The sequence below is a fragment of the Flavobacterium algoris genome (assembly GCF_048158525.1).
In the GTDB taxonomy this organism is placed as follows: Bacteria; Bacteroidota; Bacteroidia; order Flavobacteriales; family Flavobacteriaceae; genus Flavobacterium; species Flavobacterium algoris.
On record NZ_JBLNKT010000029.1, the window covers coordinates 1 to 47,887 of the forward strand.

Consider the following 47,887-nt stretch of genomic DNA (forward strand, 5'->3'; position numbering starts at 1 on the left):
AATGAGGTTTAAAAACTGGCTGCATAATCGCTGATTTTGGTACTTAAAAATACGAAGAATCAAAGTAATAAACAAAAAAAACTGCCCGAAAATTACTTTTCGGACAGCCTCTTTTTTTATTGTTTTAATAAGCTTCGAAATTATTACTTACAAAACATTTTTTTGTTTTTTGCGGCACTTTGGCTTCCGTATTGAATGGCTTTGGAGAAATCAGCACACGCACTCTTTTTATCTTCAATATGAATGTAGGATAGCCCTCTAAGGTTGTAAGCGATGTAATCTTTTGGGTTTAAAATAATAGATTGGGTACAGTCTTCAATAGTACCTTTATAATTCTTTGATTTGTAATTAATATCAGCACGAGTAGTGTAAGCATCTCCTCTTTTTGGGTCAATGCTTATAGTTGTGTTAACATCAACTAAAGCTCCTTTTATATCTCCTGTTTTTTGTTTTGAAAGTGCTCTGTTTAAGTATGCTTCTGCAAATAAGGGATCTCTTTTGATTGCCTTAGTATAATCATCTATTGATCCTTTTAAGTTTCCAGAGGCTGCTTTTTTTAATGCTTGATCAAAAAAATCATAAGCAATTGGGTCTTGACTCCATCCGACTAAAGAGCTTAATAATAATGCAACGAGGATTAGTTTTTTCATAAATAACTTAGGTTTGAAATTGGGGGTGAATTTTCAGAAAAAAAAAGAACTGATTTATAAAGGTACAATTCTTTCAGCTATTCCATTAACGAATAGAATTGTAATTTATTTTGAATGAGTAAAAAAAATCAATTTTAGGCTAACTAATAGTTACGCATAATTTTTGCCTCTCCACAGGTTTTGGGGTAGAAGCTTCAATTAGTTTTGTTTTTTTATAAAGTTTTGTTTTGAAAATAAAAATGCTTCAAAAATAATCAAGTAAACTTGAATTATTTTGAAGCATTTTTTGTTGTGTTGTGAACACCTTGGAAAAAATCGACCCTTTCGTTTAAGGATTTGAAACTTTTGTGTGAAATGTAAATTTTATAATTAGTTTAAATACTCTGTTTTAACTAAAACTAAAGAAAGTTAAGCTGTTGTTTAATTTTAATTACAAAACTTAATATTACTACTTTAGGATTTAGCTATAATTTTATTTCATTAATTTTTCAGCATCATTCAAACGTAGTGCTACATTATCCCAATTGATAATATTGAATAAAGCATCTACAAAATCGGTTCGTTTGTTTTTATATTTTAAGTAGTAGGCATGTTCCCACACATCAATTACTAGAATAGGTATTGCTCCCCATTGGGTGAGTTTTTCGTGATTTTCACATTGTAAAACCACTAGACTATCACTATAAGGTTGGTATGCTAAAATTCCCCATCCGTTGCCATCAACATTTTTTGAAGTGGCAGCAATTAAAACTTTTAGTTTATCAAAACTGCCGAAGCTTTTTTCTATTCGCTTTAATAAATTGCCTTTGGGTAGGTTAGGTTTATTGGTGAGATTTGTCCAAAATATGGAATGCAGTATATGTGAGGAAAAATGATAAGACAATTTTTTTGTCCAAAAATCAATGGTCTCCAAATTGTTTTCATCCAATGCTTTTTTTATCATTTGCAAATCTTTATTGGCTCCTTTTACAGCTCCACCATGATGAAAAGTATAATGCAAATGCAAAGTTTCGGCATCCATGTAGGGTTCCAGAAAACTTTCACTATAGGGTAATGTCTGCTGGATATAATTGCCATTTGCATCAACCAGTTTATCAATGGAATTGTCAGCTAAATTCTTAGAAAATGCATTGGTAGTAGGAAGAACTAATGCTGCTGCACCAAATAAAGTACTCGATTTTAAAAAATCTTTTCTGTTCATACTATTAATTTTATAATGATTCCCACAACTGCTGCAACAACAATAATATAGGGTTCTTGAATTTTTTTAATATAAAGTAAAGCAAAAATTGTTGCAATAGCTATTAACGCTGTTGGAACATCCAAAATACTTCTGGATGCAATTACACCAACGGCTCCTACTAATGCACCAACAACTGTCGCTGTAATGCCGTCCACAAAGGCTTTGATTGATTTATTTTGTGCTATTTTCTTAAAGGATGGGGCCAAAGCAATCGTAAATAAATAGCATGGCAAAAATGTTGCTAAAGCTGCAATTAAAGCTCCGGGAAAGCCTGCAACTAAATAGCCTATAAAACCAACTGTGATAACAACTGGACCAGGAGTAATCATGGCAACAGCAACAGCATCTACAAATTGTTGCTCAGATAACCATTGATTTTCTATTACAACTCCTGAGTGTAAAAATGGTACAATTGCTAATCCACTACCAAATACAAATGCTCCAGCTTCCGCAAAAAAGAGGGCAATTTTCATAAGAGTGGTATTTTCATAGTTCCAAAAGCCTATTTGTAATAGAACAATAGAATTGACAGTTTTACTATTAAACCATTTAGGAGGAGCTTTGACAAACATATATAAAAGCCCAGCAAATACAAATAACAAAACTTGCTCCTGCTGTGTTACTAATGTTATAGTTACAGCAACAATAAAAAACAGCCACAATAGCCAATTCGTTTTAAAAGACACTAAATTGAATTTACCGATAGATTTTAGCGTCAGCTTATAAGAACTCATTACAATAATACCGATAACAGCTGCACCTACGCCATAAAAAACAGCTTGTATCCAAGACAATCCCCCGTATAATTTATAAACTATTCCTAATAGCACCACCATTATAAAAGAAGGTAAAACAAAGGCAAATCCTATCAAAGTTGCTCCTAAAAAGCTGTAATGTACAAATCCAAGGTAAATCCCTAATTGTGCCGCTAATGGGCCAGGCGCTAATTGCGCTAAAGCTAAACCTTCCTTATATTCTTCTTCTGAAATCCATTTTCTGTCTTCGACTAAATCCCTGTGCATATAACCAACTAATGCTACCGGACCACCAAAACCAATTGTCCCTAATTTCAAAAAATAAAATGCTAAATCTTTTAAAGTATATGTTTGATTTTCCTTCATTATGAAATAATTTAAAAAAGTAACAGAGTTTCTGGATTAATAAAAAACAAAACTATGTATGTTAACAAGATATAAATAGTATGCTATTTACCTTTTGTATCTGGATTACTTTTTTGTGAATTTTTTCGGTAAGAAGAAGGATTTTTCCCTGTACTCTGTTTGAATATTCTCGTAAAATGACTTTGATCTGAAAAGCCAGTCATATAAGCTATTTCGGTAAGGGTATAGGTTGAGTTTTGAATAAGAGTAATTGCTTTCTCAATTCGTAATTTTCTAACGTAATCTCCAAAATTGAGGTCTTCAAAATACTTGGAAAACTCTCTTGATAAATAAGAAGGATTAAGTTCTAGGTCGTTGGAAATTTTCTTTAAGTCAAAAGTAAATTGGGCGTCAATTTGATCCTGAATAATTGCTTTTAAATCTTTGACCCAAACAGGTGTTTTCTTGTTGGTTATTTTCTTCTCCTTCAAAAATTTATGATATACTTCATGTAGCATCTTTTCAAATGGACTATTCTGTAAATGATTTTGTTTGTATAAATGCGTAGCCCAACTGTATAGTGCATCATAAATAACCATTCCCGTTTCTAATAACTTATAGTCATCGGTGATATTATAAGAAAGACCTGCAGAAATTGCCCAAAGTCCCGCTGATTCTTTTGCGATATCGTGTTTGTCTGTGTCGGCACCACGTACAATATCAGCCATAATTAAAATAGCAGGATCTTCAATTTTATATTTTTTTACAATATAGTCAAAGGTACTTTGTTCTTTGTAATGGGTAAACTCCACATTTGGAATGTCAAATGGAATGGCATCTAATTCTTTTGCTTTATCAAGTACCTCGCTGAATGGGAGGTAAATAAATTCAGCATCGTTATCAACAAGTTTTTTTATTAACCAAGGGCAGGCTAACCGGTCAATTTTTGGTCTTTCTCTGGTTATCCATTTCATTTAAAACTCTATTTGGAAATATATTAGTTAATTTTAAGGTCTAATTGTAAAAACTTTCATTTATGGACATTGAAGATTTAGAAATTAGGGCCAAGTTACATTTTTATGAATAATGAAAAGGCTCTATCGGATTACATTTTTTAATTTATTTAAATATAGCACAGTAATAGTATTGATGTTAAATTTTATAATTGAGTATATTAAAATATATAAACATCTTTATGTTATTTACAATAAATAAGATAAAATTTAAAAAGCCTGTAAAAACAATGCTTTACAGGCTTTTTAAATTTTAAAGTGACCACGGTGGGATTTGAACCCACACGCCCTTGCGAGCACCAGCCCCTCAAGCTGGCAAGTCTACCGTTTCTCCACGTGGCCTTAAAAAAGAAAAGGTCAAGTAATAAATTACTCAACCTTTTGTGACCCGACTGGGGCTCGAACCCAGGACCCCATCATTAAAAGTGATGTGCTCTACCAACTGAGCTATCGAGTCAATGCTTCAAGGAAATTATGTGTTGATCACTAAAATTGTGACCCGACTGGGGCTCGAACCCAGGACCCCATCATTAAAAGTGATGTGCTCTACCAACTGAGCTATCGAGTCATATTCTTTCCTTGAATGCGGGTGCAAATATAAGAACTTATTTTGGAGTTTTGCAAGCAATTTTATTATAAATTTGTCTTTTTTTAACAAAATCACACAACACCTTAATTTGTAAGGTTTTATTCAAATGAGAAAAATTGTATTATTGGGTTATATGGGGTGTGGGAAGTCCACAATTGCGAATAAGCTGTCAAAAATTATCGAAATTCCTTTCGTGGATTTAGATAAAAAGATTGAAGAAAAAATAAATTTGTCTATAAATGCGATTTTTGAAAAGTATGGAGAAATTTATTTTAGAAAGTTGGAACACGAAGTTTTTGTCGAATTATTAAATTCGCCTGATAACTTAATTATAGGTTTAGGCGGAGGGACGCCTTGTTATGCAAATAATCATGAACTACTAAAAAGCGATAATGTGACATCTGTTTATCTCAAAGCTTCAATAGAGACTTTGTTTAATAGATTGAATCATAATAAAAGCAAACGTCCTCTTATTGCCGATAAAAGCGAGGACGAAATGAAAGAGTTTATTGCGAAACATCTATTCGATAGAAGTTTTTATTATAATCAAGCGCAACATAAGGTAATTGTTGATGATAAAACAATCGAAGAGACTGTTATGGATATTGTTGAAATTTTAGCTTAAATAAGCATAATTATCCCCGTCCTCATCAAAAACGACCTGTACGTGTTCTAGTAGAGAGGTTGAAAGCGAGATACCTTTGAAATCAGCTTTTACAGGATACTTCTTATGGTTTCGGTCTAATAGGACCGCTGTTTTGAATTTTTTCAAAGGAACATCGATAAAATGTCTCACGGCATAGATTAGTGTGGTGCCTGAATTTAAAACATCGTCAACAAGAACTAATCCTTTATTGGCATAGTGTTCTTTTGATAAAGAAGTATGAATTGGTAATTCAGGATTCTGTTTGTTTATTTGCACTTCGCAAAGTGAAACTTTAAGAGGAGAAATAGTCTCAAGGACAAGCGCTATTTTTTTTGCAAAAGTAAAACCATTAGTTGCAATTCCGGCAATGACAATTTCTTCTTCATCTACAAAGGTTTCATAGATTTGGTAAGCAATTCTTTTTATTTTATGCTCAATTTCCTGATTCGTTAAGATGATATTTTTGCTCATTGTTTTAGTTTTAAAGTTTTAGAATGGGTATTTTAATCTGCATCTTCCTCGTTCACGATTTCATTGCCAAATTCATCAATGTCTCTTCGGTCTTTTTTAGTAGGTCTTCCTGTTCCGTTTTTTCTATAATGCTCTTTGGATAATTTCAACAGTTCTAAATGTTGATAAGCTTCGGCAGGAGTATCGTTTCGTCTATAAATATCTACCAGTTTTGCCCCTACACGATTTTCAGGAATATCCAGAACAGTGATGATTTGGGTGATTTGGTCCTTTCGAAATGTGATTTTATCAGTAGGAAAAACCTCCTTTGAAGGCTTGGCAACCTGACCATTTACGGTAACATGATTTTTTTTACAAGCTTCAGTTACCATGTTTCTCGTTTTATAGTATCGTACGCACCATAAATATTTGTCTATTCTCATAAATTTTCTAAAATCGGAGTTAAATAGTTTACAAAAATAAATCAATATTGTATCTTGCGCACTTAAAAATTAGCTATAATGAACAAATTTAAGTATTATTTTATTTTATTAATTACAACAATCTCTTTATTTTCATGTTCGAAGAATGATACCGCTACAGTTGAACCACTTAGAGATTATGCAGTACAATATGCCACTGATAATACTGACATTGAAGAATATTTAAAAACAAATTATATAACTGTTATAAATCATCCCGGATTTACAGACGATCAAGATATCACGATTACAAAGATACCAACTGGAGGAACTCAAAAATCAATTTTCGATCAAACGGATTACGAGCTTAAAACCAGAAATGTAAGTTTACATGATGTTACCTATAAAATGTATTATCTAGTTTTAAGAACAGGAACAGGTATTGCTCCTTGTAATGTGGATGGGGTTTTAACAGCTTATAAAGGAGAATATTTAGAGCGTATCACCACATCAGGAGTTACAACACTAACTTCAACACCATTTGAAGAAGTTAAATATCCTCAAACTTTTTTGAGTTTATTTAGCACTATTACTGGGTGGGGAGAAATCTTTCCACAATTTAAAACGGGTACTTATACCTCAAATGCTGATGGAACAGTAACGCACAATGATTTTGGTGCGGGAGTAATGTTTATTCCTTCAGGATTGGCATATTATGCTTCTGGAAGCGGTATTATTCCGGCGTATGCACCTTTAGTGTTTAGTTTTAAATTATTTGAAATAAATAGATTAGATCAGGATTTAGATGGTATTCCGTCTTATTTAGAAGATTTAAACGGAGATGGATATATGCATGACTTTAGGAGCACTACTAGCTATCCTACTACTCCTGCTGTAAATCCTGATGATACTGATGGAGATGGTATTCCTAATTTTATAGATGTAGATGATGATGGCGATAATTATACCACTAAATTAGAAATCAAAAATCCAGCTACCGGATTGCCTTATCCATTTGCAGATATTCCAAGTTGTACTTCAGGTAAGAAAAATTATTTAGATGCAACTTGTCATCCGTAAATTATAAAATAAGTTATCCTAAAAAGCGATTTGTTTTTAGGATAAGGTTTAAACTCAAAAATCCCGTTACAAAATTATTGTAACGGGATTTTTTATTTCAAAAGAGGAATTATTATTTTCTTTTAATAACTCTTTCTACAGCTTCAACAATCGCTTGATTGTTTAATTTATATTTTTCCATTAATTGCTCTGGTGTTCCAGATTCTCCAAAGCTGTCATTTACCGCAACAAACTCTTGTGGAGCAGGATTGTTTAATGCTAGTACCCTAGAAACGCTTTCGCCAAGACCACCAAGGATATTGTGCTCTTCAGCTGTAACGATACATTTTGTTTTTGCCAATGATTTCAATATCGCTTCTTCATCCAATGGTTTGATCGTATGGATGTTGATTACTTCGGCAGAAATACCTTTTGCTTCCAATGCTTCAGCAGCAATAAGTGCTTCCCAAACTAAATGTCCTGTTGCAACAATAGTTACATCAGCACCTTCGTTTAAAACAATTGCTTTTCCAATTACGAAAGGCTCATCAGATGGCATAAAGTTAGGTACTACCGGACGACCAAAACGCAAATAAACAGGACCATGATGATCTGCAATTGCTAATGTAGCCGCTTTAGTTTGATTGTAATCACAAGTGTTGATTACGGTCATTCCCGGTAACATTTTCATTAATCCTATGTCTTCAAGGATTTGGTGTGTTGCACCATCTTCACCTAAAGTTAATCCTGCATGTGAAGCACAAATTTTTACATTTTTCTCAGAATAAGCAACTGATTGACGAATTTGATCATAAACTCTTCCTGTAGAGAAGTTAGCGAAAGTTCCAGTGAAAGGAATTTTTCCTCCAATAGTTAAACCCGCTGCAATTCCAATCATATTCGCTTCAGCAATTCCAATTTGGAAAAAACGCTCTGGGTGATTTTTCTTGAAATCATCAAATTTTAATGAACCAATTAAGTCAGCACAAAGTGCCACAACATTTTCATTGGTTTGACCTAATTGGGTCATTCCCGCTCCAAAACCCGAACGAGTATCTTTACTTCCTGTATTTGTATATTTTTTCATTTCTTAATTTAGATTTTTGGCAGTATTCTAATGAACACTAATTACTGAATACTTCCTAGTAGTCTGAATTACCTCCAGTATTATAATTTTGTCCTAAAGCATTGTCAAGTTGAGCATCATTTGGTGCTTTACCATGCCAAGCATGACTGTACATCATATAATCTACTCCGTTACCCATTTCAGTATGCAACAATACACAAACTGGTTTTCCTTTTCCAGTTCTTGATTTAGCATCATTCATTCCAGCAATAATAGCTTCAATGTCGTTTCCTTTTTCAATTTCCAAAACATCCCAATCAAAAGCTTCAAATTTAGCGCGGATACTTCCCATTGCTAAAACTTCGTCAGTTGTACCATCAATCTGTTTCCCGTTAAGGTCGATTGTAGCGATAAGATTGTCTACTTTTTTAGCAGAAGCATACATAATTGCTTCCCAGTTTTGACCTTCTTGTAATTCACCATCACCGTGAAGCGTGTAAATAATATGGTTGTCACCATTTAATTTTTTTGCTTGTGCAGCTCCAATTCCTACAGATAATCCTTGTCCAAGAGAACCTGATGCAATACGTACTCCAGGTAAACTGTCATGAGTAGTTGGGTGTCCTTGTAATCTTGAATTGATCAAACGGAAAGTTGCTAGTTCCGATACTGGGAAATAACCACTTCTAGCTAAAACGCTATAAAATACAGGAGAAATATGCCCGTTTGAAAGGAAGAAAAGGTCTTCTCCAATTCCGTCCATATCAAATCCTTCTTTGCGTTCCATCAAGTTTTGGTACAAGGTTACAAGAAATTCAGTACAACCTAGAGAACCTCCTGGGTGACCTGAGTTTACAGCGTGAACCATTCGAAGAATATCTCTTCTGACTTGGATAGTTAAATCGTTTAATTGTTGTGTGTTAGGCTTCATTTTGTGTGTAAAAGTTAAACTGGTGCAAATGTAATTTTTATTTAGGGTTACAGCAAACGTTTTTTTGAATATTTAATATACAATCCGTTACAGTTTGTGATAATCTGAATTACTAATTTAGATGAGACTAATCCATAAAAAAAGCCCGCATAAGCAGGCTTTATGTAAAATAGAGAAACAATAAGAAATTACTGTTCGTCCAATTAAATTACATTCTAAGTATTTGTAATTGAATCAGCTCTATAAGCTTCTCTATTGATAGCAGATAATGCAATTCCAGTTAATCTAGCATCCGTTTTTTTCTCTTCACTAAGATTCATAGCGAGCAATTCCGCCGCTTTATTTTCACCTAGCGTTTTTGCAAAAGCATGTAAAGTGCCATAGGTTGCAATTTCGTAATGTTTTACCTTTTGATCTGCAGCAATAAGCCCAGCATCACGTACCATACCAATATCGGTTTCTCTGATAAGTCCATTGGTCTCTTTCAATATACCCTGCATAGCATCGCATTTTTTTGCTGTAGGTGCAATACCTGTTACTTCAAATATTTTTTCCAGACGGGAAACGTGTTCTTGTGTTTCGCTTAACTGGTTTTTTAATGAGTTAACTAATTCTGGCGATGAAGCATTTTTTACCATTTTTGGCAACGTTTTAGTCAATACTTTTTCAGCCCAATAAATGTCTTTCAATCCAACTTCAAATAAATCTCTCAATCCATGTGCCGCGTTTGATTTTGCTTGAACAGCTCCTTTAAAAGGTTCGTTTTTACTACTTTCAGGTCTCATAATAGTTGTTTTTTTAAGATTAATTGTTGTAAATATTAAAATTTGTTGTTGGTGTATTACAAACTCACTACTTACTTTTTTAATAGTATAAAATTAAACAAACTAGAATCGAATCAATTGTTAATTAACTAATTGTAAATACGAATAGTATGATTTTTTCCAAAATTTAACGTACTGCTTTATTGCTGTGGGGACTTTTATTTTAATAACCAATTTTATTTTGAAGACTACTCCAACCGCCACCATTGTACACTTTAGTAAATCCATTTGATTTCAAAATACTTTTTGCTGAAGCACTTCGCATACCTGAGGCACAACTAGTGATTATTGATTGGTTCTTATCTTTGAGTTTAGAAAGATTGTTACTTAAAGTATCAACCGGAATATTTAGGGAACCTTTTATGTGTCCGCCTGCATATTGCCCTTTGCTTCGAACATCCAGAATAATAGCTCCTTGCTGTACTAAATCGGTATAATTTACTTTTGGACCAAATCCAAATAAATTTTTGAGTGTATTAATCATTTTATTTATTTTGAGATTGATGATAATTTACATCTAACCAGGAACCACCATTATAAGATTCGATTCCATGTTCAGTCAGGAAAAGTTGTGCTTGTCCGCTTCTGTTTCCCGATGCGCAACAAAGTACTAACGGTGTTTTAAGATTTCGTAATTCTTCTACTCTTTGCGGAATTTCATTCAGTGGAATATTAATCGAATCGGCTACATGACCACCCATAAATTCAGCATGGGAACGCACATCTACGACAGTTCCTTGTTTTCTTTGATTATTTTTTCTAAGTTCATTTTTATGTTTTTTAATTAATCAAATAACGTTTAACTAAATTATGATACAAAAGTAAAGCAAGAATAAGCGTTGCACAGTAACTTTTGTTACACAAAGGATTTTTTATTTTGTATGCTTCTGTTTTTAAAATATTTTATGGTTTCAAGAAGGATAAGGATACCAATCGCTCCTAAAATAGAAGGTATAAAATGATTGTAATTCGTTACTTCAAAATTAAAAGTATTCCGCAACGACTGAATGGAAATAATCAGCAGTAACATTATGATGGCTGTTAGCAGAATGGGGATTGTAACTGGATTTCTTTCGGTTATTACGGAGATAACGTTTCTTGTTTTTGAAATATTGGTCAAAATGATAAAAATATTTCCAAGCAGTAGTGCCGAAAAGACGATAGCTCTTATTTCTCCTTCGGGATATTCTTGGAATTTGGAAAATAAATAAACCGATAAAACCATAGCCAACAATAAAAAGCCTTGCATGACACTAAGTATAATCTTTCTTCCGCCAAAAAATTGTTCGTTTGGATCTCTGGGAGGACGTTGCATGATTCCTTTTTCTTCCTGCTCTGATTCGAACGCAATGGAACAAACGGGATCATTTATCAATTCCATAAAAACAATATGCAGCGGCATCAATAACAATGGAATTGAAGTATTGAATGCAGGTAAAAGGGTAAGCCCGATTATAGGAATATGAATGGAGAGAACATACGACATTGCTTTTTGCAGATTATCAAAAATCCTTCTTCCGGAGCGAATTGCCGAAACAATGGAAGCGAAGTTATCATCCAATAAAACGAGCGAAGAGGCTTCTCTAGCTACATCCGTTCCTTTATTTCCCATCGCAATACCAATATTGGCCGCTTTCAAGGCAGGTGCATCATTTACTCCGTCGCCTGTCATTGCCACGATTTCGTTATTGGCTTTCAAGGCTTGAACAATCCTCAGTTTTTGTTCAGGAATTACGCGTGCGAAAACATTGGTTTTAGTTATTTTTAATTTTAGTTCCTCATCACTCATTGCAGTTAACTCATCTCCAGAAATAATTCCTTTATTGGCATGAAGACCTATGGATAAAGCAATACTTTTTGCAGTAGCGGGAAAATCGCCGGTTATCATAATCACTTGCATACCGGCTTCATGGCACTCTTTTATGGCTTGGGGGACTTCTGGACGAATGGGGTCTTCTAGACCAATAAGCCCCAGAAAACTGAAGTCAAATTCATGTTGCGAATCTGGAAGTTGTTCCTTATGATGTGCAGCATTTGCAACAGCAATAACTCGATATCCTTGCTCGGCCATTTGATGTACGGCTGAAAAATGTTTTGTCGTTTCCTCTTCATTCATTTTACAAAGTTTAAAAATAGCTTCCGGGGCGCCTTTGGCAGAAACAGATATGGAATTTTCAGTGACATTTTCCGTAACACGAGTCATAGCAAGTAATTCTTTGCTTAATGGATATTCTTTTAGGAGTTTATGGTCTGATTTTTTGTGCGAAATTATTGCTTCATGTGTTTTGTAAATCGCCTGTTCCATCGGGTCAATCGCATCTTTTCTAGAAGCATAATGTGCGGCAACAACTAAATTTGAGATCTGATTTTGTTTCTCATGGAAAATACTCTTTAGAACGATTTCCTGACCATCATAAATAGTGGCAATTTCCATTTTATTTTGGGTAATGGTTCCTGTTTTATCCGTGCATAAAACAGTTGCCGAACCTAATGTCTCAATAGCGGAAGGTTTTCTGGTCAGCACATTTTTTTTGGATAATTGCCAGGCACCCAAAGCCAGAAATACGGTAAGAATAACGGGAAACTCTTCGGGTAAAATGGACATCGCAGCAGCAAGTCCGTTCAGTAATGCTTGAATGAAATTTCCTCTAGTGAAATAGAAGGTTGCAATGATGCCAATGCTGATAAAAATACCAATCAGGAATAGATTCCGAATCAACACTTTCATTTCTTTTTGCAAGCGGGTTTCATCTTCCTCAATATTTTGTAAAGAGATTCCAATTTTTCCAAACTGTGTTTTTGTTCCGGTAGCAAAAACCTTTGCAAATCCTTTTCCCTGTACCACAAGCGTTCCGCTGAAAACCAATCCATGTGAATCCGATGCATCGGTTTGTACGTTTTTCGTTACTGCAACTGATTCGCCAGTAAGCAATGATTCATCAACGATGAGATTTATGGTGTCGAGCACTTTTGCATCAGCGGCAATCCGATCACCTTCATTTAATAAAATGATATCATCCGGAACTACTTCGCGTCCGGGAATTCGGATTTCTTTTCCGTCCCGAATCACCAAAGCGCGTGGCGAAGACAGTTTTTTGAGTGCTTCCAGTGCTTTTTCGGTTTTCTGATATTGGTAAAAAGTGATGAAAATGATAAGCAAAATGGCAGAAAGTAAAATAATGCCTTCTCTGTAATCGCCCAATAGAATATAGAGTACCCCACAGCTAATCAATAAAATGAACATGGGCTCTTTCATGACTTCCAAGGCGATGAGCCAAATGGATTTTGGTTTTGATGATGGCAATTCATTAAAACCAAAAATTTTTAGTTTTTCTTGAGCTTCCGCTGTATTTAGTCCTTCCATCATAGTTGAATAATTTAGGAATTATTGCAAAAAATGAAATTTAAAAGTATGGGATGAACAACCAAATCATACAATTGTAGTGATGGTTGTATCAAATTTGCATTTTCTAAAATAAATGGTTAAGTATTTGATATTAAGATTATTTGGGATGGTCTGTTCGGGTAGTAGAGATTCTTTTTTGAGAAATATTTTTTTAGTAAGGCTCTTTCAGAATTATTTTAAACTTTCCGCAAGCTTGTCAAAAGATTCGTTCCAACTGACATTGGTTAAATCGGTTATTTTTCCTGATGGAATCCCTTCATGAACAAGAGTCATTTTTGTTTTTCCTTCATGCTCTTCAAATGTAACGGTTACCCGCAATTCTAGCGGGAAACCTTCCATGCCATAATGTGTCGCAGAAACGACATTCCCTTTCTCATCTGCAAATGAATCCGTGCAAACAATTCGCTCTATAGGGACAATTTCGAGGTAAGTTCCTGTGCCCCAAAATTCCTTACCCTCAGAAGATCGCATGCAATTAAGATATTTACCTCCAACTTTAAAATCTATTTTACAGACCGGGCAAGTAAAATTTTTTGGTCCCCACCATTTCTTACAACTTTCAGGATCTGTCCAAGCTTTCCAAACAAGCTCTCGGGATGCATCAAATTCTCTTACTATTACGAGTTTTTGTTTGTTGGATTCAGTGGTTGCTGTTGATTGATTCTTTGTTTCCATTTTTATAATTTTTAATTGTTACCTATATAACACATAAAGTTAAATAAAATGTATTCAATAGTCTGTTAATTAAATGTTTATGTGTTGTTTTAGAATTATAAAAAATAAGAACTGTATTTCAAAAATGTAATTTGATAGTACTGTATGGATAATCATTTTTTAAAATGATGAAAATGAAAGACTATGTGATGATGGAAAAACGGGACAAAATGAGCAAAAAAAGAGTAATACTGTACTAAATATAAATAAAGAATCTATTGGTTAAAAATTCATTCCAAAGTGGCGTCTAAAATTTTAGATTAGCGCTCCTTAATTTCAATTTAACTAAAAATAATAATAGCATAATGTATTAAAAATCAGTGTTTTTTTTTGTTAAATTTAAGGTCTTTATAACTAAAAATCAATTAAATGTGAAAAAAAATTCTCAATTGTATTGTTGGTCGCTACTTGCATCACTTACGGACAAAAGTAAACTAATGGAACTATTTATGTAGAGCATCCTGCAATTAATGCGGTTGAAGCCATGACCCAAGCATTTGTTAGTGGAGACGCTGATAAAGTAGCTAGCTTTTTAGCTGATGATTTTAAATCCTATAATGGTTCAAGTTCTGATAAGGATGATAAGTTACACCCAAATTTTAAATTTTAGAAGATTCATTGAATTCAAAAAACGATTTGAAAACCCTTGCAAAATGGGAATTCACAAATTGTAATTAAATGATGTAATTATCTAATTTTCTTAAAAGAAAGTATTTAAATTTTGGTTGTCAGGAATCCCCTTTTTCATTTCATCGGAAGAAAAATATTTTTTTGATGGGGGGGTCAAATTAACCTATCTTTGCCGTTCCGAACGGTCGGGAGAAAAACGTGTTTATGAAGTTTGATTTATTAAAAAAAGATCCGCTGTCCAAAGCCAGAGCAGGAAGTATTACCACTGATCACGGTGTGATTGAAACCCCAATTTTTATGCCTGTAGGGACCGTAGGTTCTGTAAAAGGTGTTCATCAACGCGAATTGAAAGACGATATAAACCCGGATATTATCTTGGGGAATACCTACCATTTATACTTGCGACCACAAACCGAAATCTTGGAGAAAGCAGGTGGTTTACATAAATTCATGAACTGGGACCGCAATATTTTGACGGATTCCGGTGGATACCAAGTGTATTCGCTTTCGGCCAATAGAAAAATTAAGGAAGAAGGCGTGAAGTTCAAATCACATATAGACGGTTCATACCACTTTTTTACGCCAGAGAATGTGATGGAAATTCAACGTACCATAGGTGCCGATATTATCATGGCTTTTGATGAATGTACGCCGTATCCATGTGATTATAACTACGCAAAACGTTCGATGAAAATGACGCACCGCTGGTTAGACCGTTGCATCAATCATTTAGACACGCAGCCTTTTAAATACGGATACGAGCAAACGTTTTTCCCAATTGTTCAAGGAAGTTGTTATAAAGATTTACGCCAACAATCAGCTGAATATATTGCGAATTCAAATCAACAAGGAAATGCGATTGGCGGACTTTCAGTAGGGGAACCTGCAGAGGAAATGTATGCCATGACCGAAATAGTTTGTGAAATCCTTCCCGAAGACAAACCCCGTTACCTGATGGGCGTTGGAACTCCGATAAATATTCTGGAGAATATTGCCCTTGGAATTGACATGTTTGACTGTGTGATGCCTACGCGTAACGCCAGAAACGGAATGTTATTTACAGCTAACGGTTCGATTAATATCAAAAACAAAAAGTGGGAAGCTGATTTTTCACCTATTGACGAAATGGGAATCACATATGTTGATACGGAATATACCAAAGCGTATTTGCGTCACCTTTTTGCTGCCAATGAATACCTGGGGAAACAAATTGCTACAATCCATAATCTTGGATTTTATATGTGGTTGGTTCGTGAGGCCAGAAAACATATCTTAGCGGGCGATTTCAGACCGTGGAAAGAAATGATGGTGAAGAATATGAACCAAAGACTATAAAATAATTATGAATAATGAATTATGAGTTAGCTAGTAACTCATAATTCATAATTCATAATTCATAATTTAAAATATGCTAACAATAATAGACAAGTACATCTTAAAAAGATATTTAGCCACTTTTTCGGTTATGTTGTTGATGTTTATACCTATTGGGATTATTATTGATGTTTCGGAGAAGATTAATTTCATGCTCGAGAACAAAATACCATTTGTTGAAATTGCGATTTACTATTATAATTTCACGGTTTATTTTGCCAATTCCTTGTTCCCGATATTTTTATTTTTATCCATTATTTGGTTTACTTCGAAACTAGCCAACAACACGGAGATTATCGCCATTTTGAGTTCGGGGATTTCTTTTACCCGTTTTTTAAGGCCTTACATTATAGGGGCTTCAATGGTTTCTGTTTTCGTATTGTTGATGGGATTTTTTGTGGTTCCTGCTGCCAGCGAAGGATTTAATAATTTCAGGTATACGTATTTGCGTACTGGAGGTAAAGAAGCCATGCGAGGTGACGATACTGATGTGTACCGACAAATCAGCGATACTGAATTTATCTACGTGAATAGCTTTAATACGCTGTCAAAGACTGCTTTTAATTTTTCATTGGAAAAGTTTGATAAAGAGAAACTGATTTATAAAATTTCGGCAAGCAGAATAAAATGGAACCCAAAAAGTAAGACGTACACTATGTATGATTATACCAAAAGAACGGTAGGGGTCAATGGTGATAAAATTGAAAAATTGGCTGAAAAAGAGGCCCGTTTTAGTTTTGATTTAGAGGATTTAGCTCCTGTTGTATATATCGCTGAAACCCTAAGCTTGAATAAACTTATCAACTTTATTGATAAAGAGAAAAAGCGGGGTTCGTCTAATATCAATGTTTATTTAGTGGTTTTATATAAGAAATTCAGTGTTCCGGTTTCGGCATTTATTCTGACCATTATTGCGGTTTCCGTTTCCTCAATGAAACGCAGAGGCGGAATGGGAATGAATTTAGCGATAGGAATCGCCTTAGCTTTTGCCTTTGTGTTTTTTGATAAAATCTTTGGTGTACTAGCTGAGAAATCAAGTATTCCTGCCATGCTGGCTGTTTGGTTGCCTAATATGGCTTTTGGTATTTTAGCCATTTATTTATTACGCAATGCAAAACGATAAATTAAAGCCTTACTTAAACCTGCATCTAATTGTTTTTATCTGGGGTTTTACCGCTATTTTAGGAGCTTTAATCACCATAAAACCGGATGCATTGGTTTGGTATCGAATGCTTTTTGCCAGTGTTTTTCTAGGATTGTTTATTGTATTCAAAAAAAAGTCATTTAGAATTCCGTTGCAATCATTCTTAAAATTGATTTTCGTTGGGTTATTGATTGCGTTGCATTGGATCTTTTTTTTCAAAGCCATCCATGTTTCCAATGTTTCCATCACACTTTCGGTTTTCTCTTTGGGTGCTTTTTTTGCCTCGGTATTAGAGCCTCTTTTTTATGGCAGAAAAGTGTTGTGGTATGAAGTTTTCTTTGGACTGATTATCATTGCAGGATTAGGATTGATTATGAAAGTAGAAGTCAATTATCTGGAAGGGATGCTTTACGCTTTGGCGGCCATTATATTAGGGGTTTTGTTTACCCTTATGAACGGAAAGTTAATTGCAGATCACGATCCATCGGTAATTTCATTTTATGAGTTTCTCGCCGGTGTTTCTTTTATTACGGTTTACTTTTTATTTCAGGGTAAATTCTCTTTGGATTTCTTTGTTTTGACATTCAGTAATTGGGTTTTAATTTTGATTTTAGCATCTATTTGTACTGCTTATGCATTTACCGCTTCGGTAAAAGTGATGCAGAAACTGACTCCTTACACCGTAATGCTGACGACGAATCTAGAACCGGTTTACGGAATTGTGTTGGCTTATTTTATCCTTGGCGGAAAAGAAAAAATGAGTTTTGAGTTTTACATTGGAGCTATTATAATAGTAATTACCGTAATCTTAAACGGAGTGATTAAGCATTATTATAAAAAGAATATTTAGGATAAATGGCTCTTTAAAAGGTGTTTAGTAATTAGAGTTAATGGATTGTAAAACTGATTTTCAAGATTCGATTCCCTTTTTTGTATAAATTTTAACTGTGGCTAACAGATTAATTGTAATATCTTTGCACTTCTTTTACAACTAATTTACTTTGAAATGCACAAACACTTGCGCTTAAATGAATACAAGGTTCTGATATACAGACTTTCGTTAGCTTATATTTTTTACTTCATAGCTCGAATTCTATTTTATATTTTTAATATTAATTTGTTAAAAGTAGATTCTATTTCAGATTTACTTTCACTTTGTTATTATGGTTTGGCCTTCGATACGACTGCAATTTTATATGTGAATTTGCTGTTTATTGTTTTTTCGATTTTACCCTTTTGGAAAAACACGAATTCAGGCTATCAAAAATCTCTTTTTTATCTTTATTTTGGGACTAATTTAGTGGCTTATGCGACTAATTTTATTGATTTTATTTATTACAAATATACTTTTGCACGCACAACAATTGTAGTCCTGAATGTCTTGAAACATGAAACAAATAAGAAAGTATTGCTTTTTAGTTTTCTATATGACTATTGGTATGTTTTTATCTTATTTGTATTATTTTCAGCGCTTTGGATTTATTTGTATAAAAAAGTAATTGTTGCGGTTGCTGTACCGTCAAAAAAACTGCATTATTTTGGATTCTCAACCATTGGGTTTTTTTGGGTTGTTTTACTTATAATCGGAGGAATTCGTGGTGGTGATTTTAATAAAGCAACGCGACCTATTAACCTTTTGGACGCCAGTAGACATGTGAAAAATATCGTTCAATCGGATATTGTGCTCAATACGCCTTTTGCCATTATCAGAACGTTGTTTAGCAACAGTTTCCTGAAACCCAATTATCCGAATGTCAACGAACAAGTGATTCTGGAAAAAGTACAGCCGATTAAACAATATCATAATAATCCTGCGACTAAGCCTAATGTGGTGGTGTTTATTCTCGAAAGTTATGGACGTGAGTACATAGGTGCTTTTAATAAAAATTCAAAAATCCCGAATTATAAGAGCCATGCTCCTTTTCTGGATTCCTTATCGCAGCACAGCATGATTTTTACAAATGCTTACGCAAATGGACGACAGTCGATTCACGGAATGTCATCCGTTTTAGCAGGAATTCCATCATTCAAAGATGCCTTTACGTCGTCTCCTTATCCAAAACAGAAAATAGAATCCCTTGTATCCACTTTAGAAAGTGAAGGCTATAATACGTCTTTTTTCCATGGTGCTGCCAATGGTTCTATGGGCTTTTTAGGTTTCGGGAATATATTAGGTTTTGATAATTATTATGGAAGAACGGAGTTCAATGACGATTCTCAATTTGATGGTTTTTGGGGAATTTGGGATGAGCCTTTTCTTCAGTACATGAAAAACACTTTAGACAAAAAGAAGACCCCATTTTTTGCTTCCGTTTTTACAGTTTCGTCTCATGAACCCTATATTATTCCGGAGAAATATAAAAATAGATTTCATGAGGGCGGTGTTCCTATTCATAAATGTGCGGAGTATACGGATTTTGCCCTGAAACGATTTTTTGATGAAGCCAAAAAGAAACCTTGGTTTTCCAATACCATTTTCGTTCTGGTTGCAGATCACTGTAACCAAATTTATTATGATGAATATCAAAAAGCGATTAACCATTTTGCAGTCCCTATTATCATTTATAAACCCAATAGTAAGTATGTAGGCGTTGATGATGATTTGGCACAACAAATTGATATTTACCCTACGATTTTGGATATGATTGGGTATAGGAAACCATTTAGAAGTTGGGGCAGAAGTTTATTGGACAAAAAATCAAGTCAGCCGTTTGTTATTAATTCAACAGGAAATATATATCAGTTTTCTAAAGGGAATTATATCTGTACATTTGACGGTAAAACTGCGTTAGGGTTTTATGATAAAAATGATAAAGCATTAAAAAATAATTTAATAAAAAAACGAAATCCTGAAATGAATGAAATAGAGCTTAATTGCAAAGCTTTTATTCAAGATTATATGGATAGAGTGGTGGATAAGAAAATGTATTTTAAACAATAAGTTTTAATAATTTTACAAGATGAAAAAGAATAAAAAAATAATTGGATTTTCAATCCTTGCAATCGTTTTAATATTGGTGGGGAAATATGTTTATGATATGAACATCAACCATAATTTTGAAACGATTACCGAAGGAAAAGTGTACAAGTCAGGAGTGATTCCACCAGATGAGATCGAAAGTTATGTTAAGAAATACCATATAAAATCGATTGTCGATTTGCGTTTTCCAGGAACTACGGATTTAAAGAATAACCCTGAGATTCCAGCTGAACTTACTGCCGAGCAAGTTGCGGTAGCTAAAATAAAAGGAGTAAATTATTTCAATAATGGTTCAGATCAGGTTCCAAAACAAGAGAATTTAGACCGATTTTTCAAAATAATGGATAACAAAGACAATTATCCAGTGTTGATTCATTGTTATCATGGTATCGGTCGTGCCGAAATGTATTCTGCATTGTATCGTATTGAATATGAAAATTTCACGAATGAAGAAGCACGTCAAGGCGTAAGAACAGTAATAAAATATAGCTCTTTTGATGACGGAACTCCAAAAGGAGAATACTTAAAAGCTTACAAATCCAGAAAAGAATTGGCAAAAGAAAAGAAGTAATTATAAACTAAGCTTCATTTATGGAGTAAGATTGGTTTTGTACTTTTAATTTCAAAAGATAAAAGCAGTTCATTTGTAAGTGCTTTATTTTCATTTGTTAAATAAAAAAATAGCGTTGTTTTATGTTCCTTTTAAGAATGATTTTAGCACTTTATAAAGTGTCGTAAGACACATAAATATAAAATTTACCTCTTTGAACGATTTAAAATTTTATATTTGCCGTTCCAATTAAAAACAAAACGAAGAAATCCTATGGAATATTTAGATTTTGAACTTCCAATAAAAGAACTAGAAGAACAGTTAGATAAATGTCTAGTTATTGGTCAAGAATCGGATGTTGATGTTACTAATACTTGTAAGCAAATCAACAAGAAACTAGAAGAAACCAAAAGACATATTTATAAAAACTTGACTGCTTGGCAACGTGTACAACTATCAAGACATCCTAGTCGTCCCTACACAATGGATCACGTACGTGCTTTGTGTGGAGATACTTTCCTGGAACTTTTCGGGGACAGAGGTTTCAAAGACGATAAAGCCATGATTGGTGGTTTAGGGAAAATTGACGGACAATCTTTTATGATTGTAGGTCAACAAAAAGGATTTAATACTAAGACACGTCAGTTTCGTAATTTTGGGATGCCAAATCCAGAAGGATATAGAAAAGCGTTGCGATTGATGAAAATGGCAGAGAAATTTGGTATTCCAGTTTTGACTTTAATTGACACTCCAGGAGCTTATCCAGGATTAGAAGCCGAAGAACGCGGTCAAGGTGAGGCAATTGCCAGAAACATATTCGAAATGATTTGTCTAAAAGTGCCAATTATTACTGTTATTGTAGGAGAAGGCGCTTCTGGTGGAGCATTAGGAATAGGTGTGGGTGATAAAGTATATATGATGGAAAACACTTGGTATTCTGTTATATCTCCTGAATCATGTTCTTCTATTTTATGGAAAAGCTGGGAATATAAAGAACAAGCTGCCGAAGCATTGAAGTTGACTTCAGCTGACATGAAAAAGCAAAAATTAGTGGATGATATTATCCCTGAACCATTAGGTGGAGCGCATTACGATAGAGAGACGGCTTTCAAAACGGTAGAGCAATATATCATGAAAGGATTCAATGAGTTGAAAGACTTATCAACAGAAGAATTAGTTGCCAGAAGAATGGACAAATACAGTAAAATGGGTGAATATAAAGAGTAAAATCTTACAAATTGATATTTAATCCGAAGCCTTACAGTTTCGGATTTTTTTATGGTTATAAACAAAAAATAGTTACTTATGAACAATTATTTGTAACAACTCAATGAAGATATTTTTTTAATTTTTGTTACTTTCGCTCTATGGAAAACTTCAGAAATATTAATCCTGTGAAGGTTGATAAAACTACTATAATAAGCCTTGAAAAAGGAAAATTGCAACCACAGGTTCTCGATTTAGAAGAGGCTGTGCTTGGCGCCATGATGATTGATAAAAAAGGGGTAGATGATGTAATTGACATTTTACAACCCGACGCTTTTTATAAAGATGCACACAAACATATTTTTGAGGCTATCGTTCAACTGTTTACAGAAACGCAGCCTATTGACTTATTAACCGTTTCTGCCCAACTCAAGAAAAATGCAAAATTAGAGTTGGCAGGAGGAGATTTTTACTTAATTCAGCTGACGCAAAAGATTTCGTCTTCGGCACACATTGAATTTCATTCCAGGATTATTCTTCAAAAATTTATTCAACGCAGTTTGATTCGAATTTCTACGGAAATTATTGAAGATTCTTACGATGAAACAACGGATGTTTTTGATTTATTAGACAGAGCCGAATCCAAATTATACGAAATAACACAAGGAAACATAAAACGAAGTTCTGAAACAGCCCAGAGTTTAGTTTTACAAGCCAAAAAAAGAATCGAAGAAATTGCCGGTCAAGAAGGATTGAGCGGTGTAGCGACTGGTTTTGATAAATTAGATAAGATTACTTCGGGTTGGCAACCAAGTGATTTAATTATTATAGCGGCAAGACCAGCAATGGGTAAAACCGCATTTGTATTATCGATGGCACGAAATATGGCCATTGACTTCGGAATGCCAGTTGCCTTGTTTTCTCTGGAGATGGCGTCGGTTCAGTTGATCACCCGTTTGATTTCTTCCGAAACAGGTTTGTCATCGGAGAAATTGCGTACCGGTAAACTGGAAAAACACGAATGGGAACAATTGAGTACCAAAGTTAAAAATTTAGAAAAAGCCCCGCTGTATATTGATGACACACCATCATTGTCTATTTTTGACTTAAGAGCAAAAGCGAGACGTTTGGTTTCGCAACATGGAATCCGAATTATCATTGTTGATTATTTGCAATTGATGACGGCCGGTGGAAACGGAAAAGGCGGAGGAAACAGAGAGCAGGAAATTTCGACGATTTCCCGAAACTTAAAAGCATTGGCAAAAGAATTGAATGTTCCTGTAATTGCACTTTCTCAATTGTCGCGTGCGGTGGAAACCCGTGGCTCCAGTAAAAGGCCTTTACTTTCTGACCTTCGTGAATCGGGTGCGATTGAGCAAGATGCCGATATTGTATCGTTTTTATACCGTCCTGAATATTACAAAATTGACGAATGGGATGATGATGAAGCCTCTCCAACTGCAGGTCAGGCGGAAATAATGATTGCAAAACACCGTAATGGTAGTATAGAAAATGTTCGTTTGAAGTTTATTGGACATCTGGGTAAATTTGATAATCTGGAAGATTACAGTGGAGGTTATGATGACTTGCCATCGAGTATGAATCAAGATGACAATCCTTTTATTACTAAAAACCTGCCATCGGCTAATGAAGCTTTTGGAAGTAATCTGAATGACCCGGACGACGACAGTGATGTACCGTTCTAAAATATAAAACAATCATTTACCGCTAAAAATTGGATAGCATATTAAACACGAATTTCACGAATTTGCACAAATTAATTCGTGTAAATTCGTGAAATTCGTGTTTAATTTTAATATCAGTTTAAAAATTAGCATTACTCTGCTTAATCAGTCTTATTGTGATTGTCTTAGCTTATTTTTTTATGATTTTCATCTCCTAAAAACGATTATCTTTGAAATAAAAACGGTAATGTCTTTCAAGAAGTCCCTCTATATTTTATTCATTTTTATTTCCTTTTCGGCGAAGGCTTCTTTTATTTTGTTGCCAATGGATGAAACTACGCAGCAAAATCATCTGAAGGCTTATGGAATTACGTATTGGTGTTTGGATAAAAATTATAAAGCAAGCTGGTTGCTCAATTATCGAGGTGGTTCTTTTTTACTGCCTGATGCTGAAGAAATACGCAAAGAATGTCAGATTCGGGGAGTGAGTTTTGAAATTCTTTCCGATAGTGAAGAAGCCAGAATTCTAGAGGAGATTTCGAGTCCTTCTCAAAATATGGAAACGGTAGTATTAGAAAAAGCACCCAAAATAGCGGTTTATACACCCAAAGGGAAACAGCCTTGGGATGATGCGGTAACGCTGGTTTTGACGTATGCCGAAATTCCTTTTACACCCATTTATGATGAAGAAGTTTTAAGTGATCAACTACTACTTTACGATTGGTTGCACTTGCATCATGAAGATTTTACGGGCCAATACGGTAAATTTTATGGAGCTTACAAAAATGCGCCTTGGTATATCGAACAAAAGAAAGATGCCGAAACATTGGCCACAAAATTAGGCTATTCCAAAGTGTCACAAGAAAAAGGTGCAGTAGCCAAAAAAATCAGGGACTTTGTGATTGGCGGCGGATTTATGTTTGCGATGTGTTCCGCAACGGATAGTTTTGATATTGCTTTGGCAGCAGATGGTGTGGATATTTGCGAAGCCATGTTTGACGGTGATGCCAGCGAAGCCAATTATCAATCGAAGATGAATTATAATAATTCGTTTGCTTTCAAAGATTTTATTTTAGAACGAAGACCAGAGCAATATGAATTTTCGGATATTGATATGACTTCGAAAAGAAGGATTTTAATGGATAAAGATTATTTTACCTTAATGGAATTTTCGGCAAAGTGGGATCCAATTCCGAGTATGTTGTGTCAAAATCATACGCAGTTGGTCAAAGGATTTATGGGACAGACGACTTCTTTTGATGCGTCGCTGATAAAATCGAATATTTTGGTGATGGGGACTTGTGAGTTGAACGGTGAAGCGCGGTACATTCATGGTGAAAAAGGAAAAGGAATGTTCACTTTTTATGGAGGTCACGATCCCGAAGATTTTCAGCATCAGGTGGGAGATGCGCCCACAGTTTTGGATTTACATCCGAATTCTCCCGGCTATCGCTTGATTTTGAATAATGTGTTGTTTCCTGCGGCCAAGAAGAAAAAACAGAAGACTTAGTATAAAACAAAAAAGCCAATCGATACCGATTGGCTTTTTGTTTTTTAGCCCTGATTGCAATGGAAAGCAGGAAATAGCTCCTAAAAAAAATTAAATGCTTCCGTGTTCGTTTTCTTTATCCAAATATTCTTGTACAATATCGATCGCATTAGTAACCACATCGCTTAATGCAGTAATAAAACTCCCTTCTTCGGCACAATTGATGGCATGTTTTATGGCTTCAGTTTCTTTAGGAATAATTTCATAAGTAACTATTTTGCCTGAATTTTTAATTCCTTCGAGTATTAAATCAATAATTTCCTCTTCGGTTCTTCCTCTCAGGTATTTTTCTTGTCGAATGATAATGTGGTCGAACATTCTTGCTGCTATAAAAGCACATTCTTTAATGTCTTCGTCCCGACGGTCTCCGACACCAGCAATAATTCCAATTTTCTTGGTCGCATCGACACTTTGCAAATATTCTTCTACTCCTTTGTAACCCGATGGATTATGAGCAAAATCAATCAATACTTTGAATTTTTTGAACTCAAAAATATTCATACGCCCCGGAGTTTGTGCCGCACTTGGAATAAAAGTCTGTAAGGACAAACTAATATCCTCGGTTTTAAAACCCCATAAATAACTCGCTAAAGTTGCCGCAAGTACATTGGCAATCATGAATTTTGCTTTTCCGCCCAGCGTTAAAGGTACGTGAGTGGCGCGTTCGATACGGATTTTCCATTCGCCTTTTTTGATAGTAATAAATCCGTTTTCATATACAGCAACCGTTTTTCCTTCGGCACAAAGTTTTTTGATGAAATCACCGTCTTCACTCAAACTAAAATAAGCGACATTACAATTTAGATCTTTCCCTATTTTTATACAGTGTTCATCGTCTCCATTCAAAACAGCCCAACCGTCTTTCTTGATGCTTTTTACAACTGTTGCTTTAACTCTGGCCAAATCGTCAAGAGAATGAATATCGCTTAAACCCAAATGATCTTCCTGAATATTGGTAATAATTCCAATATCGCAACGGCTAAATCCTAAACCGGAACGAAGGATTCCTCCTCGAGCCGTTTCTAAAATTGCAAATTCCACGGTTGGATCTCTCAAAACGTATTCAGCACTTTGAGGTCCGGTAGTATCGCCTTTTTCCATCATGTGATTTTGGATATAAATCCCATCTGATGTGGTGAATCCGACCTTGAAACCATTGTTTTTTACAATATGTGCCAAAAGTCGGGTAGTAGTGGTTTTACCATTGGTTCCCGTCACAGCTATTATAGGAATTCGAAAGGATTTTCCGGGAGGATATAACATGTCAATAACTGGTGCAGCCACGTTTCTGGGTAATCCTTCAGAAGGAGCAAGATGCATTCTAAAACCCGGAGCGGCATTGACTTCCAGTATTACACCACCATTTTCTTTTAATGGTTGCGTTAAATTATCTGCCATAATATCAACACCACAAACGTCCAGTCCAATTACTCTTGAAATTCTTTCGGCAAGAAAAATATTTTCTGGGTGCATCATATCGGTAACATCTACAGAAGTTCCGCCAGTACTTAAATTGGCGGTGGATTTTAGGAATACTATTTCCCCAATTCTAGGAATAGTTTCTAATGTATAATTTGATTTTTCCAATAAATCTTCGGTATCTCGATCAACATCAATTTGGGTTAACACATTTTCATGGCCATAACCTCTTCTGGGATCCAGATTGGTCATGTCAATTAATTGCTGAATGGTGTCTTTTCCAGTACCGATTACGTGAGCAGGAACCCGTTTTGCGGCAGCAACTAATTTATTATCAATCACTAATATTCTAAAGTCGAAACCAGTAATGAATTTTTCTACGATAACACGTTTGCCATATTCTTGTGCGAAAGCCAAGCCTGAAACAGCATCTTCCCAATTGGTAACATTAATGGAAGCGCCTTTTCCGTGATTTCCGGACAAAGGTTTTAATACGATCGGATAACCAATTTTTTCAATGGTTTCAGCCAGACCTTCTTCGTCCGTGCAAATGCTTCCGTTGGCAACTGGAATCGAAGCCATGTCCAACATTTTTTTGGTAAGTTCCTTGTTGCAGGCAATATCTACAGCAATGCTACTGGTTTTACAGGTGATCGTTGCTTGAAAACGCATTTGATTAATTCCGTATCCTAGTTGAACTAAGGAATTTGTTCCAAGTCTAATCCAAGGAATATTTCTGGAAACGGCTTCTTCTACAATACTTCCGGTACTTGGTCCTAGTCGAACGCGTTCCCGTATTTCCCGCATTTTTTGCAAGTCGGCATTCAAATCGTAATCCGTTCCGGCGATTAATGCTTCGGCAATTGCAACAGAAGATTCTGCGGCAAAAAGACCAACATTTTCTTCGGTATAACTAAAGACTACATTATAAGTTCCGGGAGTTTTGGTTTCTCTGGTTCTTCCAAAGCCCGTTTCCATTCCTGCCAAGGATTGAATTTCAAGTGCAATATGTTCAATTACATGTCCCATCCAAGTACCGCGTTCTACTCTGGAAAAAAATCCGCCACGACAACCTTCGGAACAGCGATGCTCAATCATCGTAGGAAACATAGATTCAATGCGTTCTCTAAATCCTTCAATTTTATTAGTTGGAAATTGTTCCATTTCCTCCAAATCCAATCGCATTTGAATTAACTTTTTTCTTTGGATACTCCAAATATTGGGTCCACGAAGGGCTTGTACTTTAATTATTTTCATAAAAACAGGGATGTTATTTTTTGAACTGGAAAATGGATCTGTAATGAATTGATTTTAAATTTGATAGATTCTAACTTTGAAAAAAAAGCAGCTATTAGTTTGTGTTTTTTTTGAAAAAAGTACATAATGCAACTAAATTAGTTTTTTTAAAATAGGAATCAAAATTTATTTCTTTAAAAATAAACAATATGTGTTCTGTTTGTGATAATTTAAAAAAAAGCGATAGTTCAATGGCTTCTTTTATCTTTTTGGTTATTTTTACAAAATGAATATACTAGGAAAACTAATAATAATAGGAGGTGCGGTAGATAAAGGAAGTTTTACTGAAACTGATTTAGATAAAAATGCTACTAGCAATTTAAACTTTTTTGAAACTGGGATTTTAAAAAGGATACTAAACGAATCAAAACACAAAGAGAATTCGCGAATAGAAATCATTACAACGGCTTCTGTAATTCCGCGAGAAATTGGTCCTGAATATGTTAAAGCATTTGAGTATTTGAACGCCAAAAATGTGGATATACTTACCATCGAAAGACGGGAACAAGCTGCCGATGAGACTGTTTTAGCCCGATTGAAAGCTGCCGATATCGTTATGTTTACCGGAGGAGATCAATTGCGTTTGACTTCTATTCTTGGCGGAACACCTTTTCATGATATTTTATTAGACAAATACCATAATGAAGAATTTATTTATGCCGGAACTTCTGCAGGTGCTGCGGCAGCTTCCAATAATATGATTTATCAAGGCAGCAGCTCGGAGGCTTTATTGAAAGGCGAAGTAAAAATCTCGAGCGGATTGGGTTTAATAGATGGTGTTATTATTGATACCCATTTTGTGCAACGCGGGAGAATTGGCAGACTTTTTCAAGCCGTTGTTGGTAATCCCAGAGTACTGGGAATAGGGCTTGGAGAAGATACGGGGTTGTTGATTACCAATAATGCCCAAATGGAAGCTATTGGTTCAGGTTTGGTTATTTTGGTTGATGGCCGTGAAATAAAAGACACCAATTTGACGCAAGTTGAATTAGGGCAACCTATTTCAATCTCCCATTTGGTGACGCACGTAATGAGTAAATTTGACACTTACAATCTTGAAACGCATAAAATGCACATTCAATCGTCACAATACGTATAATTTAATTCGGTTTTGGGAACTTAGTTTGGGCTTTAGTCCCATACCAGACCCAATACCCACTTCAATATCATGAAACTAATCATTCATGGCGGGTTTTTCTCAGAATCATCCACCAACCACGAAACAAAAGTTGCCAAGCAAAATGCGCTGGAACGAATTGTAAAAGATTCTTATTCCTTTCTAAAAACACATTCCGCATTAGAGACAGTGGTTTATGCCGTTTCGCTCTTGGAAGATGACGAATTGTTTAATGCAGGAATTGGTTCTCAAATACAAAGTGACGGAAAAATCAGAATGAGCGCTGCAATTATGGATGGTGAAACTCAAAAAATGAGTGGCGTTATCAATATCGAAGAAGTGAAAAATCCGGTTCAGGTTGCTCAAGTATTGATGCAATATGACGACAGAGTTTTAGGTGGGAGTGGAGCGACTAATTTTGCACGACAACACGGTTTCGAAACTTTTTCAACTGAGATTCCGCAACGTAGAGCTGAATATGAAGCAAAACTGAAAGCACAGGGAACGGGAACGGTGGGTTGTGTGGCTTTAGACCAAAACGGGAAAATTGCCGTAGCTACTTCTACAGGTGGTAAAGGTTTTGAAATTCCGGGACGCATTTCGGATTCTGCAACAGTTGCCGGAAATTATGCCAATGCATTTTGTGGCGTGAGTTTGACAGGAGTAGGCGAGGATATTGTGAGTAATGCAACTGCTGCCAAAATTGTTACTCGGGTTACCGATGGTTTTACAATACAAGAAGCTTTTACTAAAACATTCAACGAATTAAAACCGTATGATGGTTTTGCCGGCGCAATTGCTATTGATAAGGAAGGAAATATGTTTCATCAGGATTCTCATCCCAGTATGGTTTTTGCCAGTTTTGATGGGGATAATTTTGAAGTTTTCGATTGATAAATAGCACGAAAGATATATTGTCGCAATTATTAAAAAGAGTTTTTTGCCACAGATTGGAAGGATTAAAAAGATTTTTAAAGCTAGGTGACGAATTAATCTGTGCTAATCTTTGAAATCTGTGGCAAAGAAATTTAGAGTTTTAATAAAATACGACATTAAATTTTAGCTATTACTTATTTATTTAAATCGATGTTATTTAGGTTATTAATTCAAATAAAATTCAAACCAAATGGGAATATGATCGGAAATTATTCGGGCTTGTTTTAGTGAATTGAAATTTTTGTAAAAAGCTATAACTCCCGAATTTATAGTGTTGATTTTTGAAGTTTTAAAATACATATTATCGAATTCTGACGCAAGACATTTATCATTTTTACATTCTTGTTTCAGCGACGTTTTTTGGTTAACCAAAATAGATTGATATCCCATTTTCCTCAAAGGGTTGAAAACGGTATGCGATTGGGGACAATTGAAATCACCCGTAAATATTAAATTCAAAGTAGGGTATTCTTCAGGTAAAAATTTGAAATATTTTATCTCGGTTTCGGGTTGTTTGTTTTTGGTTATGGCATGAAAATTGGCCACTGTAAACTGTTTGTTTTCATACTGAAACGTACAGAAATACGGTTCCCTGTCGATTTCCAAATGATATTTTTTCTCTAGCCATGCTTTTCCTATTTTTTTAAGTTTACTCGTTTTCCAAATAAAAGCGTAGCGTTCGGTTTTATAAGCACTACTGCTGGTTGGGTCACTAATCACATAATCCCATTTCATTCCTTTTCGATTAAGTTCATCCGCTAATCTTGCCACTGCTTGCGCTCCGCCATAACCGGCAACCACTTCCTGAATGGCAATGATGTCATAATCTTTAAGTGAATTAGCAATATAATTGATCGTTTCTTCGGATTTTGATTTACCAAAGTTTTCCAAATTCCAGGAAAGGAGTTTGGTTTGGGAGAAAGCAACGGAGAATATAAAGATAAGGAATAAGGAAAGTAAGGGTTTCATTTAGAGAAAAATATATGGAATACAAAATATTCGTTTTTAGCCAAAATAGTGTTTTGATTTAAAATCTGGGTATTCAAAGTCTGACAAATTTAAGAAGTATATATTTCAGAATCTTTTTTTATTACGATTATATTCTTGAAAACAAAAAACACCCTTTTATTTGGATGTTTTTGCTTTTTTAATTATAAAATAGATTTTACTACTTTCTTTTTTTATAATGATTGTTTGTACTAGAGTTTTTGTAGGAACCTCCTTTGTGGGAGCTTCCTTTACCATTTTTGTAATGACCACTTTGTGCATTGATACTCGAGCTTAAAATAAATAAGAAAACAGTAAGTAGAATTGATAGTTTTTTCATAATTGATTTAGTTTAACGTTATTTAATTTTTATTTTTTGATATAAAATTCTTAATCACTTTATCCATATTAGATGGTAAATCAGCATTTCTTATTTCAAATCTTTTTACTTTCATTGCCTCAAACCAATTTGTCCAATAGGCTTTTATCACATCTTCTTCGTATGGGTTTTTAGGGTTTGGATTGATACCTAAAACGAGAATTTCAAGTTTTGATAAATCGTTATTCGCTTTTATAAACCCTAATTTTTCATTCATCATTTTTCTGCTCCAATCAGAGATGTCTAATTGATTACTTTTTATTATTTCTGGAGTAAGATAACTTGTTGAATTACCCTCTTTTATTTTAGAATCTTGATAATAAATATAACCATCAGTTAATATCACAAGAATGTTACGATAATCATCTTCGATACAATAATCGTTGACTTTGTTTTTAAAGAATTTCCAAGTGTCCGAACCTATATAATTACCATCTTTAATTGCTAGTTTATATATGGTTAAAGGGTCTGTTGCATAAATTGTTTTGGTATCGTTTATTAGTTTTTTGGAAACATTTGTTTTATTAATTTCAATTTTTAATTCTTTTGAAATTTTATTTATTTCAGGATTAAAAGGAGCAGGGTCAAAAAACAATTGAATTTTATCATGTGCTCGTATAACCTTTTTGGTACGAACATGTTCCGTAAAAGCTTCAGATACTGAATTTATGTATCCAACATCTCTAAGATAATACTCCATAGTTGGATTTGGATATTTAGTTGGGCTGATCCTATCTGATAAATCAAGAAGCAAACTAATATTTAGATTTTCAGAAGTATCTTTTATTTTTGGAGCTCCTTCATTTTCCTCTTTTTCTTCATTTTTACATGAAAATGATAGAATCGTAATCAATAAAAGGGTTAATAATTTGATATTTAGTTTCATAATATTAATTTTTTGAATATACAAGATGTTGGAAATCAGGATCAATTAGATTTAATTGTTTTAGATGTTCTACTGATGTAGTTTCACAGTTCTCTAACAAATCTTCTTTTTCTCTGTGAGGCAGAGCAATTTCAGTACCTATAGCTTGATACCACCCTTCTTTATATTGGTGGTGATAATTTAAGTATTCTTTTACTGGGAAAACAAATCCGTCTATTTTAGATTGTAATACTTTAATAGAGCCGTTAATGGTGACAGCTTGTTGCTTAAAATCATCAATTTTGTTTGAATTTTCTAATTTTATTTTTTCAAAATTGATTAATTCTTCTTTTTTTCCGCGAATGAACACTCTGATTTTATCCAGGTTTTCATGTTCTTTCATAACAAAATCAAATACCAACCCCCAAATTATATATACTACAAATCCCGCAAAGATTATCATCCAAAATTCAGCTTGTTCTAATGCGATTCTTAAATTATATGGCGGAGAATCAAGTGTTTTATTGAAATCGTATATTTTTTTTTCAATTATATAGGCCAATAATCCATCAAATAGAAAAGTAGTGGTAAACAGAGCAATCATTCTAAAAATATTTTTTATTCCCTTACCTTTTTGTACCATATGAATTATGTAACCTAATCCCATAAATACGAATGGTATGGTAATAACTAAAACCCCTTCAAGCCAACTTGCTTTAAAGGAATTTGTAAGTGCATCAGCATCAAAAATTGCAGCTGTTAAACTATCATCTGCGAATTCTTTAAAAAAAGCAGAATAGGATGCTGAAATGTAAAAAACTAATAAATAGAGTGTTATAGGTAGTATTAGAATTAAACCAACATAGAATTGTGCTTTTTGCCCTTTACCATCGTCAATGTATTTTTTCGGGTTTACTTTTACATCAACTATTTCTTGTTGCGCTTTGTCTATATTTCGATTGAATTCTTGTTCTTTTTGTTCATAAATAGCGATTGCGGTTTCACTTTTTTTGAGTTCTGTTCTACTTTTTTCTTGTTCTTCTTTATAAGGTTGCTTTAATCTTTCTTGTTCTAAAATTTGTTTTCTGCATTGGTCTTCAAAACTGCTGAATAAATTTTGTAAACAGGCCCTCAAAACAATCGGTTTTCCAGTCGCTTTAACTGAAGCAGCAAAACCACTTTTATAATAAGTGATTCTTATTTGTTCTCCATCTTCTTGGACTTCTTCAAAAGTATCTATTTTAGGTTCTTTAACTTTTTTTAAGCTAAATAGTTGTTGTAATGATTTCATAAATTATGAATTTAATTGATTAATAATCGTTTGTTTATTAATTCCTTTTTGAATACAATCAATTAGATAATTTGCTAATTCATCTATGTTTTCATCTAAAAATTCAAATTTTTTACAATACTTTTTTAATGTATTTAACTCATCATCTGTAATTTTTTCATCTGCCCACATAATATGAGTTAAGTCGTACAGATACTCAATTCTAGTGTTTAAATCTTCAGGAATATTTGATTCATGATTAACTGGATTAAGAAATAATTTATCTAGTTCTTCTTTAGGAATTCCTCTTTCTTCAGCAAAATGATATAGCATTTGAAGTTCGAGAATATCAAAATTATCATCGGTTAAAGCCATTTGATAAAGTCGAAGAAAATGACTTTTTAATTGAATTGTCATGTTAGTATTAGAATCCATATTTTTGAAAATTTAATTAGTATATTTTTGAATTATGATTTTCTTGTTTTTATTGAACTTTTACTGCTTTTAATTTTTTTTGAAAATAGTTTTCTTTTTTGGAGTAGGACCACAAATGCCACAAGTCCCTTCATCTTTGTCACAATGTTTACAGCCAGAATAGTTTTTACATACGGAACAATATTCGGTACCTGTACAACCTCTACTTTCACAAGCTGAAGCAATTAATCTTTTAAAAGTTGTTTGACTTTAAGTAGCATAAGAAAACAAAAGAAATAGAGTGATGTATAAAGTATTTTTATAATTAAATAATATTATTTAAAGATTTGGTAAAAGACAACACCTAAACTGAAGTAGATAATGAACACTAATAGACAACCACTCGATTTTGATGCGTTAAATGATTTTCTATAGGAAACTCCAGATACTCTAGTTCTAACTGAAAAACCTTTGTTACTTATAGTTCCGCTTTTAGTTCTTACACTTGGATAAATTCCCGATTTACTGATGTTTAACCCCAAACCACCGCCAAGGTTAACTCTTTTTGAGAAACGAAAGCCCATGATTGTTAACTGGTATGACAATCTAAAGAGCAAGTTTTACAGCCGTTTGACTGTGTATAGGTTTTCTTTGCTTCAGTAACTGCTGATTTACAATTCCCATGTTTATCTAAAGCTTTTCTATTTGATAGATTTGGTAAATAACGACAATCTTCTGTATGTACTTCATGATCTCCATTTGATTGAGCTTGCTTGTTTACATAATAATTTTTCATAGTTTTCTATATTTTAGTTTATTAATAATCTTTCTGCTATTTCGTCACTATCAATTACTATTCTTGTAGGAAGTAGTATTTGTGTTTTATTAGTGATTGGATTTTTAAAGATTTCAAAATTTCCTCTGCAATTTTGATATCTAAAGTAAAATGCTTTTAATCCTTTTAGAAAACCATCTTTTTGGGTAATTTCAAAGACATAATTGGAACAAGATTTTTCAAAAACAATCATTTGTCGATTAGTTGTGAATCCTAGTTTTCCTCCTAATCCAAAACAACCTGATTCCGGTTGTACAAAAGTTGAAACACTTTCCAATCTCACGTATTTCCAACCCTGAGTGGTATAATTTTTTATCAAACTTTCTAATTGTTCAGCTACATGGTTTGAATTTCCCTTATTTGCATCTATTGAAGCTACAAATGGTATTACTTTATATTCCATAATTCTTGTTTTATATAGTCAATGATTAAATTATTAATATCCCAATTGCATTGTATAATCAACCCTTGTAATTTTACTAGTTAATTTTACTTTTTTTAAATGATTTGTAATTATACTAATTACTCCATCACTTGTTCCCCTTCGGTGAAAACGATTTTCCTAGCCGTGTCTAAATTGTCAGTTTTTATTCCTCTTTCAACACTTGATAATAAACTTCTCTTTGATCTTTTGTTACGTTTGGCAAGTCAGATGTAATTAATAATTTATATCCCATTTTTTTTTAAATTATTAAAAACAAACGTAATTTAATTAAATATCAATATTTTACGGCTTTCCTCATTTGTAGAAAAAATAAATACTATTTCAAGTGAATAAACTTATTGATAATAATTACTCTACCTCATACAACCCAACCGTCTCCAACAATTCCTTTTCAAATTGATAGATATCATCCACAGATTGAATGGTTTGTCGAATTTCTATTTTATTTTCATTGAAAAGACCAATATATTTTTTGCCTCCATTGAGATGTAATCGACATAAAGGTTTTCGATTGTTATCGTCAAGAAGAATCCCAAAATAAGATTGTGTATCACGATGAATAATTCGGGTTACAGGAAGTTTGCGCCTTAGAATTGCAACTATAATTCGGTAACCTTCCAGTTCCTCTTCGCTAGTAATTACTCGGCTCTCTTCTTCAACAGGTTCAGTTTGTTCTTCTTTTTGTTTAATAGTTTCTTTATTGAGAGCAGCATTTAAACGGTCATTAATTTTTTCACTGATAAATTGATTGAATGCTTTTTGGACTAATTCTTTAAATTCTTCCATAACTTTTTCAGTGAGTCTTCCTGCATAGACTTTATTGGCAAAGAGTTTGATAAATTCATTGGAAGGGTTATCCAGTTCGTCATTGATTTGCTTTTTTATCTCTTTAGTATATTTCAATGCACTTGCATTGTTTACAATATGATCTACGTTGAAACTTGATTTATGAAATTTGGCTATTTCAATAATGGAGTTTTCTTTGAGATTTACAATGTCAAATTCAAGAAATGGTTTTTGGTCCATTTTATTTTTCTCGTCCAAATCAGTAAAAAACTGATATTGAATTCCATTGGTTAAAAGAGCAAAACGTGTCTTAGTAACATGAAAATAACGAAATAATTGAGAACTGTGAATCGTGAGATTTTCTTTCCAACTTTTGCATTCAACAATCAGTATAGGTTCTCCGTTTTGAAAAATGGCATAATCTACTTTTTCTCCTTTTTTTAAACCTAAATCGGCTGTAAATTCAGGCACAACTTCCAGAGGATTGAAAGCATCGTAACCAAGCATGTTGATGAATGGTAGTACAAATGCATGTTTAGTAGATTCTTCAGTTTCAATTTTATCTTTTAGCTGATTGATTTTGTCGGCCAATGATTTGAGTTGATTAGTTAGTTCCATAATTTTTTTAGATATTAATTAGTTACAAACAAATCTAAATCTATTAAAAATCAATTCTTTACGGCTTTCCACATTCTTATCTTTTTTGCCAAATTTTATATACTAAATAAGCGATACAACTGACACCTATAAATATTATTGCTAGTTGTACTTCAAAGAATGATCTAAAATTTAAAAAAAATAAAGGGTTCATAGGTTTGAGTTTTAAGTTGATTTCAAACTTACAGTCAATAAAATTCATTTCTTTACGGGAAACCTCATTTTAAATAAAAAAATAGTTTTAATAGCTTTCTATTATTTTAAAAGCAAAATTTATCAGAAGCTTCTCTTTTTTATTTCAACTGATTTTGGCTATAAAAATCAGTTGCTTTAGCTTTCCATTAGAATACTTTGAATTATCTTCTTGGGTTTGGATTAATACTTTGATCATCATCATATTTATAATCGGAAGTATTGAAGTAAATTATTTTTTCTTTTTTTTCTTTTTTCGGAGGGCAAGGGGATAATGTAAGGAATAGGATGAGTCCTATTAATAAGGTTTTTTTCATTTGACATTTATATAATGTATAATTATTCACAGCAACTATTAACAATTTTCATTTTAATTTTTAATATTTTTTTTATTTGCTCCTTTGTCAATAATTCTTTTTCTTGTGCCTTATCTAATTTCAAACCTAAAGCTTCTGATTTCGCTCTCATGTAAGGATATTTTGATAATGAAATTGAATTTCCTTTAAGGGATTTTTTATAATTGAGGATATATTCTTTCACATAATTCACGTAGTCATCAACTAATTTATTCCATTTTAAATCCTTCTTTCTCCCTTTAAGGTCTAATACAATCGTATTGTCGTTTTTTATCATGACTTTATTATCTTTTATGAAATTGAATTTTATTTTATGGAAACGAAATTAGACACAATAAAAAATCCAACTTTACGGGAAGCCGTATTTAGGTTATAATAATAGTATTGGGATAGAGTAATTTATATTTTAATCCAATTACTAGCAATCCAGTCTAATAATTCTTCTTTATAAACTTGATGTTCTAAAATAGAATGTTGCAAAAAACTTTCTACTTTTTGAAAACTTGCTTTTGTTTGAGGGACTTTATATTTTTCTAAAAACTGATTGCAAAAACTAACTACTTCAAATTCTTCTGTTTTATCTACATATACGATTTCAGTATTATCCGAATTTACCGTTTGTGAATATCCTGTAAATGCTAAATCGTCACTTGTGAAATTGGCCATTATTTTAATTTTAAAGTTAAACAGGCCAAACCTAAGTTTAATTAAAATTTATTCTTTACGGGAAACCGTAAAGAGGGATGATTTTTTTAAACATTTTAAAAAAATACAATTCTTTTGATTTAGAAGTACTAATTTTTTATAATGAATAAGTGGAGTTTGTTGAATTTAGAGTTCTTTAGTTTTATAAACCGCACTTTTGGAGAGGTTTTGAGATAAAATTATACTAATCCTAAATCTTTAGCGATGGCTATTAGATGTACATTATTACTCGCTCTGAAGTAGATTTTGAGTTTGTTGATTCGTTTTTCTATGCTACTAGTACCATTAGGACTGATTTCAGAATTTTTAAATTCTAATGCGATTTCATCCAGAATTAGACCTTTTGATAATAATTTCAAAAGTGAAATATCATAGGCCTCAATTTCCAATATAGATTTCTCTCTTAATAGATGGGATAATTCAGCAGAAATTATTTTTTCATCACTATTGAAAATGTTTTGAACTGCATTTTTTAATTGAGGAATGCTGTTGCGTCCCTTAGAAACATAGGCATTAATTCCTGAATTGTTAAAAAGAGATTTTATTCTAAAGGATTTATCTTCAATAGAAAATACTATTGTCTTTATGTCATGCTGTATTTTTTTTACCGCATCAATTAATTCTTCACCAGTTGAAAGTTTATTTTCTCGGTGGTCTTTTTTAAATGATAAATCACTAATCAATAAATCATAAGGCATATTATCATGAAGTGCTTTTTTAATTTTTAAAAATGCATCATCGCAATATTTTGCATGGTGAATTTCTACGATTGAAAGTTCCTCGAGAGCTTGAACGACGGTAATACTGATACTGTCTAAATCTTCGGCGACTAAAACTTTTTGGAACATAAGGATACGATTATGATGGAAAAATAATATTTACTTTGAATCCTTTGTCGGATTTAGTTTCAAAAGTAGTTGTTCCTTTTATAGCCTGAATACGGTTTTCCACATTCTGTAGTCCATTTCTTGATTTTTTTTCATCAAATGTAGCTCCAACGCCGTTATCACTGTAATCTATTTGTAATTTTTTTTGATTTTTTTTGAAAGTTAACACTACTAAACTACTTTGACTGTGTTTTTTCATGTTGACGAGTAGTTCTTGAAGTACTCGATAAACAGTAATTTTCTTATTACTTTCTAAAACTGTCCAATTTATAGTGTCAATACCGATAATCAATACATTCACTGTAGTGTTATTGAAACTTGAAATCATTTCTTTTAAGTTGGATATAAAGTGTAGTCCAGTTTCTATTGTACTATTTTCTTTAGAAATGTTTCTGGTTCGGGAATAAATAGTATCTAAATTAGTGAGCAATATTTCTTTATTTTCATTGGTTGACAAATCTTGTGTTTCTGCAAAAGCCATTGTATGATATACATCGTTAGCTAATTCATCATGAAGTTTTTTTGCGATCCGGATTTCGGTATTGTATGAGGTTTTTATTTTTTCTCTTTTGTTTTTGGTAACAAGAAAATTTAAGATGAATATACTCAACGCAATAATAATTACTACTACAAAATATAGAAATTGATTTTTATTTTTTTGTTGTTCCAATTGAAGTGCATTCTCCGATTTTTGGTTTTTTAGTTTTAAATTTTCTTCTTTTTCTTTTTTGGAATCATATTTTATTTTAGCAAATTGATTTTTTGCCTTTTGTCTCACTTGATTAATACTGTCATTTATTTTTAAGTGTAACAGAGAGAATTTTTTAGATTCATTGCCAATGCTATTTTCTATCAATAGTGCCAATGATTTTAAGCGATCATCAACACTGTTTATTTTTGTTGCTTTTTCATAGGATAATTGGGCATATTTATATGATAAATTTGGATTTGTTTTCGTGTGAAATTCAGATAAGTTATGATAGCTCGTGGTTATTCCAAAGTCATCTTTTATCTGTTTTCTTATTTTTAAGGATTGATTCAAATAGCTAAGGCTTTTCGGATTACCAACTTTAAAATAAGCAACACCTAAATTATCTAAGACTCTTGCGTAATTTTCAGGATTGTTAACTACTTCTTTTTTTAAGGTCAACGGCAAAAGAATATTTATTGCATATTGATAGTTGTGTTTGTCCAGATATGCAACTGCAATATTATTTTTAAGAATTACTTTTTGTAATTCATCCTCTGATAATTTTAATGCTTTATTATAATAGTAAATAGCATTATCATAATCAAAAAGATTCTTGTAATTGATCCCTAATATATTATAAATAGAAATTTGATAATAAGAATCCGTATTTTTTTGAAAAAATTGGATTGCTTCAGTTGCACTGGATTCGCTGCTGGAATAATCACCTTTTACTTGCTGGATGTATGCTAGTTTTAGTAAGCAATAGATAATTTTGTCTTGGTCTTTATTTGGATTACTATTAGATTTGATTTGGTTATAATAGTAAAATGCGCTATCAAATTCTTGATTATTGATATATTTTTCAGCGAGGGTAATATTCTTTGTGTAATTTGAATTGTCTGTAGTTTTGTGAATGTTTTGTTGTTCTTTTTTGCAAGATTGTAGCCCAAATGATAATATCAATAAAAAAAAGTAAATCGGGAAATGTTGCTTTTGTAGTGCCATTCCCCGAAAATACAGAAATTAATTTAAATATGTTATATTAGAAATAACTATTTATATTATGGTTTTGGTGGACTAGTTGGGATTTGGCCACTTGAACCTCCACCAGAATTATCAGGCATATCAGCGGATATTTGTTTATTATTGTTTGGGGTTGTTTCCACTTCGTCAGCGGAACAAGAAACCATTGCAACACATGCAATGATGTAACACGATACTAGAATTATTCTTTTCATTTTTTTGGAATTAAAAATTAGACATAGGTTGGGCTGTCCGATATTCAAATCGAATATTTGCCGGAATTGGCAATCCATTAAAACAGTTTGCTCTTTTGCTTTTGGGAAGTGAAATGCGCTGAAACAGAATAGTATGATTTATACTTCCCGAATAAACTTGCCATCTGTTTAGCGACACTTTTTTTAGAACTAGTTTTGTACATTTGTCTTAATTGCAATTCAAAACAGGAACTAATTCTGTAGCAAAGGAATGTTGTCTTTATGGAATATTTTTACTGGAATTCCAGAAATTCCGGTAATTCCGATGAGTTCCGTTTAATGCTTGTTAATGCCAGTAAATGCTTATGAATAAAATTACTTTTGAACAGTATAAGAGTGCCATTAAAGTAAAATATGAAGAGAAGAAAAGTGAAGATGTTTCGGGTATTTTATTGAATCCTACACCTGCACAATTACGAAATTTGTGTTTAATGATTTTTGATAATTTACTATCAAAATCAGATGAAAATATATTTAAATTATTTTTTAATGTAAAAGAGGAGGGGAGTTTAAGGAAGTCTATGGAGAATTCTGATATAGCAAGATTTAGACCTATTATATCATTTTTAAAAGGAGAGAAAGATTCAGACAATTCCACAAGAATTGAATTGGCTGCCATTATTATTGATTTTAATCCAAGACCTTACAATAAGTATTTACTTAATGTGAAAATTAATGAAATAGGTTATGTAGAGGTTCCTTCATTAATGGATAAAGATGAATCGGGTGATGAGAATCTTCCTTTAGATAAATGGATTGAAAAGGGATTTGAACCAAAGAATATTGGTAGATTCGAAAAAAGAAAAGTAGTTATTTTTACTATATTCTTATCCTTGTTTTTTATGGGGTATACTGTAAAGAATATAATTTTTCCCGAAAAAGAATGCATGATTTGGGACGGCAATCATTATGAAGCCGTAGAGTGTAAAAATGAAAAATTAATCATTGGAGAATTTACGTCAGTTGAAGTTTTGAATGAAAATTTATTATCCTTAAAAAAAATAGAGGTTAACAGAAATACGATTTTCTTCGAAAAAGGAAAACCTATAGTTTGGTATGGAAAATCATTTGATGGAAGTTATGAATATTTTAATCAACCTGGATTGCATCCAGAAACAGGGAAAACATTAAAGCCAATATCTCAGTATATTATTAAAAAATATATACATAAACAATAGCCGAAGCAATATACTTTGGAAACTAACATTTTATTGAGTTTAAGACTCTGGTTATATTGGAAACATAAAACTTACTTTGAATCCTTTGTTAGATTTAGTGTCAAATGAAATAGTTCCTTTTATGGACTGGATGCGGTTTTCTACATTCTGTAATCCATTTTTTGAGGTTAAATTTTCAAATGTAGCTCCAACTCCGTTATCACTATAATCGATTTGTAATTTTCCTTCATTTTTCTTGAAAGAGATTACGACTAAGCTGCATTGACTGTGTTTTTTCATGTTGACAAGCAATTCTTGAAGTATGCGATAAACAGTGATTTTTTTATTGTCTTCTAAAGCTTTCCAATTGACTGTATCTATTCCATTTGTCAATATATTTACTTCATTGTTGTTAAAGCCAGATATCATTCCTTTTAAGCCAGATAGAAAGAGAGGTCCTGATTCTATAGTACTATTTTCTTTAGAAATATTTCGCGTTCTGGAATAAATTGTATCTAGATTGTTGAGTAATATTTCTTTATTCTGACTGGTGGATAAATCCTGTGTTTCAGCAAAAGCCATAGTATGATATACGTCATTAGCCAACTCATCATGAAGTTTTTTTGCAATTCGAATCTCTGTAGTGTAGGAGGTTTTTATTTTTTCTTTTTTATTTTTTGCAATAAGAAAATTAGAGATCAAAATACTTATCAAAATAATAATTACAACACCAAAATATAAGTAGAAATTTCTGTTACGTTGCTGTTCTTCTTGAATTACCTTTTGCGCTTTTAGTTTTAGATTTTCATCCTTTTCTTTCTTGGAATCGTATTTGATTTTAGCAAATTGATTTTTTGTATTTAGTCGTACTTTGTAGATACTGTCGTTTATATGGAGATAGAGCAAGGAATGTCTTTTCAATTTATGTCCTGTACTGTTTTGTATTAATAGTTCTAAAGATCGTAAACGATCATCAACACTATTTATTTTAGTTGCTTTTTCATAGGTCAATAATGCATAATCTGTAGCTAATTTTGGGTTGCTTTTTTTATAATATTGCGAAAGATGATAATAACTCGAAAGCAATCCCCAGTCATCTTTTATTTTTTCTCTTATTTTTAAGCCTAAATTTAAATAGTAAAAAGCCTTTAAACTTTTAGATTTATCATATGCGTCACCTAAATTATCGTTTATTCTGGCATATGTTTCTTCATCATTTATTACTTCTTTTTTTTTAAGTAAGGGTAAAAGTATTTGTAGTGCTTTTTGGTAATTACTCTTTTCTATATAAGTGACACCGATATTATTTATAATACCAGCTTTGTCAATTTTATCTGTTTTATAGTTTATTGCTTTTTTGAAGTAATATATTGCATTGTCATAATCAAAAGTATTTAAGTAATTATTTCCGAGACCAATGTATATATTAGTTTCTCCATTTGGGTATTTATTAGAATTTTCTATAAACTGGAAGGCTTCAATACTTGTGGTCTCACTACCTGTATAATCTCCTTGGTTTCTTTGTATTTGAGCCATCCATGCTAATGAATGAATAATTCTAGAAGTATCTTTTTTTAATTCGGCGCTAGATTTGGCTTTGTTATAAAAATAGTATGAACTATCAAATTTACCATTTTCATAATAGATATGAGCCTGTTTTAGAAGTAGCTCAATTTCGGCAGTATTCTGTTTTTTTTGGTAATTTTTTTGTGCTTTTTTCTCACAAGATTGAAGTACTAAAAAGAGTGTTAGTGCTAAAATATAAATCAGGAAATATCGCTTTTTGAGTATCATTTGTCGAAAGTACAGAAATTAATTACAATACAAAAGCGATCTGATTAGTATAAATTTTATTTTTTAATGATGGTTTAAATACCATTTAAAACACAAAAAACCCCAATCTTTCGATTGAGGTTTCTATATAAGTAAGTAATCTAAATTGAGTTGATAAAACGTTTATTTTACTTTATTAAGTATTGCTTTGAAAGCTACAGGGTGATTCATCGCTAAATCTGCAAGAACTTTACGGTTCAATTCGATTCCGTTAGCTTTTACTTTACCCATGAATTGTGAGTAAGACATTCCTTCCAATCTAGCTCCAGCGTTGATACGTTGAATCCATAATGCACGGAAATTTCTTTTGTTCACTTTTCTGTCACGGTAAGCGTAGCACATTGCTTTCTCTACCGCGTTCTTAGCAACTGTCCAAACGTTTTTACGTCTACCAAAGAAACCTTTGGCTTGCTTCATTATTTTTTTTCTTCTTGCTCTTTTAGCAACTGAATTTACCGCTCTTGGCATAATTTTATTGTTTTTTTTGTAGCAGGCGCCCCGAATTAAATCAAGAGAACTTAAAAGCCATACTCCAAGGTTATTTTAAATTGTTTTAACCTAAAGATTATTTAAAAAGTTTTTAAGTCGAATGTCGAAAGTCTTGAAGACCTTGGACTTACAACTTAAAGACTTAATTATATAATTCTTAATTGTTGTTTGATGCTTTTCATATCTGTTTTGTGAACTAGCGCAGAGTGTGTCAATGCTAATTTACGTTTTTTTGATTTTTTAGTCAAAATGTGACTTTTAAAAGCATGCTTTCTTTTAATCTTTCCAGAACCAGTAACTTTAAAACGTTTCTTGGCGCTAGATTTGGTTTTCATTTTAGGCATTTTTTCCTAGTGTTTTAATTTATTCTTACTTACTTATTTTTTAGTTTTCAGTCTCGGTTTTCAGTCTGAAACAGGAAACTGCGACTGCCAACTGTTTACTTCTTCTTCTTAGGAGCAATGAACATAATCATTCTCTTTCCTTCCAGAACTGGCATCGCTTCCACTTTACCAAACTCTTCAAGATCTGTCGCTAATCTCAACAATAAGATTTGACCTTGATCTTTATAGATAATCGAACGTCCTTTAAAGAAAACAAACGCTTTCAATTTCGCTCCTTCTTTCAAGAATTTTTCCGCGTTCTTTCTCTTAAACTCATAATCATGCTCATCGGTTTGTGGACCAAAACGGATTTCTTTCACAACAACTTGTGTAGATTTCGCTTTTAAGACTTTATCACGTTTCTTTTGTTCGTAAACAAATTTCTTGTAATCCATGATTTTGCAAACTGGTGGTTCTGCATTAGGAGAAATCTCAACAAGATCCAATTCAAATTGATCTGCTAATCTTAAAGCTTCTGAAAGTTTAAAAACTCCTGGCTCAATGTTCTCTCCTACAAGTCTTACTTCTTGTACACCACGAATAAGGTTGTTTATTCTGTGGGCATCTTTTTTTTCTACGCGAGGTTGGTAACCTCTGTTGCTTCTTATTGCTATGACTTTATAATTTAAGTTAAACTGTAAATACTTTTAATGTTTTATTGATCTCTTCGTTTACAATAGCAACAAATTCTTCTATTGTAACGCTTATATTTCCTTTACCTTCCTGTCCATGACGACGGATAGAAATAGTGCCATTCTTCTCTTCTTCTTCACCTACAATCAGCATAAACGGGGTTTTTTGCATTTCGGCATCCCTGATTTTCTTGCCAATTGTCTCGTTTCTATTGTCTACAAGGGCGCGAATTTCGTGATTTTCTAGCAAATCTAAAACTTTTTTCGCATATATTTCATATTTCTCGCTCAAAGACAATATTATAGCTTGTTCCGGCATCAGCCAAAGAGGGAAATTTCCTGCAGTATGCTCCAGTAAAATAGCAATAAATCGTTCCATTGAGCCAAAAGGAGCTCTGTGAATCATCACCGGTCTGTGTAATTCATTATCAGATCCTTTGTAAGTCAAATCAAAACGTTCCGGTAGGTTGTAATCCACCTGAATCGTCCCTAATTGCCATTGTCTCCCCAAAGCATCTTTTACCATGAAATCCAGTTTTGGACCATAGAAAGCCGCTTCTCCATATTCTACAACAGTATTTAAACCTTTGTCAGCAGCAGCATTGATAATCGCATTTTCCGCTTTTTCCCAATTTTCATCGCTACCTATATACTTATCTCTATTCTCTTTGTCTCTCAAAGAAATCTGAGCTGTAAAGTTTTCAAATCCTAATGAACCAAATACATACAGTACCAAGTCAATTACTTTCTTAAACTCTTCGTCCAGTTGTTCCGGAGTACAAAAAATATGCGCATCATCTTGAGTAAATCCTCTTACACGAGTTAAACCGTGTAATTCACCACTTTGTTCGTATCTGTAAACGGTACCAAATTCAGCATAACGCTTCGGTAAATCTTTGTATGACCACGGACGTACATTGTAAATTTCACAGTGATGAGGACAGTTCATTGGTTTCAATAAAAACTCTTCTCCTTCGGCTGGAGTACTAATAGGCTGAAAACTATCAGCGCCATATTTTGCATAATGCCCTGAAGTTACATATAATTCTTTCTGACCAATGTGTGGCGTAATCACTTGCTCGTAACCGCCTTTTTTCTGTGCTTTTTTCAAAAACTGTTCTAAACGGTCTCTCAAAGCAGCTCCTTTCGGCAACCACAATGGCAATCCTGCACCTACTTTTTGTGAAAAAGCAAACAGCTCCAGTTCTTTCCCCAGTTTTCTATGGTCACGGCGTTTTGCTTCTTCCAGTAATTCTAGGTATTCAGTCAAATCCTTCTGTTTAGGAAATGAAGTTCCGTAAACACGAGTCAACTGTTTGTTTTTCTCGTCACCACGCCAGTAGGCACCAGCAACACTCATGATCTTCATCGCTTTGATTATTCCAGTATTCGGAATATGGCCACCACGACATAAATCAGTAAACGTATCGTGATCGCAAAACGTAATCGTTCCGTCCTCAAGATTGGTGATCATCTCTGTTTTATAAACGTTGTCCTTATATAGTTCTAAAGCTTCAGCTTTAGAAACGGGACGTAATTTGAATTCATGCTTTCCTCTTGATATTTCAAGAACACGATCCTCGATTTTTTTAAAGTCAGCATCTGTGATTTTCTGGTCTTCAAAATCTACATCATAATAAAACCCATTAGATATTGCTGGCCCAAGAGTTAATTTAATCCCTGGGAACAATTCCTCAAGAACCTGCGCCATCACATGTGAAGTCGAATGCCAAAACGCTTTCTTTCCATCAGCGTCATTCCAGGTATATAATATAAGACTGCCGTCCGTCGTCAAAGGAGTAGAGGTTTCCACAGTTGTACCATCAAAAGAAGCCGAAATCACATTTCTGGCAAATCCTTCACTAATGCTTTTAGCAACATCCATAGGAGTGACCCCTGGAGCAAACTCTTTAACTGACCCGTCGGGCAAAGTAATCTTAATCATTGTATATTATTTTAAGAATGCAAATATAGACCATTACAAAAATACATACAATATATATGTAAGGTTTGTTACTATATAGGTGTAAAAACTAAATCGACACTCCTTATATATAGGTATAGAACGAATGTTTCTATTTAGGAGCTATTTCCCGCTATCCGCTATATCTTTGTGCTTTTAAAGAAAAAACACAAAGGATGTCGCTTTTATCGGGGCTATGGTGTCATGTTGCATCGACTTTGTCATTTTGACAAAGGATAAATTTCATTTCTAGGTATTCATTTGCTGTCTTATATAGTACTGTAGCTTTCACATATATGTATATTCATTACCTAAATATATAATGATTGCCACTCATTCTGTCCATTTAGTCACTTTTTCCTTTGGAGAGGGCTGGGGAGAGTAAAAAACTTTGTGTTTCAATATTCATGTTTCCAGCGATTTAAAGATTAAGTTAAGAAAAGATCAAAAAAAGCGTTTAAAAAAGCTTGAATAACTGAATAAAGGGTGTAGTTTTGCACCCGCAATGGCGCACAAGTTCTTTAAAACACTGACAAGTTAATTAGATCGAGAGGGAAAATTTATTTTGAAAAAAAGATTCGATAAAGCTTGTGAGATTAGAAAACGGATGTTACATTTGCACCCCGCAAAACGCGCAAAGTTCCTTGATAGACTGATAAGAAAAAGAGAAGAAACTGGAGATAAA

General features: G+C 33.2%; 46 protein-coding genes and 3 tRNA genes. 13 read left to right on the forward strand and 36 right to left on the reverse strand.

Features of this window, described 5'->3' with window-relative positions; all coding sequences use genetic code 11:
* Positions 1-143: 143 nt before the first annotated feature.
* The 7 genes from ACM55I_RS13320 to ACM55I_RS13350 all read right to left on the reverse strand — a co-directional run bounded on the left by ACM55I_RS13320 (position 144) and on the right by ACM55I_RS13350 (position 4,574).
* Positions 144-650 (reverse strand): tetratricopeptide repeat protein, encoded by a 507-nt coding sequence (locus ACM55I_RS13320; RefSeq protein WP_416847331.1) that lies wholly within the window; start codon positions 648-650, stop codon positions 144-146.
* Positions 651-1,122: 472 nt separating this feature from the next.
* On the reverse strand, positions 1,123-1,851 hold the full coding sequence (locus ACM55I_RS13325; protein ID WP_416847332.1) for a superoxide dismutase: 729 nt from the start codon (positions 1,849-1,851) through the stop codon (positions 1,123-1,125).
* Positions 1,848-3,014 (reverse strand): chromate transporter, encoded by a 1,167-nt coding sequence (locus ACM55I_RS13330; RefSeq protein WP_416847333.1) that lies wholly within the window; start codon positions 3,012-3,014, stop codon positions 1,848-1,850. The genes ACM55I_RS13325 and ACM55I_RS13330 overlap by 4 nt, the downstream gene beginning before the upstream one ends.
* Positions 3,015-3,097: 83 nt before the next feature.
* Positions 3,098-3,967 carry a chromate resistance protein ChrB domain-containing protein gene (locus ACM55I_RS13335; protein WP_416847334.1) on the reverse strand — a complete coding sequence of 290 codons (870 nt, stop codon included), beginning with the start codon at positions 3,965-3,967 and terminating at the stop codon, positions 3,098-3,100.
* Between the two features lie 298 nt (positions 3,968-4,265).
* Positions 4,266-4,348, reverse strand: a tRNA-Leu gene (locus ACM55I_RS13340).
* A gap of 42 nt (positions 4,349-4,390) precedes the next feature.
* A tRNA-Lys gene (locus ACM55I_RS13345) sits at positions 4,391-4,463 on the reverse strand.
* A gap of 38 nt (positions 4,464-4,501) precedes the next feature.
* A tRNA-Lys gene (locus tag ACM55I_RS13350) sits at positions 4,502-4,574 on the reverse strand.
* Positions 4,575-4,701: 127 nt separating this feature from the next.
* Here ACM55I_RS13350 and ACM55I_RS13355 point away from each other — a divergent pair.
* A complete protein-coding gene (locus ACM55I_RS13355; protein WP_416847335.1) occupies positions 4,702-5,220 on the forward strand; it encodes a shikimate kinase in 519 nt (172 codons plus the stop codon).
* On the opposite strand, the gene ACM55I_RS13360 is transcribed toward ACM55I_RS13355, so the two are convergent.
* Together ACM55I_RS13360 and ACM55I_RS13365 are read right to left on the reverse strand one after the other, a co-directional pair.
* Positions 5,212-5,712 carry a phosphoribosyltransferase domain-containing protein gene (locus ACM55I_RS13360; RefSeq protein WP_416847336.1) on the reverse strand — a complete coding sequence of 167 codons (501 nt, stop codon included), beginning with the start codon at positions 5,710-5,712 and terminating at the stop codon, positions 5,212-5,214. The genes ACM55I_RS13355 and ACM55I_RS13360 overlap by 9 nt on opposite strands.
* A 32-nt stretch (positions 5,713-5,744) precedes the next feature.
* The gene (locus ACM55I_RS13365) at positions 5,745-6,134 is read right to left on the reverse strand and encodes an RNA-binding S4 domain-containing protein (RefSeq protein ID WP_416847337.1); all 390 of its coding nucleotides are present in this window, start codon (positions 6,132-6,134) and stop codon (positions 5,745-5,747) included.
* Between the two features lie 78 nt (positions 6,135-6,212).
* Here ACM55I_RS13365 and ACM55I_RS13370 point away from each other — a divergent pair, with 78 nt between their 5' ends.
* Positions 6,213-7,193, forward strand: coding sequence for an FKBP-type peptidyl-prolyl cis-trans isomerase (locus ACM55I_RS13370; protein WP_416847338.1), 981 nt, complete (start codon positions 6,213-6,215; stop codon positions 7,191-7,193).
* A gap of 112 nt (positions 7,194-7,305) precedes the next feature.
* Here ACM55I_RS13370 and ACM55I_RS13375 read toward each other — a convergent pair whose 3' ends face one another.
* From ACM55I_RS13375 to ACM55I_RS13405, 7 genes are all read right to left on the reverse strand, one after another.
* Entirely contained in the window at positions 7,306-8,259 is a 954-nt protein-coding gene (locus ACM55I_RS13375; protein ID WP_416847339.1) for a transketolase family protein, read from the reverse strand.
* A 55-nt stretch (positions 8,260-8,314) separates the two neighbouring features.
* On the reverse strand, positions 8,315-9,169 hold the full coding sequence (locus ACM55I_RS13380) for a transketolase (protein WP_039109187.1): 855 nt from the start codon (positions 9,167-9,169) through the stop codon (positions 8,315-8,317).
* A gap of 215 nt (positions 9,170-9,384) precedes the next feature.
* Entirely contained in the window at positions 9,385-9,954 is a 570-nt protein-coding gene (locus tag ACM55I_RS13385; protein WP_416847341.1) for a YciE/YciF ferroxidase family protein, read from the reverse strand.
* 202 nt (positions 9,955-10,156) lie between these two features.
* Positions 10,157-10,477: a rhodanese-like domain-containing protein gene (locus ACM55I_RS13390; RefSeq protein WP_416847342.1), complete on the reverse strand. Its 321-nt coding sequence runs from the start codon at positions 10,475-10,477 to the stop codon at positions 10,157-10,159.
* 1 nt (position 10,478) lies between these two features.
* Positions 10,479-10,715 carry a rhodanese-like domain-containing protein gene (locus ACM55I_RS13395; protein WP_416847344.1) on the reverse strand — a complete coding sequence of 79 codons (237 nt, stop codon included), beginning with the start codon at positions 10,713-10,715 and terminating at the stop codon, positions 10,479-10,481.
* Between the two features lie 134 nt (positions 10,716-10,849).
* Entirely contained in the window at positions 10,850-13,360 is a 2,511-nt protein-coding gene (locus tag ACM55I_RS13400; protein ID WP_416847345.1) for a cation-translocating P-type ATPase, read from the reverse strand.
* Between the two features lie 210 nt (positions 13,361-13,570).
* Positions 13,571-14,074, reverse strand: coding sequence for an SRPBCC family protein (locus ACM55I_RS13405; RefSeq protein WP_416847346.1), 504 nt, complete (start codon positions 14,072-14,074; stop codon positions 13,571-13,573).
* An 873-nt stretch (positions 14,075-14,947) separates the two neighbouring features.
* Between ACM55I_RS13405 and tgt the strand changes: the two genes are divergently transcribed.
* The 8 genes from tgt (at position 14,948) to ACM55I_RS13445 (ending at position 25,192) form a co-directional block, all read left to right on the forward strand.
* Positions 14,948-16,078: a tRNA guanosine(34) transglycosylase Tgt gene (gene tgt, locus ACM55I_RS13410; RefSeq protein WP_416847347.1), complete on the forward strand. Its 1,131-nt coding sequence runs from the start codon at positions 14,948-14,950 to the stop codon at positions 16,076-16,078.
* 73 nt (positions 16,079-16,151) lie between these two features.
* A complete protein-coding gene (locus ACM55I_RS13415; protein ID WP_416847348.1) occupies positions 16,152-17,240 on the forward strand; it encodes an LptF/LptG family permease in 1,089 nt (362 codons plus the stop codon).
* Positions 17,227-18,111, forward strand: coding sequence for a DMT family transporter (locus tag ACM55I_RS13420; protein WP_416847349.1), 885 nt, complete (start codon positions 17,227-17,229; stop codon positions 18,109-18,111). The genes ACM55I_RS13415 and ACM55I_RS13420 overlap by 14 nt, the downstream gene beginning before the upstream one ends.
* 156 nt (positions 18,112-18,267) lie before the next feature.
* Complete coding sequence (locus tag ACM55I_RS13425; protein WP_416847350.1) at positions 18,268-20,202, forward strand: LTA synthase family protein; 1,935 nt, start codon at positions 18,268-18,270, stop codon at positions 20,200-20,202.
* 19 nt (positions 20,203-20,221) lie between these two features.
* Entirely contained in the window at positions 20,222-20,812 is a 591-nt protein-coding gene (locus ACM55I_RS13430; protein ID WP_416847351.1) for a dual specificity protein phosphatase family protein, read from the forward strand.
* 252 nt (positions 20,813-21,064) lie between these two features.
* The gene (locus ACM55I_RS13435; RefSeq protein WP_416847352.1) at positions 21,065-22,018 is read left to right on the forward strand and encodes an acetyl-CoA carboxylase carboxyltransferase subunit alpha; all 954 of its coding nucleotides are present in this window, start codon (positions 21,065-21,067) and stop codon (positions 22,016-22,018) included.
* Positions 22,019-22,158: 140 nt separating this feature from the next.
* On the forward strand, positions 22,159-23,703 hold the full coding sequence (gene dnaB, locus ACM55I_RS13440) for a replicative DNA helicase (RefSeq protein ID WP_416847353.1): 1,545 nt from the start codon (positions 22,159-22,161) through the stop codon (positions 23,701-23,703).
* A 226-nt stretch (positions 23,704-23,929) separates the two neighbouring features.
* Positions 23,930-25,192 (forward strand): asparagine synthetase B, encoded by a 1,263-nt coding sequence (locus ACM55I_RS13445; RefSeq protein ID WP_416847354.1) that lies wholly within the window; start codon positions 23,930-23,932, stop codon positions 25,190-25,192.
* Between the two features lie 90 nt (positions 25,193-25,282).
* On the opposite strand, the gene cphA is transcribed toward ACM55I_RS13445, so the two are convergent.
* On the reverse strand, positions 25,283-27,907 hold the full coding sequence (gene cphA, locus ACM55I_RS13450; RefSeq protein ID WP_416847355.1) for a cyanophycin synthetase: 2,625 nt from the start codon (positions 27,905-27,907) through the stop codon (positions 25,283-25,285).
* 265 nt (positions 27,908-28,172) lie between these two features.
* On the opposite strand from cphA, the gene ACM55I_RS13455 reads away from it, so the two are divergent.
* Positions 28,173-29,045 (forward strand): cyanophycinase, encoded by an 873-nt coding sequence (locus ACM55I_RS13455; protein ID WP_416847356.1) that lies wholly within the window; start codon positions 28,173-28,175, stop codon positions 29,043-29,045.
* A 69-nt stretch (positions 29,046-29,114) separates the two neighbouring features.
* Positions 29,115-29,957: an isoaspartyl peptidase/L-asparaginase gene (locus tag ACM55I_RS13460; protein ID WP_416847357.1), complete on the forward strand. Its 843-nt coding sequence runs from the start codon at positions 29,115-29,117 to the stop codon at positions 29,955-29,957.
* Positions 29,958-30,164: 207 nt separating this feature from the next.
* On the opposite strand, the gene ACM55I_RS13465 is transcribed toward ACM55I_RS13460, so the two are convergent.
* The 14 genes from ACM55I_RS13465 to ACM55I_RS13535 all read right to left on the reverse strand — a co-directional run bounded on the left by ACM55I_RS13465 (position 30,165) and on the right by ACM55I_RS13535 (position 40,706).
* Positions 30,165-30,968: an endonuclease/exonuclease/phosphatase family protein gene (locus ACM55I_RS13465; protein ID WP_416847358.1), complete on the reverse strand. Its 804-nt coding sequence runs from the start codon at positions 30,966-30,968 to the stop codon at positions 30,165-30,167.
* A gap of 199 nt (positions 30,969-31,167) precedes the next feature.
* Positions 31,168-31,326: a hypothetical protein gene (locus ACM55I_RS13470; protein ID WP_416847359.1), complete on the reverse strand. Its 159-nt coding sequence runs from the start codon at positions 31,324-31,326 to the stop codon at positions 31,168-31,170.
* A 22-nt stretch (positions 31,327-31,348) separates the two neighbouring features.
* Positions 31,349-32,251, reverse strand: a complete 903-nt coding sequence (locus tag ACM55I_RS13475; RefSeq protein WP_416847360.1) for a hypothetical protein — start codon at positions 32,249-32,251, stop codon at positions 31,349-31,351.
* Positions 32,252-32,255: 4 nt separating this feature from the next.
* Entirely contained in the window at positions 32,256-33,521 is a 1,266-nt protein-coding gene (locus tag ACM55I_RS13480; protein WP_416847361.1) for an ABC transporter permease, read from the reverse strand.
* 3 nt (positions 33,522-33,524) lie between these two features.
* Positions 33,525-33,935 (reverse strand): hypothetical protein, encoded by a 411-nt coding sequence (locus ACM55I_RS13485; RefSeq protein WP_416847363.1) that lies wholly within the window; start codon positions 33,933-33,935, stop codon positions 33,525-33,527.
* A 314-nt stretch (positions 33,936-34,249) separates the two neighbouring features.
* A complete protein-coding gene (locus ACM55I_RS13490; protein ID WP_416847364.1) occupies positions 34,250-34,498 on the reverse strand; it encodes a hypothetical protein in 249 nt (82 codons plus the stop codon).
* 5 nt (positions 34,499-34,503) lie between these two features.
* Complete coding sequence (locus tag ACM55I_RS13495; RefSeq protein WP_416847366.1) at positions 34,504-34,710, reverse strand: hypothetical protein; 207 nt, start codon at positions 34,708-34,710, stop codon at positions 34,504-34,506.
* 13 nt (positions 34,711-34,723) lie between these two features.
* Complete coding sequence (locus ACM55I_RS13500) at positions 34,724-35,152, reverse strand: hypothetical protein (RefSeq protein WP_416847367.1); 429 nt, start codon at positions 35,150-35,152, stop codon at positions 34,724-34,726.
* A gap of 390 nt (positions 35,153-35,542) precedes the next feature.
* A complete protein-coding gene (locus ACM55I_RS16350) occupies positions 35,543-36,598 on the reverse strand; it encodes a type I restriction endonuclease (protein ID WP_465245413.1) in 1,056 nt (351 codons plus the stop codon).
* Between the two features lie 570 nt (positions 36,599-37,168).
* Positions 37,169-37,462, reverse strand: a complete 294-nt coding sequence (locus tag ACM55I_RS13515; RefSeq protein WP_416847369.1) for a hypothetical protein — start codon at positions 37,460-37,462, stop codon at positions 37,169-37,171.
* 122 nt (positions 37,463-37,584) lie between these two features.
* Positions 37,585-37,851, reverse strand: a complete 267-nt coding sequence (locus ACM55I_RS13520) for a hypothetical protein (RefSeq protein ID WP_416847371.1) — start codon at positions 37,849-37,851, stop codon at positions 37,585-37,587.
* A 218-nt stretch (positions 37,852-38,069) separates the two neighbouring features.
* On the reverse strand, positions 38,070-38,738 hold the full coding sequence (locus ACM55I_RS13525) for a DNA-binding transcriptional response regulator (protein ID WP_416847373.1): 669 nt from the start codon (positions 38,736-38,738) through the stop codon (positions 38,070-38,072).
* Positions 38,739-38,748: 10 nt separating this feature from the next.
* Positions 38,749-40,473: a tetratricopeptide repeat-containing sensor histidine kinase gene (locus ACM55I_RS13530; protein ID WP_416847375.1), complete on the reverse strand. Its 1,725-nt coding sequence runs from the start codon at positions 40,471-40,473 to the stop codon at positions 38,749-38,751.
* A 56-nt stretch (positions 40,474-40,529) separates the two neighbouring features.
* The gene (locus tag ACM55I_RS13535; RefSeq protein ID WP_416847376.1) at positions 40,530-40,706 is read right to left on the reverse strand and encodes a hypothetical protein; all 177 of its coding nucleotides are present in this window, start codon (positions 40,704-40,706) and stop codon (positions 40,530-40,532) included.
* Between the two features lie 344 nt (positions 40,707-41,050).
* Here ACM55I_RS13535 and ACM55I_RS13540 point away from each other — a divergent pair, with 344 nt between their 5' ends.
* Positions 41,051-41,923 carry a hypothetical protein gene (locus ACM55I_RS13540; RefSeq protein ID WP_416847377.1) on the forward strand — a complete coding sequence of 291 codons (873 nt, stop codon included), beginning with the start codon at positions 41,051-41,053 and terminating at the stop codon, positions 41,921-41,923.
* A 51-nt stretch (positions 41,924-41,974) separates the two neighbouring features.
* On the opposite strand, the gene ACM55I_RS13545 is transcribed toward ACM55I_RS13540, so the two are convergent.
* The 5 genes from ACM55I_RS13545 to thrS all read right to left on the reverse strand — a co-directional run bounded on the left by ACM55I_RS13545 (position 41,975) and on the right by thrS (position 47,184).
* Positions 41,975-43,696 carry a tetratricopeptide repeat-containing sensor histidine kinase gene (locus tag ACM55I_RS13545; protein WP_416847379.1) on the reverse strand — a complete coding sequence of 574 codons (1,722 nt, stop codon included), beginning with the start codon at positions 43,694-43,696 and terminating at the stop codon, positions 41,975-41,977.
* Between the two features lie 162 nt (positions 43,697-43,858).
* Positions 43,859-44,203 carry a 50S ribosomal protein L20 gene (rplT, locus tag ACM55I_RS13550; protein WP_416847380.1) on the reverse strand — a complete coding sequence of 115 codons (345 nt, stop codon included), beginning with the start codon at positions 44,201-44,203 and terminating at the stop codon, positions 43,859-43,861.
* A 167-nt stretch (positions 44,204-44,370) separates the two neighbouring features.
* Complete coding sequence (rpmI, locus tag ACM55I_RS13555; protein ID WP_022827375.1) at positions 44,371-44,568, reverse strand: 50S ribosomal protein L35; 198 nt, start codon at positions 44,566-44,568, stop codon at positions 44,371-44,373.
* A 95-nt stretch (positions 44,569-44,663) separates the two neighbouring features.
* Positions 44,664-45,221, reverse strand: a complete 558-nt coding sequence (gene infC, locus ACM55I_RS13560) for a translation initiation factor IF-3 (protein WP_369699884.1) — start codon at positions 45,219-45,221, stop codon at positions 44,664-44,666.
* 16 nt (positions 45,222-45,237) lie between these two features.
* Entirely contained in the window at positions 45,238-47,184 is a 1,947-nt protein-coding gene (gene thrS, locus ACM55I_RS13565) for a threonine--tRNA ligase (protein WP_416847381.1), read from the reverse strand.
* Positions 47,185-47,887: the final 703 nt, after the last annotated feature.

Excerpts from the sequence above, each read along its gene's own strand:
- ACM55I_RS13455 (WP_416847356.1), top strand. The coding sequence starts at position 28,173 with ATGAATATACTAGGAAAACTAATAATAATAGGAGGTGCGGTAGATAAA.
- ACM55I_RS13460 (WP_416847357.1), top strand. The coding sequence starts at position 29,115 with ATGAAACTAATCATTCATGGCGGGTTTTTCTCAGAATCATCCACCAAC.
- ACM55I_RS13390 (WP_416847342.1), bottom strand. The coding sequence starts at position 10,477 with ATGATTAATACACTCAAAAATTTATTTGGATTTGGTCCAAAAGTAAAT.
- dnaB (WP_416847353.1), top strand. The coding sequence starts at position 22,159 with ATGGAAAACTTCAGAAATATTAATCCTGTGAAGGTTGATAAAACTACT.
- ACM55I_RS13420 (WP_416847349.1), top strand. The coding sequence starts at position 17,227 with ATGCAAAACGATAAATTAAAGCCTTACTTAAACCTGCATCTAATTGTT.
- ACM55I_RS13500 (WP_416847367.1), bottom strand. The coding sequence starts at position 35,152 with ATGGAATATAAAGTAATACCATTTGTAGCTTCAATAGATGCAAATAAG.
- ACM55I_RS13430 (WP_416847351.1), top strand. The coding sequence starts at position 20,222 with ATGAAAAAGAATAAAAAAATAATTGGATTTTCAATCCTTGCAATCGTT.
- ACM55I_RS13330 (WP_416847333.1), bottom strand. The coding sequence starts at position 3,014 with ATGAAGGAAAATCAAACATATACTTTAAAAGATTTAGCATTTTATTTT.
- ACM55I_RS13375 (WP_416847339.1), bottom strand. The coding sequence starts at position 8,259 with ATGAAAAAATATACAAATACAGGAAGTAAAGATACTCGTTCGGGTTTT.
- ACM55I_RS13445 (WP_416847354.1), top strand. The coding sequence starts at position 23,930 with ATGTCTTTCAAGAAGTCCCTCTATATTTTATTCATTTTTATTTCCTTT.
- ACM55I_RS13530 (WP_416847375.1), bottom strand. The coding sequence starts at position 40,473 with ATGGCACTACAAAAGCAACATTTCCCGATTTACTTTTTTTTATTGATA.
- ACM55I_RS13525 (WP_416847373.1), bottom strand. The coding sequence starts at position 38,738 with ATGTTCCAAAAAGTTTTAGTCGCCGAAGATTTAGACAGTATCAGTATT.
- ACM55I_RS13475 (WP_416847360.1), bottom strand. The coding sequence starts at position 32,251 with ATGAAACTAAATATCAAATTATTAACCCTTTTATTGATTACGATTCTA.
- ACM55I_RS13325 (WP_416847332.1), bottom strand. The coding sequence starts at position 1,851 with ATGAACAGAAAAGATTTTTTAAAATCGAGTACTTTATTTGGTGCAGCA.
- ACM55I_RS13545 (WP_416847379.1), bottom strand. The coding sequence starts at position 43,696 with ATGATACTCAAAAAGCGATATTTCCTGATTTATATTTTAGCACTAACA.
- ACM55I_RS13490 (WP_416847364.1), bottom strand. The coding sequence starts at position 34,498 with ATGGGCTTTCGTTTCTCAAAAAGAGTTAACCTTGGCGGTGGTTTGGGG.
- ACM55I_RS13320 (WP_416847331.1), bottom strand. The coding sequence starts at position 650 with ATGAAAAAACTAATCCTCGTTGCATTATTATTAAGCTCTTTAGTCGGA.
- ACM55I_RS16350 (WP_465245413.1), bottom strand. The coding sequence starts at position 36,598 with ATGGAACTAACTAATCAACTCAAATCATTGGCCGACAAAATCAATCAG.
- ACM55I_RS13470 (WP_416847359.1), bottom strand. The coding sequence starts at position 31,326 with ATGAAAAAACTATCAATTCTACTTACTGTTTTCTTATTTATTTTAAGC.
- ACM55I_RS13520 (WP_416847371.1), bottom strand. The coding sequence starts at position 37,851 with ATGGCCAATTTCACAAGTGACGATTTAGCATTTACAGGATATTCACAA.
- ACM55I_RS13495 (WP_416847366.1), bottom strand. The coding sequence starts at position 34,710 with ATGAAAAATTATTATGTAAACAAGCAAGCTCAATCAAATGGAGATCAT.
- ACM55I_RS13465 (WP_416847358.1), bottom strand. The coding sequence starts at position 30,968 with ATGAAACCCTTACTTTCCTTATTCCTTATCTTTATATTCTCCGTTGCT.
- ACM55I_RS13355 (WP_416847335.1), top strand. The coding sequence starts at position 4,702 with ATGAGAAAAATTGTATTATTGGGTTATATGGGGTGTGGGAAGTCCACA.
- ACM55I_RS13405 (WP_416847346.1), bottom strand. The coding sequence starts at position 14,074 with ATGGAAACAAAGAATCAATCAACAGCAACCACTGAATCCAACAAACAA.
- ACM55I_RS13425 (WP_416847350.1), top strand. The coding sequence starts at position 18,268 with ATGCACAAACACTTGCGCTTAAATGAATACAAGGTTCTGATATACAGA.
- ACM55I_RS13365 (WP_416847337.1), bottom strand. The coding sequence starts at position 6,134 with ATGAGAATAGACAAATATTTATGGTGCGTACGATACTATAAAACGAGA.
- ACM55I_RS13335 (WP_416847334.1), bottom strand. The coding sequence starts at position 3,967 with ATGAAATGGATAACCAGAGAAAGACCAAAAATTGACCGGTTAGCCTGC.
- ACM55I_RS13360 (WP_416847336.1), bottom strand. The coding sequence starts at position 5,712 with ATGAGCAAAAATATCATCTTAACGAATCAGGAAATTGAGCATAAAATA.
- ACM55I_RS13385 (WP_416847341.1), bottom strand. The coding sequence starts at position 9,954 with ATGAGACCTGAAAGTAGTAAAAACGAACCTTTTAAAGGAGCTGTTCAA.
- thrS (WP_416847381.1), bottom strand. The coding sequence starts at position 47,184 with ATGATTAAGATTACTTTGCCCGACGGGTCAGTTAAAGAGTTTGCTCCA.
- rplT (WP_416847380.1), bottom strand. The coding sequence starts at position 44,203 with ATGCCAAGAGCGGTAAATTCAGTTGCTAAAAGAGCAAGAAGAAAAAAA.
- ACM55I_RS13400 (WP_416847345.1), bottom strand. The coding sequence starts at position 13,360 with ATGATGGAAGGACTAAATACAGCGGAAGCTCAAGAAAAACTAAAAATT.
- ACM55I_RS13535 (WP_416847376.1), bottom strand. The coding sequence starts at position 40,706 with ATGAAAAGAATAATTCTAGTATCGTGTTACATCATTGCATGTGTTGCA.
- ACM55I_RS13370 (WP_416847338.1), top strand. The coding sequence starts at position 6,213 with ATGAACAAATTTAAGTATTATTTTATTTTATTAATTACAACAATCTCT.
- rpmI (WP_022827375.1), bottom strand. The coding sequence starts at position 44,568 with ATGCCTAAAATGAAAACCAAATCTAGCGCCAAGAAACGTTTTAAAGTT.
- ACM55I_RS13415 (WP_416847348.1), top strand. The coding sequence starts at position 16,152 with ATGCTAACAATAATAGACAAGTACATCTTAAAAAGATATTTAGCCACT.
- ACM55I_RS13435 (WP_416847352.1), top strand. The coding sequence starts at position 21,065 with ATGGAATATTTAGATTTTGAACTTCCAATAAAAGAACTAGAAGAACAG.
- ACM55I_RS13480 (WP_416847361.1), bottom strand. The coding sequence starts at position 33,521 with ATGAAATCATTACAACAACTATTTAGCTTAAAAAAAGTTAAAGAACCT.
- cphA (WP_416847355.1), bottom strand. The coding sequence starts at position 27,907 with ATGAAAATAATTAAAGTACAAGCCCTTCGTGGACCCAATATTTGGAGT.
- tgt (WP_416847347.1), top strand. The coding sequence starts at position 14,948 with ATGAAGTTTGATTTATTAAAAAAAGATCCGCTGTCCAAAGCCAGAGCA.
- ACM55I_RS13515 (WP_416847369.1), bottom strand. The coding sequence starts at position 37,462 with ATGATAAAAAACGACAATACGATTGTATTAGACCTTAAAGGGAGAAAG.
- ACM55I_RS13485 (WP_416847363.1), bottom strand. The coding sequence starts at position 33,935 with ATGGATTCTAATACTAACATGACAATTCAATTAAAAAGTCATTTTCTT.
- ACM55I_RS13540 (WP_416847377.1), top strand. The coding sequence starts at position 41,051 with ATGAATAAAATTACTTTTGAACAGTATAAGAGTGCCATTAAAGTAAAA.
- ACM55I_RS13380 (WP_039109187.1), bottom strand. The coding sequence starts at position 9,169 with ATGAAGCCTAACACACAACAATTAAACGATTTAACTATCCAAGTCAGA.